Annotated in this window: 44 protein-coding genes and 1 pseudogene (1 of these 45 running past the window's edge); 34 read left to right on the top strand and 11 right to left on the bottom strand. The window is 56.7% G+C overall.

Annotation, left to right across the window (positions count from 1 at the left end):
• The 7 genes from IEQ42_RS25630 to IEQ42_RS25600 all read left to right on the top strand — a co-directional run.
• Positions 1 to 173: the 3' portion of an N-6 DNA methylase gene (locus IEQ42_RS25630; RefSeq protein ID WP_210705961.1), read on the top strand. 2,308 nt of this gene lie to the left of the window's left edge; the window shows 173 of its 2,481 coding nt (coding positions 2,309-2,481); its start codon lies off the left edge, out of view; the stop codon is at positions 171 to 173.
• Positions 174 to 259: 86 nt separating this feature from the next.
• On the top strand, positions 260 to 1,411 hold the full coding sequence (locus IEQ42_RS25625) for a restriction endonuclease subunit S (protein WP_228732042.1): 1,152 nt from the start codon (positions 260 to 262) through the stop codon (positions 1,409 to 1,411).
• Entirely contained in the window at positions 1,408 to 3,183 is a 1,776-nt protein-coding gene (locus IEQ42_RS25620; RefSeq protein WP_210705959.1) for a DUF262 domain-containing protein, read from the top strand. The genes IEQ42_RS25625 and IEQ42_RS25620 overlap by 4 nt, the downstream gene beginning before the upstream one ends.
• Positions 3,180 to 5,576: a DUF262 domain-containing protein gene (locus IEQ42_RS25615; RefSeq protein WP_210705958.1), complete on the top strand. Its 2,397-nt coding sequence runs from the start codon at positions 3,180 to 3,182 to the stop codon at positions 5,574 to 5,576. Before IEQ42_RS25620 ends, IEQ42_RS25615 begins: the two co-directional genes overlap by 4 nt.
• A complete protein-coding gene (locus IEQ42_RS25610) occupies positions 5,569 to 8,721 on the top strand; it encodes a type I restriction endonuclease subunit R (RefSeq protein WP_210705957.1) in 3,153 nt (1,050 codons plus the stop codon). Before IEQ42_RS25615 ends, IEQ42_RS25610 begins: the two co-directional genes overlap by 8 nt.
• Complete coding sequence (locus tag IEQ42_RS25605; RefSeq protein ID WP_210705956.1) at positions 8,721 to 9,437, top strand: M48 family metallopeptidase; 717 nt, start codon at positions 8,721 to 8,723, stop codon at positions 9,435 to 9,437. The genes IEQ42_RS25610 and IEQ42_RS25605 overlap by 1 nt, the downstream gene beginning before the upstream one ends.
• Positions 9,438 to 9,857: 420 nt before the next feature.
• A protein-coding gene (locus IEQ42_RS25600) for an IS3 family transposase (protein ID WP_122487344.1) occupies positions 9,858 to 11,008 on the top strand; the annotation gives its coding sequence in 2 pieces (ribosomal slippage) (positions 9,858 to 10,092 and positions 10,092 to 11,008; 1,152 coding nt in all).
• On the opposite strand, the gene IEQ42_RS25595 is transcribed toward IEQ42_RS25600, so the two are convergent.
• From IEQ42_RS25595 to IEQ42_RS27420, 5 genes are all read right to left on the bottom strand, one after another.
• Complete coding sequence (locus IEQ42_RS25595) at positions 10,944 to 11,462, bottom strand: JAB domain-containing protein (protein WP_210705955.1); 519 nt, start codon at positions 11,460 to 11,462, stop codon at positions 10,944 to 10,946. The genes IEQ42_RS25600 and IEQ42_RS25595 overlap by 65 nt on opposite strands.
• A gap of 52 nt (positions 11,463 to 11,514) precedes the next feature.
• Positions 11,515 to 12,432 (bottom strand): recombination directionality factor, encoded by a 918-nt coding sequence (locus IEQ42_RS25590; protein WP_210705954.1) that lies wholly within the window; start codon positions 12,430 to 12,432, stop codon positions 11,515 to 11,517.
• 78 nt (positions 12,433 to 12,510) lie between these two features.
• Positions 12,511 to 13,515, bottom strand: a complete 1,005-nt coding sequence (locus IEQ42_RS25585) for a YqaJ viral recombinase family nuclease (RefSeq protein ID WP_210705953.1) — start codon at positions 13,513 to 13,515, stop codon at positions 12,511 to 12,513.
• 81 nt (positions 13,516 to 13,596) lie between these two features.
• Complete coding sequence (locus IEQ42_RS25580; protein WP_210705952.1) at positions 13,597 to 14,565, bottom strand: DUF932 domain-containing protein; 969 nt, start codon at positions 14,563 to 14,565, stop codon at positions 13,597 to 13,599.
• Between the two features lie 77 nt (positions 14,566 to 14,642).
• Positions 14,643 to 14,972, bottom strand: a complete 330-nt coding sequence (locus tag IEQ42_RS27420) for a hypothetical protein (RefSeq protein ID WP_228732041.1) — start codon at positions 14,970 to 14,972, stop codon at positions 14,643 to 14,645.
• A gap of 712 nt (positions 14,973 to 15,684) precedes the next feature.
• On the opposite strand from IEQ42_RS27420, the gene IEQ42_RS25575 reads away from it, so the two are divergent.
• From IEQ42_RS25575 to IEQ42_RS25565, 3 genes are read left to right on the top strand one after another with little or no spacing between them, the layout of a single operon-like run.
• Complete coding sequence (locus IEQ42_RS25575; protein WP_210705951.1) at positions 15,685 to 17,838, top strand: hypothetical protein; 2,154 nt, start codon at positions 15,685 to 15,687, stop codon at positions 17,836 to 17,838.
• On the top strand, positions 17,810 to 19,717 hold the full coding sequence (locus IEQ42_RS25570; RefSeq protein ID WP_210705950.1) for a hypothetical protein: 1,908 nt from the start codon (positions 17,810 to 17,812) through the stop codon (positions 19,715 to 19,717). Before IEQ42_RS25575 ends, IEQ42_RS25570 begins: the two co-directional genes overlap by 29 nt.
• Positions 19,717 to 20,580, top strand: a complete 864-nt coding sequence (locus IEQ42_RS25565; RefSeq protein WP_210705949.1) for a hypothetical protein — start codon at positions 19,717 to 19,719, stop codon at positions 20,578 to 20,580. The genes IEQ42_RS25570 and IEQ42_RS25565 overlap by 1 nt, the downstream gene beginning before the upstream one ends.
• A 76-nt stretch (positions 20,581 to 20,656) precedes the next feature.
• Here IEQ42_RS25565 and IEQ42_RS25560 read toward each other — a convergent pair whose 3' ends face one another.
• Complete coding sequence (locus IEQ42_RS25560) at positions 20,657 to 21,304, bottom strand: HEPN domain-containing protein (RefSeq protein WP_210705948.1); 648 nt, start codon at positions 21,302 to 21,304, stop codon at positions 20,657 to 20,659.
• A 220-nt stretch (positions 21,305 to 21,524) separates the two neighbouring features.
• Between IEQ42_RS25560 and IEQ42_RS25555 the strand changes: the two genes are divergently transcribed.
• From IEQ42_RS25555 to IEQ42_RS25545, 3 genes are all read left to right on the top strand, one after another.
• On the top strand, positions 21,525 to 23,006 hold the full coding sequence (locus IEQ42_RS25555; protein WP_210705947.1) for a hypothetical protein: 1,482 nt from the start codon (positions 21,525 to 21,527) through the stop codon (positions 23,004 to 23,006).
• 63 nt (positions 23,007 to 23,069) lie between these two features.
• Positions 23,070 to 26,471, top strand: a complete 3,402-nt coding sequence (locus IEQ42_RS25550; RefSeq protein ID WP_210705946.1) for a TM0106 family RecB-like putative nuclease — start codon at positions 23,070 to 23,072, stop codon at positions 26,469 to 26,471.
• Between the two features lie 46 nt (positions 26,472 to 26,517).
• Entirely contained in the window at positions 26,518 to 27,186 is a 669-nt protein-coding gene (locus IEQ42_RS25545) for an ankyrin repeat domain-containing protein (protein ID WP_210705945.1), read from the top strand.
• Positions 27,187 to 27,236: 50 nt separating this feature from the next.
• Here the strand turns inward: IEQ42_RS25545 and IEQ42_RS25540 are convergent, their stop codons facing one another.
• Positions 27,237 to 28,112 carry a BrxR family helix-turn-helix transcriptional regulator gene (locus IEQ42_RS25540; protein ID WP_210705944.1) on the bottom strand — a complete coding sequence of 292 codons (876 nt, stop codon included), beginning with the start codon at positions 28,110 to 28,112 and terminating at the stop codon, positions 27,237 to 27,239.
• Between the two features lie 119 nt (positions 28,113 to 28,231).
• Between IEQ42_RS25540 and IEQ42_RS25535 the strand changes: the two genes are divergently transcribed.
• The 4 genes from IEQ42_RS25535 to IEQ42_RS25520 all read left to right on the top strand — a co-directional run bounded on the left by IEQ42_RS25535 (position 28,232) and on the right by IEQ42_RS25520 (position 33,773).
• Positions 28,232 to 28,489 (top strand): hypothetical protein, encoded by a 258-nt coding sequence (locus tag IEQ42_RS25535; RefSeq protein WP_210705943.1) that lies wholly within the window; start codon positions 28,232 to 28,234, stop codon positions 28,487 to 28,489.
• Between the two features lie 9 nt (positions 28,490 to 28,498).
• Entirely contained in the window at positions 28,499 to 29,551 is a 1,053-nt protein-coding gene (locus IEQ42_RS25530) for an ADP-ribosylglycohydrolase family protein (RefSeq protein WP_210705942.1), read from the top strand.
• Between the two features lie 379 nt (positions 29,552 to 29,930).
• Positions 29,931 to 31,184 (top strand): glycine zipper family protein, encoded by a 1,254-nt coding sequence (locus tag IEQ42_RS25525; protein ID WP_228732040.1) that lies wholly within the window; start codon positions 29,931 to 29,933, stop codon positions 31,182 to 31,184.
• Positions 31,185 to 31,193: 9 nt separating this feature from the next.
• Positions 31,194 to 33,773, top strand: coding sequence for an AAA family ATPase (locus tag IEQ42_RS25520; RefSeq protein ID WP_210705941.1), 2,580 nt, complete (start codon positions 31,194 to 31,196; stop codon positions 33,771 to 33,773).
• Positions 33,774 to 34,064: 291 nt separating this feature from the next.
• On the opposite strand, the gene IEQ42_RS25515 is transcribed toward IEQ42_RS25520, so the two are convergent.
• Together IEQ42_RS25515 and IEQ42_RS27415 are read right to left on the bottom strand one after the other, a co-directional pair.
• Complete coding sequence (locus IEQ42_RS25515) at positions 34,065 to 35,420, bottom strand: tyrosine-type recombinase/integrase (protein ID WP_210705940.1); 1,356 nt, start codon at positions 35,418 to 35,420, stop codon at positions 34,065 to 34,067.
• Positions 35,421 to 36,140: 720 nt separating this feature from the next.
• Positions 36,141 to 36,260, bottom strand: a pseudogene (locus IEQ42_RS27415) (TIGR03759 family integrating conjugative element protein); the annotation flags it as partial.
• A 269-nt stretch (positions 36,261 to 36,529) separates the two neighbouring features.
• On the opposite strand from IEQ42_RS27415, the gene IEQ42_RS25510 reads away from it, so the two are divergent.
• From IEQ42_RS25510 to IEQ42_RS25440, 15 genes are all read left to right on the top strand, one after another.
• Entirely contained in the window at positions 36,530 to 36,838 is a 309-nt protein-coding gene (locus IEQ42_RS25510; protein WP_017737801.1) for a hypothetical protein, read from the top strand.
• A gap of 184 nt (positions 36,839 to 37,022) precedes the next feature.
• Entirely contained in the window at positions 37,023 to 38,996 is a 1,974-nt protein-coding gene (locus IEQ42_RS25505; RefSeq protein ID WP_017737800.1) for a putative bifunctional diguanylate cyclase/phosphodiesterase, read from the top strand.
• A 162-nt stretch (positions 38,997 to 39,158) separates the two neighbouring features.
• On the top strand, positions 39,159 to 42,158 hold the full coding sequence (locus tag IEQ42_RS25500; protein ID WP_017737799.1) for a xanthine dehydrogenase family protein molybdopterin-binding subunit: 3,000 nt from the start codon (positions 39,159 to 39,161) through the stop codon (positions 42,156 to 42,158).
• Complete coding sequence (locus IEQ42_RS25495; RefSeq protein ID WP_017737798.1) at positions 42,155 to 42,961, top strand: FAD binding domain-containing protein; 807 nt, start codon at positions 42,155 to 42,157, stop codon at positions 42,959 to 42,961. The genes IEQ42_RS25500 and IEQ42_RS25495 overlap by 4 nt, the downstream gene beginning before the upstream one ends.
• Positions 42,962 to 42,963: 2 nt before the next feature.
• Positions 42,964 to 43,464, top strand: coding sequence for a (2Fe-2S)-binding protein (locus tag IEQ42_RS25490; RefSeq protein ID WP_008060977.1), 501 nt, complete (start codon positions 42,964 to 42,966; stop codon positions 43,462 to 43,464).
• A 5-nt stretch (positions 43,465 to 43,469) separates the two neighbouring features.
• Positions 43,470 to 45,008, top strand: coding sequence for an AMP-binding protein (locus IEQ42_RS25485; protein ID WP_034113328.1), 1,539 nt, complete (start codon positions 43,470 to 43,472; stop codon positions 45,006 to 45,008).
• Positions 45,009 to 45,027: 19 nt separating this feature from the next.
• Entirely contained in the window at positions 45,028 to 45,831 is an 804-nt protein-coding gene (locus tag IEQ42_RS25480) for an enoyl-CoA hydratase/isomerase family protein (protein ID WP_052229556.1), read from the top strand.
• A 194-nt stretch (positions 45,832 to 46,025) separates the two neighbouring features.
• Positions 46,026 to 46,391, top strand: a complete 366-nt coding sequence (locus tag IEQ42_RS27410; RefSeq protein ID WP_228732039.1) for a hypothetical protein — start codon at positions 46,026 to 46,028, stop codon at positions 46,389 to 46,391.
• On the top strand, positions 46,379 to 47,812 hold the full coding sequence (locus IEQ42_RS25470; protein ID WP_017737794.1) for a UbiD family decarboxylase: 1,434 nt from the start codon (positions 46,379 to 46,381) through the stop codon (positions 47,810 to 47,812). The genes IEQ42_RS27410 and IEQ42_RS25470 overlap by 13 nt, the downstream gene beginning before the upstream one ends.
• 78 nt (positions 47,813 to 47,890) lie before the next feature.
• Positions 47,891 to 49,243, top strand: a complete 1,353-nt coding sequence (locus IEQ42_RS25465) for an MFS transporter (RefSeq protein WP_026136921.1) — start codon at positions 47,891 to 47,893, stop codon at positions 49,241 to 49,243.
• A gap of 11 nt (positions 49,244 to 49,254) precedes the next feature.
• A complete protein-coding gene (locus tag IEQ42_RS25460; protein WP_017737792.1) occupies positions 49,255 to 50,013 on the top strand; it encodes an SDR family NAD(P)-dependent oxidoreductase in 759 nt (252 codons plus the stop codon).
• 49 nt (positions 50,014 to 50,062) lie between these two features.
• A complete protein-coding gene (locus tag IEQ42_RS25455; RefSeq protein WP_017737791.1) occupies positions 50,063 to 50,851 on the top strand; it encodes a sterol desaturase family protein in 789 nt (262 codons plus the stop codon).
• A gap of 71 nt (positions 50,852 to 50,922) precedes the next feature.
• Positions 50,923 to 52,365 carry an aldehyde dehydrogenase family protein gene (locus IEQ42_RS25450; protein ID WP_017737790.1) on the top strand — a complete coding sequence of 481 codons (1,443 nt, stop codon included), beginning with the start codon at positions 50,923 to 50,925 and terminating at the stop codon, positions 52,363 to 52,365.
• 20 nt (positions 52,366 to 52,385) lie between these two features.
• The gene (locus IEQ42_RS25445) at positions 52,386 to 53,339 is read left to right on the top strand and encodes a LysR family transcriptional regulator (protein ID WP_210705939.1); all 954 of its coding nucleotides are present in this window, start codon (positions 52,386 to 52,388) and stop codon (positions 53,337 to 53,339) included.
• Positions 53,323 to 53,946, top strand: a complete 624-nt coding sequence (locus IEQ42_RS25440) for a UbiX family flavin prenyltransferase (RefSeq protein ID WP_210705938.1) — start codon at positions 53,323 to 53,325, stop codon at positions 53,944 to 53,946. The genes IEQ42_RS25445 and IEQ42_RS25440 overlap by 17 nt, the downstream gene beginning before the upstream one ends.
• A gap of 16 nt (positions 53,947 to 53,962) precedes the next feature.
• Here the strand turns inward: IEQ42_RS25440 and IEQ42_RS25435 are convergent, their stop codons facing one another.
• Positions 53,963 to 54,742, bottom strand: a complete 780-nt coding sequence (locus IEQ42_RS25435) for an alpha/beta fold hydrolase (RefSeq protein ID WP_017737787.1) — start codon at positions 54,740 to 54,742, stop codon at positions 53,963 to 53,965.
• A gap of 90 nt (positions 54,743 to 54,832) precedes the next feature.
• Between IEQ42_RS25435 and IEQ42_RS25430 the strand changes: the two genes are divergently transcribed.
• On the top strand, positions 54,833 to 55,804 hold the full coding sequence (locus IEQ42_RS25430) for an XdhC family protein (protein ID WP_017737786.1): 972 nt from the start codon (positions 54,833 to 54,835) through the stop codon (positions 55,802 to 55,804).
• A gap of 186 nt (positions 55,805 to 55,990) precedes the next feature.
• Positions 55,991 to 56,845 (top strand): helix-turn-helix transcriptional regulator, encoded by an 855-nt coding sequence (locus IEQ42_RS25425; RefSeq protein ID WP_017737785.1) that lies wholly within the window; start codon positions 55,991 to 55,993, stop codon positions 56,843 to 56,845.
• Positions 56,846 to 56,948: 103 nt separating this feature from the next.
• Here the strand turns inward: IEQ42_RS25425 and IEQ42_RS25420 are convergent, their stop codons facing one another.
• On the bottom strand, positions 56,949 to 57,239 hold the full coding sequence (locus IEQ42_RS25420) for a DUF6388 family protein (RefSeq protein WP_017737784.1): 291 nt from the start codon (positions 57,237 to 57,239) through the stop codon (positions 56,949 to 56,951).
• Positions 57,240 to 57,671: the final 432 nt, after the last annotated feature.

The raw sequence follows: 57,671 nt of genomic DNA, 5'->3' as shown, positions 1-57,671 counted from the left end.
CCCTAGCCGTCGCGATACAGGGCGAGCTGGATCGCGTTTCCCAAACACTGACCGGGCGCATCCGCGAGCTGAGTGAACGCTACGCCACGCCGTTGCCGCAGCTCACTGATGAAGTCGCCACGCTTGCCAGTCGTGTAGACGAACATCTTAAAAAGATGGGGGCGGTATGGTAGTAAAACCGGGTTACAAACTGACTTCAGTGGGGGGCATTCCGGAAGATTGGGAAACTCGACCTTGTTCCGAACTGAGTGAGCGAATCATGGTCGGCGTCGTGATTCGCCCAACGCAATATTACGTGCGCAACGGAATCCCGGCATTTCGATCCGCTAACATCCGTGAGGATGGCATCACCGACCTCGACCTCGTTTTCATCAGCGAAAAGTCCAACATGCTACTGGCGAAAAGCCAGACTCGTGCTGGTGATGTACTCACGGTTCGAACTGGGTATCCGGGAACGAGTGCGGTTGTGCGCCCTCGTCACGCAGGTTCTAACTGCATCGATATCCTCATCACTAGGCCTTCAGAAGCAGCATTGAACTCAGATTATCTGGCCATCTGGGTTAACTCTTCGTTCGGTAAAGAGCAGGTTCTTCGAAATCAGGGCGGCCTTGCCCAGAAGCATTTCAATGTTGGCGACATGCGAAATCTTGTCGTCGCGCTACCCCCCATCCCCGAACAACGCGCTATCGCTACGGCGTTGAGTGATGTGGATGCACTAATGGGTGCGCTAAAGCGGCTGATCGCCAAGAAGCGCGACCTCAAGCAGGCCGCCATGCAGCAACTCCTCACCGGCCAAACCCGCCTGCCAGGCTTCAATTGTGAGTGGGAGGTGCGGGCTCTCGCTGACCTAGCAGATATTCGTAGCGGCGGCACACCCAGCACTGCTGAGCCTAAGTTCTGGGACGGAGATGTTTTATGGTGCACGCCGACAGATATCACATCGCTGTATGGACACAAATATCTGAGCGAGACCAGTCGCAGAATTACTGACCATGGACTGAAATCTAGTTCGGCGGAGATGATTCCCGCTAACTCAATCGTCATGACATCGCGAGCCACAATCGGCGAGTGCGCCATCAACACAGTCCCTGTTTCGACCAATCAGGGTTTCAAGAACTTTGTCCCGTATGAGCATGTGGACGTGGACTTTCTCTACTACCTACTCACGAAGCAAAAGCAGGGTTTCATCAGTCTCTGCGGTGGCAGCACCTTTCTTGAAATAGGCAAAGGACAGCTCGTAGCGTATGAAGTCCGCCTCCCAGACAACAAAGCAGAACAAACTGCCATTGCCACCGTGTTGGGCGATATGGACGCAGAGCTGTCCGCGTTGGAGCAGCGCCTGGCCAAAACCCGCGCCCTTAAGCAAGGCATGATGCAAGAACTGCTAACCGGAAGGACCCGATTGCTATGACCGAACAGGCCATTACCTTAAAGACTGTCAACGAACTACGGCTAGACGGCGAAGGAAAACCCCAGCGCTATTTTATTGCGGCCTATCAGCGTGGTTACCGCTGGACGCCTTTGCAGGTCACACAGCTGCTGGAAGATATTCGCGAATTTACCAAGCGCCGTAGTCCGCAGCCGGAAGACTTTTATTGCCTGCAACCCTTGGTGATGCGCGTTTCCGAAGAGGGCGGATATGAGGTGGTCGACGGACAGCAACGCCTCACCACCTTGATGCTGATTCTGCGCCATTTTAATGAGCGGCTTACTGAGAAATACAGGCAGCCGGTATTTACGCTTGAATATGAAACGCGGCCGAAACTGCTCAACTTTCTTGATGATCCCACCGAAGAGCTGGCCAACAGGAATGTGGATTTCTATCATTTGAAAATGGCGATGGATGCCATTGAGAACTGGTTTGCCGACAAGGACAGTGAACTTGAGGAAATAAAATCTGCCTTTCAGGGCAAGGCCAAAGTTATCTGGTACGAAATCGCAGAAACAGAGCACCCGGTCGATGTGTTTACTCGGCTTAATGTCGGGAAGATTCCGCTGACGAATGATGAGCTGATTCGTGCATTGTTCCTCAGACGCTCCAGTGGCGATGAAGCTGAGTCTCGTAACCTGCAAACGCAGATCGCCTATGAGTGGGATCACATAGAGAAAACCCTGCAATCGGATGCATTCTGGTATTTCGTAAGCAATGACTTGAACCGGGCACAGAACCGCATAGGAATTCTTTTCGAGCTTGTCGCCAATGCTGATGGCATTCCCGAGGCGTTCAGGCATGACCCTTACGGAATCTTTTTTACCTTCGGCATGCGCTTGAAGCAGCCTGGCGTAAGCCTTGAGGCCGAGTGGCGAAAGATCAAACAGGCCTTTCTGCTGCTTGAGGAGTGGTATGAAGATCGTGTGCTTTTTCACATGATTGGATATCTGGTCAGTGAAAACGCAGCGATTAATAGCATTCGCGAGCTTTCAGCCAGCTGCTCGAAAAGCACTTTTCAGCAACTCCTTCGACAAGAGATCTTTGCCAAGGCGATTGATGCGAAAGCAGATTGGCCTTTGAGCGAGCAGGAAGTCCGTGAGCGGGTGGCTGACCGGCTGGATGCTCTCAAGTACCCATCACCCAAAATAAAGTCGCTTCTGCTGCTATTTAACGTGGCAACGCTGCTGCAAAACGGTCAATCGAACCTGCGCTTTCAGTTCGACAGCTTCAAAAGTGAGAGCTGGAATATCGAGCATGTTCGTTCTATTACAGCTGACAAGCCTGAGCGCCATCATGAGCGGCGCAGCTGGCTGGGCAATTGCTGTAGCTACCTAGAGTCGATCAACGCTGAACCGGGGCTACAGGAAGGCATCAGGTCATTTATGGAACTGCCTCAAGCAGATGCCAGCAACGATATCTTTGATCCGCTTTATGACAGGGTTATCGCCTATTTCAAGGAGGATACCGACGAGGAAGCTGACCATGGTATCGCCAACCTTGCCTTGCTCGATGAGTACACAAACAAGAGTTACAAAAATGCGGTTTTTGCGGTGAAGCGGCAGAGGCTGCTCCAGTTGGATCAGGCGGGTATTTTCGTTCCCTTGTGTACCCGGAATGTGTTCCTGAAGTGCTACAGCCCTGAAGTCGACAACATGATGTTCTGGGGCGAAGACGACAGTAATGGCTACCTTGAGGTCATGACCAATACGCTGACCAATTTTTTTAGCGGGAAAATGGAGGGTGGCCAATGAGCGCGCTGGATAGCCGGATCAATTTCAAGCAGCTACTGGATCGTCACGGCAGAGTCTGCATTCCCATCATCCAGCGTGACTACGCTCAAGGGCGCCCGGAAGAGGAGGAGGTTCGCCAGGAGTTTCTTCAGGCAATTAAGTTTGCCCTGGATAAGCCTGCGGATGATCCCTCGCTACCGTTCAATCTCGACTTCATTTACGGCAGTGTGGAAGGGAGCGAGAAAACACGATTCTTGCCGCTTGACGGGCAGCAACGGCTGACGACGCTCTTTCTTCTGCATTGGTATCTGGCATGGACGGATGGGCAGTGGGAGCGTTTTTCCGACATGTTCAGGGCCGACGGAAAATCACGCTTTTTCTATAGGGTCCGCCCCAGCAGTAACGAGTTTTTTGATGCTCTCGTCAGCTTTTCACCAGAAGAGGCTCCGGAGGACGTTACTCGGCTTAGCGCCCTGATTACTGATCAACCTTGGTATTTCCGCAGCTGGCGTTTAGATCCCACTATCCAATCGGCTTTGTTCATGCTGGATGCAATCCATGCTCGGTTTGCCTCTTCCGTCAATCTGTTTGAGCGATTGGTCAGTGAGAGCCAGCCAGCCATTACTTTTCAGCTCCTCGATCTGGAAAATTTCGGCCTGTCCGATGACCTGTATATCAAAATGAATTCGCGGGGCAAGCCGCTTACGCCATTCGAGACATTCAAAGCCCGTTATGAGCGGGAACTGAAAGTGCAGTTTGAGGGACGATTATACGAGTTTGCAGGGGCAACACACACTACTGCAGAGTACGTTGCTTGGCGCATGGATAATGCTTGGGCGGACTTGTTTTGGGCAGCTCGCGACAAATCGAGCAATCAGTACGATGGCGCAATCATGAGCGTATTTCGTGCTGTCGCCTTGGTCACCAGGAACCCGGAAAGCGACCAGTATTTAGTGGATGTCGAGCGCTTACGGCAGAGTGAACGCGCGCCAAACTATAGTGATTTCCACGCGAGAAACTGGCTGGATGAGCATTTCACTCTGTCCGTGATTGCGCTACTCGATGCTTGGAACGACGGTTCTGATGGAGTGAAAACACATCTACCTGACGGGCAGCACTTTGATGAGCGGGCATTCTTCCAGCGCATAGCGACTGCCCAAAAACTTCTTTCGTACACCGAAATAGTTCAATTTTCCGCTTATGTACTGTTCTTGGAGTTCAACGAGGACCAATATGAGGGTGGCCAGTTCCGGGACTGGATGCGAGTCATCTTCAATCTTTCAGAGAATACGGAATACAACCGAACAGAGGATCTCCAGCGAAGCATGAGCGGCCTGAGGGCGCTGCTTCCTCAGTCAAAAGACATTCTCGGATACTTCGCCGACGCTGATTCGACGGTTTCCGGTTTTTCGAAGCAGCAAATCGAAGAGGAAAGGCTGAAAGCTCAGCTTGTTCTGTCAGAAGATAGCTGGGCCGAGATCATTTGTCGTGCCGAGGCACATGGCTACTTCCGGGGACAGATCGGGTTTCTGCTGGATTATTGCGACATTGAGACGGAGGCTCTGATTCAGGGCGGGAATGACGAACATCATCGCCAGTTGCAAGGGAGGTTTCAGGAGTATTTCGCCAAAGCATCCGCCATGTTTGACGGGCGCGGATTGAGAACGCTGCCTGATTTCCTCTGGGAGCGAGCCCTGCTCTGCGTCGGAGACTACTTGCTACCCAGTGGGCGAAACTACTCATTCTTGGTCAACTCATCTACCGATCAGGCCAGTTGGAAACGCTTGCTTAGAGGTGCCAACAATTATGAATTTCAATGCCGAGAGGTGTTAAAACAGCTTCTTGATCGCATTGATCCTGCTGTTGATCTTGTTACACAGCTGGAGGCTTTGATTGAGGGGGTGGCAGATCTTGACTCTTGGATTGAGGCCCTTGTTCAAACACCACGAGCTTTGGGGTATTGCCAATCCCGTTGCCTTCGGTTCGATCAGGTCTCCGGCCAGATTTATCTACTGAGTAAGACACAGATGAACGGCATGCATGCTGAGCTTTTCAGCTATGCGCTGTATCACAAGCTGCGTGCTGATATGACTAGGTTTGACCCTTTTGAGCTCATGTATTACTCAGATGTCAGCGACGCTGAAACAGAACCTCGCTTCTACATTTCCTTCACAAAAAATGAAATTGATCTGCGTTTTTCGGTTGGTTTCAGTCGGGACTGTTTTGTAGTGAGCTATGAAAGCTTTGGCGCAGTCATTCAGGAGAATGTAGCTGACGAGCTTCATCATTTGGGCTTTATGGAGAGCGACCTTATCCAGGAATGGCACGTTCCTCGTGAGGATGTCGAGTCATGGCTCTTAAAATTAGCTGCATCCGTTGCAGGTAATGGGGTCCGAGATACTGCCCATGACTAAGCTCGCACGTTCCGAACGTCGAACCCAGAATCGTGTTCTAGCCTTGTTTACGGACAAGGAACGGTCTGATTGCCTTGGCTATCGCTACTTGGGCGATTGGAGCAAGCGCGGGCAGAACCGCAACATTGAAGTGGAACTGCTTCAAGCCAATCTGAAACAGCGCGGCTACTCCGATGCACAGATATCGGCGGCGTTGCAAAAGCTGATGACCGCAGCCGATGCCACTGGTATCACGCTGTATCAGGCTAATCTGCGGGCCTACCAGTTGCTGCGTTACGGCGTGCCAGTGCAGGTGGCTGTTGGGCAGTCCTATGAGACGGTGCATCTGGTTGATTGGGAGCATCCCGAACGCAATGACTTTGCCATTGCTGAGGAAGTGACCTTGCGCGGTGGCCATGAGCGCCGCCCTGATCTGGTGATTTACCTGAACGGAATCGCCATTGGCGTGATTGAGCTTAAGCGCAGTTCGGTTGAGGTGGCAGATGGCATCAACCAGTTGATCACCAATCAGGAGGAAATCTTCAATCTGGGCTTCTTCAGTACGGTGCAGTTGGTTTTCGCCGGCAGTGATTCCCAGGGGCTGCGCTATGGCACGGCGACCACTCGTGCTGAGTTCTTTGTCGAGTGGAAAGCGTCTACTCTGAGCCCTGAGCCTGAAGAGTTGAGTACCCTGCGGGAGATGCCTGCTCGCTACCAAGCGCTACCGGGTGCAGAAGCAGCACAGTCTGGTTATTTGTTGGATGACCCGCTGGCGCAGATGTGCGAGAAATCTCGTTTACTCGATCTGATCCGCAACTTCATCATCTTCGATGCGGGAATTAAGAAGGTGCCGCGCCCTCATCAATACACTGCAGTGAAGGCCGCGCAGGAGCGGGTTCGGCGTAAAGAGGGCGGGGTTATCTGGCATACCCAGGGCAGTGGTAAGAGCATTCTGATGGTGCTGATCGCCAAGTGGTTGCTGGAGCATGACCCTGATGCGCGCATTCTGGTTATCACGGATCGCGATGAGTTGGACAAGCAAATATCCGGAGTCATGCGCAATGCCGGGGTAATCGGCAACGACTCACCCTCACCACGCATTACCTCCCGTGCCGATCTTGTGCAGAAGCTCTCTGCCAGTACACCACGTCTGCTTTGCGCGTTGCTGCACAAGTTTGAGCCTGATCTGAGCGTACCGCCGCCGCCCATGCATGGGCGCTTTTATGTATTCGTAGATGAATGCCACCGCACCCAAGGCGGTGAAATGAACAGGCAAATGAAGCAGTGGCTGGCCAATGCCTTGTTTATTGGCTTTACCGGAACACCGCTGTTGCGTAAGGACAAACAGACTACGCGCGATGTGTTCGGTACCTACATCCACACCTACAAATTCCACGAAGCTGTTGCGGACAAGGTGGTGCTGGACCTTAAGTATGAAGCGCGTGATGTGCCGCAGCGATTGACTTCGCGTAAGGCTATCGATGCCTGGTTCGAGCGTGCAACTAAAGGGCTAAACAACTACCAGAAGTCGATCCTGCGTAAGCGCTGGGCGACCATGGAAGCGCTGATGAGTGCCAGTGAGCGCAAGCAGCGCATTATTGCCAGCATCATCGAGGACTTCAGCCTAAAGCCACGGCTGAACAACGACCGGGGGACCGCCATCCTGGTGGCAGCCAGCATCTACGACGCCTGCCAGTATTTTCGTTTGTTTGATGGCACTTTGTTTGGCCCTTACTGCGGCATCATTACGTCCTATGAGCCGAACCACAACGCGATCTCCCGTGAGCCTACGCAAAGCGATGAGCGCTATAAATTTGATACCTACACGCAGTACGTGCTGAAGCCAGGCCAGACCACTACCGCTTATGAAGAAGAGACCAAGCGCCGCTTTATTGAGGAACCGGCCAACCTGAAGCTACTCATCGTGGTGAGTAAGCTGCTGACCGGTTTCGACGCGCCCAGTTGCTCGTACATCTACCTCGACAACGAGCTGCGTGACCACAACCTGTTCCAGGCAATTTGCCGCACCAATCGACTTGACGGTGATGACAAGGACTTTGGCTATATCGTCGATTTCAAAGAGCTGTTCGGCGATGTCCAAGACGCCATTTCGGTGTACACCTCCGACGAGCTGGATATCGACACGGGCGGCGGTGGCAGCAACAACGTTGAGCTAAAAAACTGGTTGGTTGAGGGCAAGAAGCAGCTGGATGCTGCCCGCGAGGCATTGAGTTACTTGTGCGCCCCCGTGGCACCGCCGCGTGAGGTTGAGCAGTTTATCCACTACTTCTGCGGTGCTGCCGCTAATGCCAATGCGCTGGATGAGACCGAAGCACTGCGGGTGTCCTTCTACAAGGCGGTGGCTTCATTTGTGCGGGCGTTTGCCGACTTGGCGCAGAACCTGACCGAAGCCGGTTACTCGGCTGCTGAAGCCGGCAGGTTACAGACAGAAGTACAGTTCTATACTGACCTTCGTGAGGCGATCAAGAAGCATTCCGGCGAAGAGCTGGATATCAAGCCATTCGAAGCGGATATGCGACATCTGCTCAATACCTATATCCAGGCCGATCCCGCTGACCCTATGAGCACGGTCGATAATTTCTCGCTGGTTGAACTGATCATTCAGACTGGCGTTCACGATGCCATCGCCAAAAAACTCAACGCTAAGGGAAAACTCTCTAAAGGTGCGATTGCCGAAGGCATTATCAACAACGTACGTAAGACCATCATTCGTGAACAACTGACTGACCCGAAGTTCTACGAGGGTATGTCAAGGTTGCTTGAAGATCTGATCAAACAGAGTCGTGATGATGCAGCCGCTTACGAGGAGTTTTTACGCAAGGCCGAGGCGCTGGTCAGACAACTTGGGCAGAAGGGACCAGGAAACTCCCCTGCAGCACTCAACGGCCATCGGGAGGCTACCGTTCTGTTCAACAACCTCGACAGCATTGCTGCGACGACCTTTCAGTGCCCGCAAGACGAGGGTGAAAAGGTGAGGTTGGCCCTGAATATTGATCAAACTATGCGGGGTGAGGCCCCTTCCTCCTGGCGAGGAGACCCTGCACGCGAAGCTCGGGTTCTTAATGCGCTGTTTCCTCTGATGGGGCGTGACCGTGAAGCGACCCTGGCAATTTTCGAGATCATCAAGAACCAACCGGGCTATTGATGAACGAGATTATTGAGCTGGGCGATATTTCAATATCGGTGACCAGAAAAGACATCAAGCATGTCCACCTGAGTGTGCATCCGCCAGAGGGGCGGGTAACGTTGGTCGCTCCAACAAGCACGCGGCTTGAGGTCGCACGGGCTTACGCTATTTCCAGGCTAGGCTGGATACGTGAGCAGCAGAGTAAACTGGAAGCGCAGGCGCGTGAGGCACCGCGTCAGTTTGTGGAAAGAGAAAGCCACTATGTCTGGGGCCGACGCTACCTGATGGTGGTTAACCACCAGGACGCCAAGCCATCTGTGGTGCTCGACCACAAACGCATCACCTTAACTGTTCGCCCCGGCAGTGATGCGCAAAAGCGCGCCGAAGTGATGCACGAATGGCAGAAGCTGCAACTGCATGCCGTGGTGCCGGTGTTGATCAAGAAGTGGGAGCGCAAGCTGAAGGTGAAGGTTGCTGGTTATTACCTGCAGCGGATGAAAACCAAATGGGGCAGCTGTAATCATCAAGCAGGGAACATTCGACTGAACACCGAGTTGGTGAAGAAGCCGAAAGACCTGCTTGAGTACGTGATCGTTCACGAGATGGTCCACCTGCTTGAACCCACCCACAATGAGCGCTTTATCTCCATCCTCGGGGAGCATTTTCCAACCTGGCGCGATGCCCGCGCCGAGTTGAATGAGTTGCCGCTGACTGCGGAGGTTTGGAAAGAGTGACGTGCTCAAGCCCTCACAGAAGCACTCTACAGTCGTCGGCGAAAGCTACCAACAACCCTTCTTATTTCTTGGATCGCTATAAACCGAAAGGACAGTCAACGTTTTTCACGGTACCAGTTATCTGTGGAAGTCGACCACCAAGGCCTTTAGTGATGGCTGCGATGGTATCGTCGGCAGCCGGAGCTGATTAATAGCGCTCAATGCAAACAAAAAAATAAGTGGCTGGGAGGGAGGGCCGATGACCGCCCTAGCATCAGCCAAGGGTAGTCTATCGGACGGTGTGTGCCTAAGAGTTACAGATGACCCCGCTCAGCCAATGACACACATCCCTCATACCCCACGACAACATGATCCAATATGAATCGCCCCGGATTTCGTAGACACCTCCATGCCTTAAACTGAGGCCAATTAGGAGGTGCCATGAGCAACCCGCGTTACCCCGAGGAATTCAAAATCCAAGCGGTCAATCAAGTGACCGAAAAGAAGCTGCCTGTCGCTGATGTGGCGGCCCGTCTCGGCGTGTCGACGCATAGTCTCTATGCCTGGATAAAGCGCTACAGCAAACCTCAAGAAGAACGGCGGCAGGATGATGATCAGCACGCTGAACTACGTCGTCTGCGAGCGGAGCTCAAGCGCGTCACTGAAGAGCGAGACATCTTAAAAAAGGCCGCCGCGTACTTTGCCAAGGAGTGCGGTTGAAGTACGCCTTTATCAAGCAGCGAGCCGGCGACTATTCCATTCGACGGCTATGCCTGACGCTGAAAGTCCATCCCAGCGGTTATTACGCCTGGTTGTCTGAGCCGCAATCTGCACGCGCTAAAGACGACCAGCGACTGCTGGGTTTGATCAAGCATTCATGGTTGGAGAGCGGAGGCGTTTATGGCTATCGTAAAATCCATGACGATCTGCGCGAGGTCGGTGAGGATTGTGGTCGTCATCGTGTGGCGAGGCTGATGCGTCTTGAAGGCCTGCGTTCTCAGACAGGTTATCGACGCCGTCCTGGAAAGTACGGCGGTAAGCCAGCGGTCGCCTCACCCAATTTGCTGAAGCGCCAGTTCGATGTCGTGGAACCCAACAAGGTTTGGGTCACCGACATCACCTACATTCGTACGTATGAAGGCTGGTTGTATTTGGCGGTGGTGCTGGATCTGTTTTCTCGTCAAGTCGTTGGCTGGTCAATGAAGTCGCAGATGACCAGTGATTTAGCTATTGATGCTTTGTTGATGGCGGTTTGGAGGCGTAAACCGAAGCAAGAGGTGATGGTTCATTCCGACCAAGGTAGCCAGTACAGCAGCTCCGATTGGCGCAGCTTTTTGAAGGCAAACAATTTGGTTGCCAGCATGAGTCGTCGAGGCAACTGTCATGACAACGCCGTGGCCGAGAGTTTTTTCCAGCTTCTGAAACGTGAACGGATCAAGCGAAAAATTTACACCAGACGTGAAGATGCTCGTAGCGATGTGTTCGATTACATCGAAATGTTCTACAACTCAAAACGTCGACATGGTTTCAACAATCAGCTGTCACCGATAGAGTTTGAAAAGCGTCACGCAATGAGCTTGCAAGGTGTCTAGAGAACCCGGGGCGATTCAATATCCGGGTGCCGATCATGTTGAGAGCGTTTTTGAGGGTTGTGGTCAGCATGCGATCGGCTTGGCTGGGCTCGGGGTCCTCAGACGGATCATAGTGGACCAGGATCACGGCTGCGGCCGTGTGCTCTAGGACAATCTTGACGACTTCCCGTGGGTACACGCTGGCACCTTTCAGGGTGCATCCGAATAGCTCCCGGAAGCCAATAACCCGGTGTTTGGTATCGAACAGCAGCAGCGCACAGACCTCGTGCTCATGGTACTGCAGCAGTGTTTTTAGATGACTGAAGACGTGCTTCGGCTCAGTCAAAGCCCGTCCTTTAGAAAGACGACTCATCGCCAGTTGTTGAGCCATCTGCAGAATGTCGGCTTCGGTGATCGGGGATTCCATGCCATAAGTACCGCTCGTTTCACCGGCTTTGAGTTTGTGATATTTCATGACGGTATTCCTGTACGAATTAGGGGGCACGCAGAGGAGGTTGAGAAGGGCATTACTGGGCGGGCCTGCTGTTGTGCCGCGCGCCTTGCAACTCCAGCTTTTGGGTGAGTGAGGGTTTGGCAGGCGCTGCCCGTTGGGCTTGGGGCTCTACAGGGCTGGGCTGATCTTCAATGACGGGGAAGAACTCCTCGACGACGGCACCGGTGTCCTCCTCGCTGTCCTCAAAGGCCCCATTGTTAAAGCCCCGACGGGCCGCGTGATCCAGTGCTCCCTGGTCAAAGCCGGCGGTTTGCCGGGCTTCGTCCAATTGCTTGGCTTCCAGCAAGGCGTCCTCCATGCTCAGGCCACTGCGCACCGTGATGTCCACGTAGAAGATCGGTGTACCGTGGCTCTGCCGAGTGGACTTACCACGCAGACGCAGCTCCAGCGGTAGACAGGCCAGGCGATTGCCGGAGATTGCGCTGAAGTACTGCAGGCGTGCCGCCAGGGTGCGGATGCTGTTAAAACCGGTGGTACGGAAGACAAAGCTGCCCAGCGGATCGTCATCGCCAATCACCACGTTCAGCCGGCCGTAAGGCTTGCAGGTATTGCCTTGGGCTAGTGAGCAGCCATCCGGTGAAGGGCAGGGCAGCGACTGGATGCCGTCCTTGGTCAAGCGCTTGCAGGTCTCCCCATTGCCAACGCACAGCGGCCGGCCAGTGGTGCGGTCGAACAGACTGTAGTCAGCCCGAAAGTTGAGGTCCGGCTCGTTGAATAGCAAACGGATCGGAATACTGCGCAGTTTGCCATCCTGGCCACTGCGCAGTTCCTCATTGAGCGGGTGCAGCAGCCAACCGTCGCGGCTTTGTACCTGCGAGGTGATGGTGAATTGATCGTCTTTCTCCGGCAGACGTTTACCGTTTTTCTCGACGACCTTGCCAATGGAAATACGCCCGAGTACCGGAGGAGTAATGGCTAAACCTTTGAGCATGGTAGTTATCCTTGATCTGGAAATAAAAAAGCCACCGGGACGTGATCGGTCCGGGCGGCTTATGTACGGTGGATAGAGTCAGGCGATCAGAAAACGCCGACTGCCTTCGCGGAGCTTGCTGTAGCGGATCTGCAGGTAGGGTTTGTCCTTGAGCATCTGCTCGACATCCAGCGCGGTGCTGTCCTTGGACTTCTTCCAGCTGATGTAGCCCTCGGTAAACTCCGCGCGGGTGGCGATGCCCATGGCCTGCTGCAGGACTTGTTTGAGCTGCGCCTCTCGCGTCTCCTGTTGGTTAATGCTCTGGCGAACAGCCTTGAGTTCCCGGTAGGTAGCGGCCAGTTCCGGGTGCTGGCTGAAGTCCAGGGTCTGACCGTTGTCCTCGGGGTAGAGGCAGCGTAGTGCGGCTTCCGCTGAGTCCGTACCATCGGCCGGTGGCGGGGTATCACTGACCACGTAGTCCCAGAACAGCCGCTCCAGGTCGATCAGCCGAGCAATCATCGACTCGTCTCGTTCGATGCGGTGGATCTCCAAGTGTTGGCCACCCAGCAGTACCGCCACATCCGCCGCCTGCTTGCCGGTCACCGCCAACTGGTGCATGACCTGTAACTGCACATACTCTGGCACGCCTTCTTTCCAGAGGCGAGCGCCGTTAATGCCGGCTGTTTTGCATTCAAGGATTTGTACATCGTCTGCACCGATCACCTCTCGGTCGATGTTGGCCAGCATCCAGGACAGTTTAGGATCCGGATGCTGCAGCACTGCATTGATACGTCGTACTCGGTTACCGCTACGCTTGCTGTAATGCCAGGCGACGATGGGCTCCAGCACATTGCCCCAGTAGGCTGGACTCTCTTCATCATTGTGATCTAGCTTTGGAAGCGAACTGTCACGGCCAGTTTTTTCCAGCCACAGTTCCAGCTGGGATTTGTAAGGATTGAGCCCTACGGCAGCGGCGGCATCCGAGCTGCCGATGCCTTGTTGGCGCACGGCCAGCCAGTCTTCTCGGGGAAGTTGTTTGGTCCCCACCAGGCGCAAGGCGGGGCGAGGTTTACTGCAGGATTGTTGCAGCGTTTGCGTTTCCATGATGTTTTCCTATCCGGCATAAAAAACGCCCGGCCAGCAGGAGCTGACCAGGCGCTTTAATAGTTGAGTTGGTGAATGGGACTAGGCGGCGAGTTGCAGCGCTGCGTTCAGTGCGCGCTCTTTGAGGGCGCCGCCGGCTCCAAACCACGCGGAGTCCATACGGTATTCAGTACTGCGGGCACGTCGTTCGTGATCGACATACTCGGTCACGGCGTTGAGCAAGCCCCACGCAGTTCCTTGGGCTGATTCAAGCGTCGCTCCACGACCTTGGCCTTCGTACAGCCCTTGGACTTTGCGCAGTGCTCGCTCATTCGGAAGTACTTCAGGCAGCTTGCTATTGGGGGCCACATCACATAACACATTCATGAAGAAGCCCATCGCCTCATGCCACTGCACCTTGCGCTCCGCCAGTGCGCGCATGCGGTACATAAATTCATCCCATTGCGAGACGGCGATGCCCAGTTGTTTCTTCACGGCCTGCGGATCAAAGCGCGTGTTGTGCGGCACCTTGATTGCGCGGTTAGCGCCGTTCAGGGAGATGGTCAGGGTGTTGTTGCAAACTACACGCACGGTGGTCGGGGTGGCGGTGGTAGCCAGCGTACCGTCACAGGAAGTGGCTAGCAGCAGATAGCCATTCACCTGATCGTTACCCTTCAGCACGGTTGTCTGCCCCGTCCTGGCCAGAGCCCAGAACTTGCGGCCACCTTTGAGTATCCCAGCTGTTTCCAACTCGTAGCCGGAGACCTCAGTCAGGTCCCGGTAGAACTCCAGCACCTCACGAGGCTGCACAACCTGGTAGCGGTTGGAAATCACGGACAAGGGGGCCTTGGTGTCGGAGCGATACAGCACTTTTTGTTCCGGAAAGGAGTGAATCGTGCCTAGGTTGCCGACAGTGTCGGCCTTGAAGTGAACAGGACTTTCCTGAATCTGCCAGTTCATGCCAGCTTCGCGCTGCCAGACTTCCAGCGGTTGTTTTTGCGTCAGGCGGTTACCTAGACTATGCCAAGGGGTAGCGCCAACGTATGCCATTTGTTCGACGAGATGAGCCATGGGAGTGATTCCTTTGGGGGCGTGCCGGCATAAATGCTGCGCACGCGCAGCACTGACCGAAGAATGTTGTAAGAGGATTAGGCTGGTAAGTTGAAGCGATGACTGCAGGCGAGGCAGAGGTTGTTGGCGAACACATGACGATCGAGTTTTTCTCCGAGCTGAGCACCGAGAGCGCAGCCTCCCACGCCTCCAGCAAGTCCGCCGAGAATGGCTCCTGAGACTGAACCGAGGGTAATACCGATTGGGCCAGCAATAGCGCCGACAGAGGCGCCCACCTGGCTGCCCGCAAGAGCGGCGCTTACTCCTCGAGCGACACCGCCCACCGCACCGACAGCGGCAGTGATTTTCATGGCTGTTCTTAAAGATGCGATTTGGGGGGAATGACAGCGAGGGCATTGCAATGACATGGTTCTGAGCTCCATGAGGTGGATGTCATAGCGGTGATGTAGGACTGAAATTTTTTTGAGTCGATCTTGTGCCGCTTCCTAAAGTGCTGAGTGGCTGTAACCGTCAGAAGCAATGGGATGGACTCTCCTCACCTTGGCAGCATGAAGGTGCGAACCACAGTCAATAGTGAGAGGGAGTCCACACATAGGGCTTATGGAGTACGCCCACGTGTAGAGTTCTGAGTACTGCAGTGCCTGTGGCGAGCTGAGCGAGAAGTACAACAACGCCTTTGGAGAAATCACACCGATACCGATTAGGAGGCCTTCGCGGTGTTTGTATTGGAAAAGTTACGCAGCGACAGTGTTGTGTTGCGCATGGGTAACACAACACCATGGGGCAGGCTATGAAAGCCGACCTGCCGAATAAAGGGCCATCTAGGTGGTTATGGGGGGGCTGAGCAGCACACGCACAAGCATGGCGCTCAAGCTACTCAGCGATGAGGCGACGCTGGACGCGTATCTGACGGTCGTTTAGTCCATCCTTAATTTTTCAAATACCGACCATAGCCCTGCTCGCACTACATTCATTCAGATAGTGTCAAAATAATATCAATCGCGGTTATATTGTAATATTTTCCTTCCCATCATTAATTGTCCGTCGATCGCAGCCGATAGCACCAAAAGCCTCTGAATACTCCGGCGGACGCAGAGCCAGCACTTAAGGACGACTACTATGCACTCCCCATTGATCAAGGACCTGGAGCGCGCCCTGACCGCTTTGCTGCCGGTCACTGCCCAACTTAAGACCTCACCGCAGCGCACTGCGATTGTGTCGCTGCTACGTAAACTACGTATTGCGCGCGAGCTGTCCTCGGCCTACTACGTATGTGTAGCCGGCAGCCAGAGCGCCGGCAAGACCCGTTTGGTCCGCGAGCTCTATGGCCTGGATGATAGCTGGTTAGCAGATAACCAGGGCCGAGGTGAGCGTATTCCAGTTTTCATCTTTGAAAAGGCCGGTTGCACTGCGCCGTATGCCGTTGCGATTCAATGTAACGATTCAGACGAAGAGCAAGAGATCCCGCTGAGTCCGGAAGAGTTCCGCGCCTTGGTGAGCGACTACGATGCTGGCAGCGACAAGCTTTTTCCTAAAATCTATGTGCCTCAACGTCACTTCGCTGCGCAGCAATTCGGTTTCGTACTACTGCCAGGTTATGAGGTGGTTAACCGCGACAATGCGCAGTGGCAAGGTCTTATGCGCCATACCCTCATCCACTCTCTCGGCAGCGTATTGGTCACAGATCGCACTCGAGTTGCAGACCACAGTCAACAGCAGATCCTCCAGGACCTGGTGTCACGCTACTTCCCGGACCGCAAACCGATTCTCGCAGTAACCAAAACCGAGTTATTTAATGAAGGGCAGCTACGAGAGCTCTGCGCTACCGTCGCCGATGTATTCAGCGTGCCCGGTGTCGAGCAGGACCGTATTGTCTGCACTGGAGTGGGTGACGAAACCTACCGCTCTAAATGGTGCGAGGAGATCATTCGCTCGATCAACAAGTACTCTCTGTCCTCTGTTGGTGCTGACGAGATTCGTCTACAGGCACTGGAAGAGTTGGTGATTGGTGATCTCGATGTGATCCGAGAGGGTCTCGAAAATGAAGAAGGTTTCAAGAGCATTACCAACCATTTGGCCGAGCGCAACGTCGACAAATTCAAGGAGCTATTCAGTAAGGCAGTGGTCAAGTACCGCAAAGGCTATTCGAAAAAACTTAGCGAGCAAGTCTGGGCTCATGCTGGGATCGCCAAAGGTAACGCTGGCCTGCGCTACGAAAAGGAAGAGGAAAATTTTGCCGCTAAATTCAAGCAGGCGGTCAATTTCCTCTCCCTTCAATCCGGCGAACAGGAACGTGTTTTCAAGGAGCGTATTCTCGATTGTTGGCGTGAGAGCGACGCAAACCTGGTGCCAAGGCTTAAGGATACATCCTTGGTTATCGACAGACGCACCCCGCTAGACAGTGACTACGTTGCGATCTCTCAGATGTCCCAAAGTGCTTTGGGCGTGAGTGCGGTGACTGATTCAGGCTTTCTGCATCAACTCAAACAAGGCAGCCTTGAAAACTTGCTCGGCTATGACCATGCCGCCACGCCAAACGTACAAATGAGTAACGAAGCGCTCAAGCATGACCTGCAACTGCTGCTAGGTACCCCGCGTGAAAGCGATCAATTGAAACCGAGTCAACTGGAAAACGGTAATGCCGAGGAAGTGCTTAAGCTACTTCCCGCGATGACCATGGAGTATTTACGTCTCAATCAGGCCATCGCCTTGCGTACTCCTGAACTGGCTAACTCTGACATTGCTTCTTTCGACTTCGACAAGCTGGCCAAGGAAATCAAAGAACAACTGCCGGCCGCTTCCAGCGCACTCAAACCGCTGATCAACTCCATCGGGGCTATCCTCGCGGTGGACGTAATGATCGATGGCACTGTCGATACTATTCCGGCTGTGATTGATACCGTTACAGGTGGCACCGCTGCTACAGGTCTAGGCGCCAGCCTGTCGATGGCTGCAGCCGGCGCTATCGCCTTAGGCTTCATGGCCTACAAAGGCGCCAATGAAGTGCAACGTTATGACGCGGCACGTAAAGGCATGATCATCCAGAGCATCGATCAGTTTGCCGAGTCGCACATTCAGAAGAGTCTCGACGTTTATGACGAGCTTATGGACAACCTCGAAGATCGTTTGGTAGGTAACCTGCGTCTGGCCTATGGCTTGGGCAACGACCTGTCCATTAAGGACGCAATGGCGCGTCAACTCAACCGTCTGGATAGGGCACGGATCAACCTGGTCAGGGCCATCGATGATGTGCAAAGAAAGCGCGTGGTCTAGGCGTTACGCGCAGCGCTACCAATGGGCCTACACCGCTTATGAGCGTTTTATGGGGGAGGTTGATCAAGAGCTGATCGAGGACTTCAAGCGCAGTGAGCATGTGACCGTAGTGGTGTACGGTACGACTCAGGTCGGCAAGACCACGCTGATCCTAGACCTGCTCGGCGTAAAGGCCGTGGCTGACGTTTCGAAGGTACTACGTGGTGGTCAGGCATTGGGTAAATCGTCCACAGCCTCACCGGTTCGCTACGGCAAGTCCAAAGACGATTACTGGTACATAGGCGCTGACAGCAAAGGGCTCGATAATGATCAGGCTGAGATGCGCTTCGGTACGATCCGTTCGGCAGTCGAAAAGGGTGAGTTCAGTAGTACTGAAGTTCTCAGCGTACGTATCCCTCAGTGCTTCTTCGCGCCGCCGGGCCCGGACAGTCTAAGCCTCGATTTGCGCTTGTTAGATATTCCTGGCGTCAGCGCACGTAACGCCGCTGAGCGCAACCTGGTGGAGAAAATTATTCAGGAACACGTCGCCACTGCCGACCTGATACTACTGGTAGGACGCGCTGACAATCTAGGATTTCTCAATCCAAGCGTTCTGGGTCACGCTCTCAGCGACTGGATGCTTCAACTCAACCGTTTCCGTGTTGTGCTGACCTATACCTTTTCACCCGCCAGCTTCAAGGAATGGTTTGGTAAGGGGCAATACGATTCCGCCATGGTCAAAGCTCAGCTTTATGAGCAAATCACTACACATGATTACTGCCCACCCAAGGGGCTGGAGAAGGAGCTGGAGCGCAATATCTTTCCTCTGGAGCTTGGCGACTCGTTGGAAGGTCTTCGCGACGGTGTCGACGCGGACCACTACTACGCGCGCGCTGCGGGTGTTATTGGAGAGCTTCGCAGTCAGTTGCTAGGAGATATCCAATCGGCAGCCAGCCCCTATGCGCGATTGCAATCGGCATTTCAGGTAGGCAACTTTATCAGCGTAAAGGTTGAACGCGAACGCCAGGCACACTGCGAACGAATCAAGTGTTTGTTTTCGGAAGTCCGTCAGCAGCGCGCAGTAGAGCGGAAACTCCTCGCATACCAAAATGAGATGGACAGGGATAAAAAAGCCGCAGACTCGCAATTCGTCGAGTGTCGCCTTCAATTGGAGAGGTTTCAACGAGATGAAAAAGGCCAACAAACTGGCCAGAGCTGCGTTGAACGTTTTTTTCAAAAACCGGAGTTGACCTGCGATTCCGAGACCGTCACCGCGCTCAAAGACAGTGCCCAACGCATGACGTCCAAACTAACCCGGTCGTGGAATACATTTTGCCGAGAGCTGTCGAACAATCACGGCCTCGGTAAATTAGAATTTTCAGTCCCATCGTTGAGAGCGGTCGATCCCTTCCTCGGGAAGTTAAACGAATATCTGCTGGACGCTTATTGGTCCAGCGCAAACTTTCATCTGGACTTCAACCGCCTAGGGGAAATCCGCACCGAGCTACACGCTCAGTTCATCGACGCTGCGCGGCAGGCGCTCGAAAGTGAATTGAAAAACGAATGCGAGAAAATACTCAAGCGCGCCCAGCAAATTGACTTTCAATACCGCGCTGCCTGCGTGCAAAGCCGACGCGCAACGGAAGCCCTAAACATACTAAAGGAACAGATTAGACAAGCCTCTGATTCTCACCGAGCATTCGTGGAGCGCATGCGTCGCAGCATCGAACATGCAGACACGTTCAATCAATATATCCATGAAGCTTTTAGCGTCGAACTCGCACGCGTGAGGTACCTCATCAACAGTGCCCCGCAGCCCACTGAACAGCTGACAAACCTGTTCTACCTACCCGTGCTGCTCGCCGAGCTTCCAAAGATGTTATCAGGGAAAAAATTCTGATGGACGCATTCCTCGTAGACACTGAAGTCAACGAAGCCCACTCTGAACTCGCTGTCTTGGTCAATTCTCTGATCAATACACCCGTTAATCAGCAATCAGCGCAACTCGTTGACGGCCTTTCTTTTGACCTCAAAGAAGATATCGGTAGGCGATTTGCTGGCCTGAAAAACGACCTCAAGACCGCTCGCGAAGCTGGGGAGGAACTCGAGGAAGAAATTACAACGCTGCAACGCAACATCGCCCGCCTCGAAGCCACCGGCAATCGGCACCAGGCCGAACACGTAAAACACCACCAAGACTTGCTCAACGAACTGCCCATCGCTATCGCTACGGGCGGTGATCGAGTCGTCGAGCGCCTCGAAGCCACCGGCAATCGGCACCAGGCCGAACACGTAAAACACCACCAAGACTTGCTCAACGAACTGCCCATCGCTATCGCTACGGGCGGTGATCGAGTCGTCGAACGCCTCGAAGCCACCAGCACTCGGCATCAGGCCGAACTCGAAAAACGCCACAAAGACCTGCTCAACGAACTGCCCGTCGCTATCGCTACGGGCGGTAACCGAGTCATCGAGCTTCTCGGCAAAGGTGTCCGTCTGCAACACCAGCAGACCTGTGCCTCCCTGAAAAGTCTTGATTCCCGGCTCAGTGAGCTGCAAACCAGTCAGTTACAGGCTGTCAAGCAAGTTCAGCATACCGTGAGTATGCTCACCGAGCAGTTAATACAGATGCAGATGAAGCAGACGGATGAGTTCCAAAAAGCGGTTGGACGATTCGCTTGGGTGATCGGGTGTGTCGCTGTAAGTGTATTGATGGCGGCCGGGATTCTATTTCGTGTACTCACCGTGCATGGAGCAGCTTGATTGACATTGTGCCGACCTTTGTTGATATGAGAGTGTTAAGTCGTTGCCATCGAAGGTAGGCGACCTTGTGGTCTACCTAAACAACGACCGGATAACAAGCATCCCCCCATAGCGTTTCCGGGTTATCCAGCATCAACAAAATAATCACCGGCACCAGCTTGCCGAGGAGGGTTGAGCAGTCGCGCAGCTGATCCCGGTTCACACTGCTGTTCCAGGTTGCGCCCCCATGCATTACCTGGTTACGCAATGTATAGATTCGATTGAACAGAACGCCGAGTACTGCTGGGGTATTGCGGTTGGCCAACGCTTGCTGCGCTGCTCGCCGACCGCTGGCAAAGCGCTCGGTCCACTGTTGCTCGCTGATTTTGCCGTTCTGATTATCCCAAAAGCTCTGGAACACGTAGGGGTTGTCCAGCAACGCGCGAATGCTGCCGGAGAACTCGGACCAGACCAGGTTCTCGATCAGATTGGCAGTGTCGAGCGCGCAGAGTTTGTCTAGGAACGCCTTGAACGTGGTTTGCTCAGAAAGGCGGTACTGTTCGTCAATATCGGTGGCGTAGGCCGAGTTGAAGGCGATCCACAGGAAGATAAAACGCCCATCGACATCGTCAGCTTGCTCGGCACGATTGAGCCAACTCAGCGCCCGATGAACACGCAAGGTGAGGTTGGGGTGATGACTTTCACGTTCCTGGCGATGACGGGTCTTGAGTGCTTGATGGTCCATGGGGTGCCGATCCTTGAGGTCATGGGCAGTACGTAGACAGAATAGAAGTGTCTGAGAACTTTACATATATTTTGGCTAAAACTAGGTATTGGAAGAGAAGTGTCTATCCAGGGCCTGAGAACCTGCTCCATTTGTTTACCTGTACGGACAAACAACATGGACGGAGGCTTTGTTTTTGCTTAGGGTATGGCCATTCGATATTACCTGCAACGTGGTCTGCATGAAGCGCGTACAGTTCCTGGCGCAACCTGAAGTTGAGTCCTTCATCGCATGGCTTGCAGTGAACTTGCCGACGTTGACTTTCAAGCTGCGCTTCAAGGCGAGCAAATTTGTGCCGGGCGGTTTAACGGCTGATGTCCAGGGTTTCGAGCAGGTTCTTGAGCAATATCGCTGGAAAGCAAGCTGGCAAGATACCAACCAAAACTCGGTGGATTCACAAACCTGGGCTGAAACTCAGCGTTCTCTAGGGCAACTTAGCGAGTGGCTGACGAGTGCGGTCAACCGGGGAGATGAACAACAAGCGCTTCAAGCGTGTTTGCAGATTCTTCGTTGGGGTGGTGTCCGGGGAGCCATTCCATTTTTGCACCGGCTGGCCGCAAAGGGCGAGCTGTCGAGCTATCTGCAAAAAATGGCCGGGCTCATGTTGCTCGACGGCGATAATGATCTGAATGATCTCGACGCGATCAGTGTCGAGCGTTTCGATGCTGGCCTGACCAAGATTCACGCCATGCTTGATCCGTCGGGGTCTCCCATCTATGACAGTCGCGTCGGCGCAGCGATAGGCATGCTGTATTCGCTGTTTCGCCAGCAATGGACGGGGAGCGGCAAAGCTCTGCTGGCTTTCCCGTCCGGAGGTGCTCGCGGCAGCCAGATCCGCAACCCGGGAGCGTTCTTGAACGGACTGGCGGCGCCGCAGTTTTCGGCGATCGATTATGCCGCGTGGGCACGTTGGCAGGTGCGGTTGGGGTGGATTATCCGAGCCCTGCTCGAGCGTACCGGCTGGTTTGCTGAACAAGGGGCTCTGCCCGCGCGGTGCCACGCGTTCGAGGCCAGCCTTTTTATGCTCGGCTATGACCTGCGGTGCTTTGGTGTGACGCTGGCGTCTGATCCGAAGGTAGCGTCGCCAGTGATGGATGCGCAGAAAAGTGAACGTGATGGCACTGGCTGGGTGCCTACCGGGCACCCCTTCAGTCAGGTCCTGAAGGATTATCTGGCCTTCCGCCACAGCGGTTCGCTCGACAATAAGGCGTCCTTCGTTGCATGGCTGGTGACTAACCCGTGTAACGAGAACCCGCTCACGCGTGCCACCGCGCAGGGCTACTGTTTCGCGTTTTCCATTGAGGAATTCGACCTGTTCGGCCGACCGGTCGAAGAGCTCGAACGCATTGTCGACGGTGGCAAGGATGGATTGTGTGCGGCACTGGCAACCGAGACATTGGAGCCGTTCACCCTGAGTGATGAACGGGCAAGTGTCTGTTTGGTGGATGTATTGATCACGGGCAATGCGTATCTACGGGCGACGACCGAGAAAGAGCGCATCGACTACCTCTTGAGCGCCGGATATGCGGGTACCGAGAACTCTGCCAAGACTCTGATGGCGTTGGGGCGCAACGTGGGCAAGCACTTCGGCCTGCTCGATGCGCAACATTTGCCAACGACCTTGTTCGAGCAGTTTTTTCGCGGATGTTCGCTCGACGCCTGACTCACACACGACATTCAATCAGCGTGAAGCGTTCCTGGACGCTTCACCGGACTGGAAGCGACCATGCAAACTCGAAACGGATTTCAGCTGTACTCCGCCTCAGATATCTGCGGTTTTCTTGAGTGCCAGCACCTGACGGCTCTAGACCTTCAGAACCTTGTCATGCCTATGGAAAAAGCCGCGGCAAGCGATCAGAACCGACTGATACAGGACAAGGGCTTGGCCCACGAGGCGGCCTTTTTCGAGCGGCTCAAAAGCGAGAATGCCAACGTAGTCGACATCGCCGAGGGCAATCCGAGTTTCACGCGCCGGGTGGAACTTACCATCCAGGCCATGAAGGCCGGCGCCGATATCATCTTCCAGGCGTCACTTCAGGAAGGCGCCTATATTGGCCATGCCGACTTCCTGCGCAAAGTGCCGCGAGCGTCGGCGCTGGGCGACCACAGCTATGAGGTTATCGACACCAAGCTGGCGAAAACGGCCAAGGCCAAATTCCTTGTGCAGGTTGCGCTCTACTCGCGAATGCTGATCTCGATCCAAGGTGTGCAGCCACAGTTCATGTACGTCGTACTCGGTGATGCTGCGCGTACCGAGCAGGCATTTCGGGTGGCCGACTACGCCGATTATCTGGAACATGTGCTACAGCGTTTCGATGCGTTCGTGAACAGTGCCGAACTGCCAGTCACCTACCCCGAACCGTGCGGGCATTGTGGGTTCTGTGCCTGGCGTGATCGCTGCGACGAACAACGACAGCAGGACGATCACCTCTCGGCGGTAGCGGGTATCAGCCGTTCGCAAATCAAGAAGTTACAGAGTGCCGGCGTGACCACATTGCACCAACTGGCGGACAGTCCCGACGACCTGCGCATCCCGAAATTGCAGACAGAGTCGTTGAGCAAGTTGCGGCATCAGGCGCGGTTGCAGTTCCAGGGGCGCTCCAGTGATGTCCCGTTGTTCGAGCTCCTGCCTGTCTTGGGTGAACGGCGTGGTTTCTATCGGATGCCCAAGGCGGTCGATGGTGATCTGTTCTTCGACATGGAGGGCAATCCGCTGGAAGAGGGTGGCCTGGAATACCTCTTCGGTCTTTACATCGACGAGGGTGGGCAGCAAACCTTCAAACCCTTTTGGGCGCATACCCGAGAAGAAGAAAAGGTCGCCTTCGAGCAGTTCATCGACTGGGTCATCGGCCATCTCAAGCGTTACCCCGACGCGCATATTTACCACTACGCCAGCTACGAAGAGACGGCCATCAAGCGCCTGATGAGCCAGCACGGGACGCGTGAAGCACAAGTGGACTGGTTGCTGCGCAACGGCAAGATGATCGATCTGTACAAGGTCGTGCGCGAAGCGATCCGGGTGTCCGAGCCCAGCTACTCGATCAAGAATATCGAGCACTTTTACATGGACAAGCGCGATGGCAACGTCACCAATGCCGGCGCGAGCATCGTGTTTTATGAGCGGTGGAAAGAAACCGGTGAGTCGGCGTTGCTTGAGCAGATCGAGCGTTACAACGAATACGATGTGCTATCGACCTATCTTCTGCGTGACTGGCTGTTGGAAATAAAACCGTCGAATGCAGGCGCTTTTCTCGGGTCTGAAGCCGAAAGCGAGAAGTCCATGGCGGAGCAAAAGGAGATCGAGATTCGTCTGGAAGATTATCGCGATCGTTTGCTGGGGAGGATGTGCACCGACGAAGAGGCCATGAGTGACGAGGAACAGGTCAAGTTGCTCACCTTCCAGTTACTCGACTTCCACCGCCGCGCAGATAAGCCGACGTGGTGGCAGCTGTTCAGCCGTCAGGACATGACAACCGAGGAACTGCTGGAAGATATCGAGAGTCTGGCCGGTTTGCAGCGTACAAAAACACTGCCGGAACCGATCAATCGGTCTTATCTGTATGAGTACAGTTTCGAACTACAAGAAACCAAAATGCGTACCGGTTCTCAGGGCGTCATCACCGAGTCCCTGGCCAGCGTACAGCTGGTTAATCTGGACCATGACAACGGTCTGGCGACATTCAAGGCTACCGAGAGAAATGCACCGCCTGATTACTTCGACATGATTCCCGGGAGGCCGATCCCGTCTACTTCGCTACGCAAGGCGTTGTTCCGTTATGCCGACAGCCTCTTGGCCGGCGAACAGCGCTTCCAGGCGGTTGCAGACTTTCTGCATCGACGCGCTCCTCGGGTGAAGGGCATTAAGCCGGGTGCACCACTTGTTGATTCAAGCCTGCCGACGATTGATGCCATCAAACAGGTGGTGCGAAACCTCGAGCACAGCGTGCTGTTTATTCAGGGGCCGCCAGGTGCAGGCAAGACCTACACCGGCTCGCACGTCATCGTTGATTTGCTCAAGGCGGGCAAGCGCATCGGCATAACATCCAATTCGCACCACGCCATCAATAACCTACTGGCGGCGGTTGAATCTCGTGCGCAAGAAGAGGGATTCACTTTCACGGGATTGAAAAAATCCTCGGAGGGTGAAGGCACGGAGTTCACCGGCCGCTGCATCCGTTCCATCGAGGAAAAAAGGGAGTTTCTCGATGCCTGGGGGCCGAACATTGACTTGACGGCCGGCACCGCCTGGCTATTTGCCGACCCCATCTTCACTGAGCAACTGGACTATCTCTTCATCGACGAGGCTGGTCAGGTGAGTGTGGCGAATCTGGTCACGATGGGCATGGCTGCGCGCAACATCGTCCTGATGGGCGATCAGATGCAATTGTCGCAACCGGTGCAAGGCGTGCATCCGGGCCGCTCCGGCGATTCCATCCTCGACTATTTGCTGGACGGCACGCCCACCATTGCGCCTGATCGGGGTGTGTTTCTGGCGCAAACCTGGCGAATGCATCCCAACGTTTGCTCGTTCATTTCGCAAGCCGTGTACGAAGGACAACTTTCTTCGGCGCCAGGCACCGAGCGACGGGTGCTGCTGCTGGATGGCCAGCGACCTGAGGTGCCGGACAGCGGACTGATGTTTTGCCCTGTGGAGCACGATGGCAACAGCCAGAGTTCGGACGAAGAAGCGGCGCAAGTCAAAGCGCTTTTCGCATACTTCTTGCAGCAGCGTTATGTGGATAACAAGGGCGTCGATCACGCGATGTGCATCGAAAACATCTTGGTAGTAGCGCCCTACAACCTGCAGGTGCAGTTGTTGAAACAGGTGCTGCCAGCGGGTGCTCGTGTAGGCACTGTGGATAAGTTCCAAGGGCAAGAAGCAGAGATTGTCATCGTATCGATGGCGACCTCGAATGAAGACTATTTGCCCAGAGACATTGGCTTCCTGTATTCGAAAAACCGCTTGAATGTGGCCGTCAGCCGGGCGAAATCCCTGGCCTGTATCGTCGCCAGCCCTGATCTGACGGCCATACGCTGCCTGACCCCCCAAGACATGAGCCTGGTCAACGGTTTGTGCATGGCCGTAAGGTACGGGGCGACTGCCAATGCTGTCGCGCTGTGTGAATAGCGGCCCTGAGGGCCTTGTCATCTAATCCGGAGCAGGGAAGGAAGTCATGTCATACACGCCCGCTTTGCTTGCTCTGCTGCAAAAGGTTCTGGCCCCGACGCAGTGTTGTGTAGACGACATGCAGGGGCTCGGCCTGGGGGACTGGCACGCTTCAGTACTTGTCGACAATACGCAGTATCTGTCGTCGTTTGACCCGCTGGCGCTCAATGACCGAGATCTTGCAGGGGACACACCACTGGACATCGCCTACCGGCTGAACCGAATCGCCCTGATCGAGAAGCTGGAGGCACTCGGTGCCCTGGGGGACAAGCAACGGCGGGACTGGAAAGGCCTCGGCAGCTTCATGCCGTACTATAAATACATGCATCTGCCCGCCAGGCAGGGAAAAATCAAAACCCTTGAAACGCGTTTTCGGCTAGGCGGGAGTCTCAACCATCGTGATGTGGACGGAAATACGCCTATCCATTGTCTCGCAATCAATGGTCACTTCAAGGCCGTCAGGTACTTCACTGACCGCTACAGGATGTTCGAGCTTGATATGAACGCGAAGAACAACGAGGGCCATACCGCTCGAAATCTGGCCATCCTCAATGGCCATCACGACATAGCGCAGCAGCTGTTGATCCGGGAGATCGACAACTACATCAGCGCTACGCGTATCTGGCACGAGATGTCGGCCGGATGGACATGGATGTTGCCGAGTCGAAACGCCTGACAGAGAGCGATCGACTCGGGGCAACACGCCTTCGCTCAAAGGATTGAGGATCAGTCATGCATGAGCCAGGGGCGCAGCTCCTTGAGGTTGGTTGCTACGATTTGCTGTGCCTCGGGATTAGTGGCCTGGTTTCTCGGATCGATCTGATAGCGTTGCAATACATACTTCACCAGCGCCCTGCGACTGGGCACCACTAGCTGGCCATCAATCATGCCGAAGTCGGTTTCGATGATTGACTTCTGCGCCGCGTTCAATCGCCCATCGGCTGCAAAGATGACGGGTATCTCGGTATTCCAGTCTTCATCCCGCTCACGAGTGTTCTGCGATTCGTCGAGCAAATCCGGCTGCCCCCGTAGGCGGCTGAGCACAAAGTCGCGGTACTGGCCGTTCTTCTCGCAGTAAGCCCGCACATGCCAGCGCATACCGGTGTAGACCAGCGTGTGCGGGGCTATGAGGCGAATTTCCACGTTAGGGGTGTTGAGCGACACATACTCGGTTTCCAGGCGCAGGCCATCGCGACAGGCCTTGAGCAATGGGCGCAGGACCTCGGGTCGAATCGGGCGATCCGGGACTTCGAGCACCTTGGTGTGGGCGTAGGCCAGGGCGAGTCCATCGATATGCGGGGCGCGTTCGTTGTTCTGGTAAAGCAGGTGCAAATAGGCGCTAGCGCTGTCGTCGATGAACAGCGGCGTGAACGTCTTGCTGGGCACGTAGCCTTTTATTTTTTTGTCATATGTAAGATTTTTGGGCGCATGTTCTGTGATGTAGGTGTTGATGTCCTTGGACGCCTGCTGACGGCTGATGCCGAAGCTCTGCATCAAGTGTCCCGTGGTCAACCGGCCCTCCCACCAGGCAACTGTCTCAATCAAACGATAGCGAAGTGCCAGATCCCAGCGGACCTGCTCGATGGACTGCTTGCGTTTCATGCCCTCTCCATGTGCGCGAATACTTTACCTGTATAAGTCTACATTCTAGACCTGTCGTTTAGCACTACATATCGTGTGTCTGTCTTCACAATGAATTGAAGTCACGAAAGGAAGTGGACATGAGTATGTCGCAAGTGGTGTTGACGGGTGCATTGCTGATGATGGGAGCAATCCTGCTGGTGTTACTGCATCAGTGTCTGAGATTGCGTGAGCTCTGGCAGATGGCTACGGGCTGCCAAAAAAATGTGCGTTGGGCGCGGATCTGGGAAATGGAAAACCGCGAACTGCGTTCGGCGTTGCGAGCCGAGAAAGAGCACGTTCAGCAGTTGCAAAGAAAGCTGGTGATTCTGCAGGAATTGATCCCTGCAGAGGGTTGAGGAAAGGACATGAAAAGACTTGAACGGATCAAGGGTTGCCTGCTCGGCGGCGCCGTCGGTGATGCGCTAGGCGCCCCAGTGGAGTTTCTCGAATGGTCAGCTATTGAAGCTAAGTTCGGTCCACAAGGTATCGTTGATTTTTCCCCTGCTTTCGGTACCACCGGCGCCATCACCGACGACACTCAGATGATGCTTTTCACCGCAGAGGGCTTGCTGCGGGCGTATGTGCACGGCAGCTCACGAGGGACTTGCCACGTCCCCAGCATTATTCATCATGCTTTGCTGCGCTGGCTGATAACCCAAGACTACCCTACGGCGATGCCGATTGGCGTGGACGGCTGGCTGATCACGCAATCGGAACTCTGGTCTCGGCGCGCCCCTGGCACTACTTGCCTAGGAGCACTCAAGGCCAGTCCGCGGCTGGGCGCAGTTGCCGAGAACAACAGCAAAGGCTGCGGCGCTTTGAAGCGCGTTGCGCCCTGCGCCTTTTTTGCAAACGCCTTTGACTACGCTGCACAGTCAGGGCACCTGACTCACGGACATCCTACGGGCTACCTGGCGGCAGGGATGTTCGCCGATATTCTCCAGCGCATTGTCGATCGACAAGGCAGCCTGGAACACGCAGTCACTCAGAGCTTGGCTCAATATGGACAAGTGCCGGGTATAGAAGAAACACGGGGCCTCATTGAGCGCGTCCTTTTCTTCTTTTACGAGGGCTACCAGCCTACCCCGCAACGCATAGGCGATCTCGGTGGCGGATGGGTCGCCGAGGAAGCGCTGGCTATCGGCTTGTGGTGCGCCCTGGCAGCGCGTTCGTTCGAAGAGGGCGTGATCACAGCGGTGAATCACAATGGCGATAGCGACAGTACCGGGCTCATTGCCGGGCAATTGTTGGGTGTTCAGTATGGTGCTGCGGCGATTCCTTCCCGGTGGTTCGAGAAATTGGAGCTGCGTGAGGTGATTGTGCAAATTGCCGAGGATATTGAGCGCATTCCGCGTGATTACTGTGGGTATGGTGGAGAGTTCGATCAGCAGATCGAGCAGGCGTATCCCGGTAGCTGAGAGCGCTGATGGAGACGACTATAGATAAATTTCAGGAGAGCAGTGATGCCTATAAGGCCCAGGCCATTTACGTTTGTGTGTGGTGAATGTGGTTGGAAGAAAACGGTGGCACCCCGGTGTGATGCGCTGGGGCCGGGGGAGTGGTTCAAACAGTGCCCGAAATGCGGGAGCGAATCGTTGAAGATGCGCGATGCGGGGTGGATTGAGTGAGCGGACGTTAACAGAGTTGCTTCTGCGTCTCTAAGTGCAATGTCCAGTGATATCTGGGTGGAGTCGCGCTATGGCAAAAGGCCATTTACTCGCGAGATCATAGGCACTTTGCCGGGTATCATTCCTTTCTTTTTTGTCACCCTTGCTGACCCCCCAAGGACACTCTGCCATGAGCCAATCAAACGGATTTTCTATGTCGAACGTCTCTGAACCAATGCTTAACGATGAAAGCGAGCACGAGCGTCAAGCAGATTTGCTGAGCCAAGTCGCATTCGCTGACTCCGGTAGTGCGCCCAAGGCTGTCGAGGTCATCTGGAGCTTCATTCGTTCCTACGACCAGCATCGCCATGAGATGCCACTGGATCAGTGGCTCACGCAGGAATTCAACAAGTATCCGCATCTGTGGGAAAACAACGCAGAAGTCGAAAGTGTCGCGCGCACGCTCATCGACTCGATCACACGTACCACTCAGCATAAAGAGTCGTTGCAACGACACCTCGACAAGGGGAAAAGCACGGCTAACTGGCTGGCCAAGGAGCTGGAGCAGGACGCTCAGGATAATCCCGACCTAAATCTGGGCGAGTACGCAGGACAAGTGCAGGACATGCTGGAGTCGGCCAACGTATCGCTGGCGCAGACACTCAAGCCGGATGTTCGTCACACTACGGTACCTACCGGCGTCGCCATTGGCAGTACGACAGTCGCTACCGAAAAGCAACCGACTATCTGGGACGAAAACTCCCGTCTGGCCATTGCTAAGGACATCAACAATCAGGCGTTGTTGAATGCGGCCCTGAATGCTTCCTGTCACGGTGCCCGCATCCTAGGGCAGCGCACTTGGAATTGGATGCGTGGCCATGAAAACGCACCGGCCAGCGTGGCCCTGCAGGAATTTTTCGACAGTTCGCTGAAGTCCACCCGGCATATCGGTGCGCAGGTTGCCGTTTCCGGTGGCGTGGTGATTGCTGCCAAAAGCGGTTGGCTGAGTTTTTTCCGCGATACTCCAACCGAGGTGATCGCGACTACTACCTATACCGGCCTGGAACGTGCCAAGGCGCTGTATAAGCTGGGGCAGGGCGACATCCTCGCCGATACCGCAATTAATGCCATCGAGCAGACAACCATGGTGGCCGCTCGCTCGCTGGCGCAAGTAGTCGAACAAAAAGGCACCCAACTTGGCGCCAAATGGGGAGCTGCGTTAGGTTCCGTTTTTGGTCCTGGAGGTACGGCTGTGGGTGGTCTTGTTGGCGGCATTGCCGGTCGTTTAGCGGGGAAGGCGGTGGGCACGCTTATTGAAAAGGGTGGCAGGAAGATTGTCGAGGTTGCCAGCAAGGTTGTTCGGAAAGTGACGGCAACCATTAAAGAGGTTGGCTCGGCCGTAGTAGATGTTTTCAAAGGCGCGTTTAACTCGATTTTTGGCTGAGGCTCTTTCATGAAAAGCAAAAAGAATTTCGAAATCAAGCTGGAAGAGCATTTCCTGGCTGGCGCTCCCGCCATCTATATCCAGTCCGCCGAAGAGGCCCGTGTCGATCAATTGCTGATCCGACTTCAGGATAAGCTCGGGCTCAAGCGTATCCATGAGTGGAACCTGGGGCATGGTTGGGTCGACTTCGACAACAAGCGACCACTGAGCAATCTCGAGTCCGGCAAAACCGAGCTGGAACATGCGCTGTTAGCACTGTTGGACGCGGACCTGGAGCAGTCACTGATCTTGATCAAGGGCGCCCGACTCGCCTTGGAACACAACACGCTCGCTATTGCACGCCTTAAGCAGTTGCTGAACCTGATCGAACGTCATCACGCCGGCGAATGCTCGGTCATTCTGGTCTCGGAGGCGGTCTGTATCCCTGCCCCGATCGAGGCTCAAGTCTCCTTGCTCACCCTACCGCTACCGGATCGCGAGGAAATCAAGGCCTTGCTGGCGCAGGCAGCAGCCAGCGGACAATTGACCGTACCGGAAAATCTGAATGATCAGGTGGTTTCAGGACTGAGTGGACTGACCGTTAGCGAAATCGCTCAGCTATTAAGGATGATGGGTCGGCAGGCCGCGACAATGGATGCGTGTGCATTGAAGACGATTCTCCACGAAAAGGAACAGATTATCGCCAAGAGCGGTGTGCTGGAGATGGTCCCCAGCGTCGTGGAGTTGGACGATATCGGTGGACTGGAGAACCTGAAACATTGGCTGGAGCAGCGCTCCACCATTATCCGTCGGCTGGACGAGGCCACTAAACGGGGAGTCAAAGCGCCCAAAGGGGTACTTATTGCCGGCATGCCCGGTTGCGGTAAGTCGCTGACAGCCAAGGTCGCCGCTAGCCTATTCCAGTTGCCCCTGTTGCGTTTGGATATCGGCTCATTGCTCGGTAAGTATGTCGGCGAAAGCGAGCACAATATGCGCCGTGCACTGAGTATGGCGGAGACCGTTAGCCCCTGCATTCTCTGGGTTGATGAGCTGGAAAAGGCTTTCGTTGGCATGGGGGGCGGTAATGCTTCGGAAGTGACGGCGCGCCTGCTGGGCTATTTCCTGACTTGGATGCAGGAAAAGACCGGTGCGGTTTTTGTCATAGCCACTGCCAACGATATCAGCGCACTGCCGCCGGAGCTGCTGCGCAAGGGTCGTTTCGACGAGATCTTCTATGTTGGATTTCCTAACGCCGTGGAGCGGGAAAAAATCCTGAGTATTCACCTGGGCAAGTCGCACCAGACGGTTGCTGAACTGGAGATATTTAAGCTCGTAAAGCTGTGTCGTGATTACTGCGGTGCTGACATCGAGAATGCGGTCAATGAAGCCTTGGCTAACGCCTTCATTAACGGCAGCGCATTGACTCAGAAACTGCTGGAAGACGCGATCCAGTCCACCATCCCGCTACGCGAAACCCTGCGCGATCAGGTCGGCAAGTACGAAGAGTTGTTCGAAAAACTCAAGTTGCGCCCGGCTTCTGAGTATCAGGGACACAGTGTGGCACAGATGATCAAGTTGGCTGCCGACCCTAACCATGTGAAGCGTGAGGAGGTCGCGAGCAATCCTGATTGCCCGGATGATCAGTTGGAAAAGCTCGCGATGGATCCCCAGCGTAGCGTGATCAAAGCGGTTTACGAAAACCCGCGCTGCCCGGAACGCCTACTGTCCATTCGTATAAACATACCCAAGGGCAGTCCTCAGTATGATCTCGAACTGCTCGAATTGGCCTGCCTGAATGGGAACGCGCCGGAAGACTTGCTGATTCGCCAGATTGATGACGGCACGATTGACTCGAAACTACGCATCAAGCTTGCAACTCAGGCGAAAGGCGTGACGTTGCAGCAGAAGCTGGCAACGGATAGCGAGGCAGCGGTCCGTCGAACTCTTTCCATAAGGAAGGATTTGAACGAAGTCCTCCAAACGACACTCGCTAACGACAGTGATCAGGTTGTGCGCCAGAATCTGGCAAACAACAGAACACTATCCGACGGTGCCGCTGAGCAGTTGGTAGAGGATAAGCATGCCAAGGTAAGAGCAGCGCTGGCTGGCAACCCGATACTGAGTGAAACCTTGCTGCTCAAACTGGTCCTGGATAAAGAGGTTTCGGTTGGTGCCGCTCTGATCTCAAACCCCTCGCTTGCAAGCAGTGTAAAATCTCAACTCCTTGAGAATGGCGCAAGCAGCATCAAGCAGGCATTCGCCAGGCGTCCGGAGTTGACGGAGAGCGAGCAGTTACTGCTTTTGAAAAATGCTGATACGGCGTTGAAAATAATCCTTACCGTACATCAAAAACTTTCGAAGGAAGTGCAGGAGAGGCTCGCCAATGATCCGGAGCAGAGTGTAAGAGTTAATCTGGCCAACAACCCTGGTTTGACCAAAGAAATTCAGGAAGTGCTGATGAATGGCGGCGATTACGGAGTTAGGCAGGCTTTGCTGCGCAATCCTGGGTTGCTTTTGGATAAGGTTAAATTAAAGCCGAAATCTCTTATTGAGCATGTGATGGAGCACAATAATAATTTAGGTTTAAGTATCAATAGTCGCCGACGATAACTTCTTCGTCAATGGTGGTTTGATTTGAGTGTTGGGCGTTGTTCCGGGCTTTCGATGGAGTGCTCGGATGTTGTTGAGGTTGGTAGTGTGGAAGGCGATGCTGGCTACCATCCTCGTCGAGGATCACCGCATTCAGTCAACCGCATCGCCTTTTGTTAACGGAAAAGGGGCTAGCGAGGAGCAGGGCGATGAGTTCTTGCCCTCGACTAGCTGTGAGATGGTTTGGTGATCGATGATGGGATGCTCATTGCAGTGATGACTGAAACCTTTTCAAATAAGCAGTTGGTGGATTTAGTCTGTAATCTTCGGATTAGTAAGTGTCTCAAGGTATTCGCCTAGTAGGCGCCATGCGGCAGTCATTTCGGATGTATAGCTGTGGCGCTGGTAGATTCGCTTCACCTTATTGTCTTCGGTGTGATTTAGGCAGCGCTCAGCCACTTCAGGTATCACTCCCAGTGCGGTCATTAACGTTGCGCCTGTGCGACGAAGGTCATGAGGAGTCCATTTACCACCCGGAAGCAGCAGGCTTTGAGCTTTAGCACTGCGTCGGCTCATTGTTCCTTGCTCAGGCTGGCGTTGACGATCACCCAGCTGTTTGGTCACGGTCTTGGAGTTGACTGGACCACTGTTATCGGTATTTGGGTAGCACCAGGCCGAACTGCTATTGATGCTCTGAACCCGCTCGAACTGATTTACAGCGAAGTTTGACAGGAAAACAGTATGCGGCTTGCCATTCTTGCTGTGCTCAGCAGGAATTAACCAAGTGCGCTGCTTGAGGTCCACATGCTCCCAACGACTATTCAGTAGCTCACCGATGCGGCAGCAGGTGGAAAGTGCAATCCAGATTGCAGCTTCTGTCGTCATTAGAAGTCCCGCCCCTGGAGCTTTCTTCGCAAGGCTACGAATTTCATCATCAGTCAACACTCGGTCGCGTTCGACGTCTTTACCGCCAATTTTTGCTTTTCGGATACTGGCGCTGGGATCGTGCTCTATGAGGTCACGGTCTACTGCGAATCTGAACATCTGGCGCATCAGGGAGAAGGCTATTTTTGCAGCACGGTTGACGCCTCTGGCAAGCATGGTGTCAGTCACTTCTGTGATGTGGCCTTTTTTCACGTCTGCTACGGCGTATTGGCCTAGAAAGGGCAATACGTCTTTTTCAAACATTCGACGCACTTCTGCGCCGCCATCTTTGCGATTGATCAAGTCGATCTTCGCCCAGTGTTCAAACAGCTCGGCAACGCTCTTGCGGGATGCCTGGCGGGCTAGCTCGGTTTCTGCAGTGGCTCTCTCCTCGTCTAACCGTGCTAGCTCGGCGTTGCGGGCAGCGATACGTGCAGTTTCTTCGGACTCAAGGTGTTCACGGATGTTTTTGATGCCTGTTTTATGAAGACTGGCCAATTCCATTGCTCTCTGTCGTGCATCCGAAAGAGTCATTGTTGCGGAATCATCCCCAGCACCATAAGTTCCGATTGGGAGAGCGTATCTCTTGCCTGCCTCATTGGTGTATTGGAAGTAGAAAAGGCGGTCACCCGATGGCGTGATGCGGGCCAGAAGTGATCCATGGCCCCAAATCGCGACTTCACTCAACCATTTATGGGTTTGGCCAGGCTTGGCCTTCATCGCCTTATCTGTAATGTTGGCCATACGCTTGCTCTTGGTAGTGAATTGGTAGTGAATTGAGATGAGCTTTAGGGGGATGTTAGCGGATGCTAATGGACAGTGGTAGCAGGTAAAATCAACATTTTCAGGGCGTTATGACAGGGTCTTGGATCTTGTAGGACGTCGCTGGATTATAATTTACCTTTATGGGGTGCTAGGGGTCGAGTGTTCGAATCACTCCGTCCCGACCATATAATTCAAGGGGTTGCGAGATTTTATTTCGCGACCCCTTTTTATTTTCTATCGGTTTTACTCCCACAAATCGTCTGGCTTTCGGTGGAATCCTCATTGTTTCCGTGTAGAGCTGAAGCCAGCTTTGGCGCTCTCTAGCACGTTTTTTAGGACGACGTTGTCGCCCTTTCTTGGTGCTTTCAGTATCTAAGGTGCTCTTCTCTTACAAGCCATCGACAGGGTACCCATCGGTTTGTACTCGTCAGGCCGACGGAGCCTTCCCGCGTAGAGGTAGTCTTCTTGGAGATACCAGGATCGAATAGCCATTGGGAGCTGCGCAGGCCGCAGAGTGCCTCTGCTTTTCTTAGGAGTGCGCGTATAGGCGTCAAAGCTATCCACAAAGGGCGTGGGTATATCTGTGGATAATGACCCAGGCACTGCGGAATACAGGGCTTGCAATGTGCTGGTCATTAATTGAGCAGGTTTCGTGTGCAGCTGACGTCGGCGAGCAGGCTTAGGGGCGCGAAGTCGCTATCGTTCGGCTTGGATCTGCAGTTTTACGTCACGCCTGCACTCGTCAGCCAACCATGCCTCAATACCTAATGCCGTAAGTGGATCAATACCAGCAGAGTAGATCCCACGCGGCCCTTCCATACTCACCTTGCGCCACCCGCTGCCCACGGCCAAGGCTTCGGCCTCAGTGTATTGCCTGTCCGGTGGCCGCCTGGTGTTGGTCGTGGAATTGGGGGACCGGGCCGTGGAGTTCCTGCAATCCCCTTACGGCGAAATGTTCGGTGTGAGATACCCAAGCCCGCCAGTCACCTGCCGACGCTGGTGACCGAGACAGCGGTCAGCCGATGGGGATTGCGCGTAATTCCGATGGCTGGATCACTTACCCACGCGGTCTTCAATTGCAGGCGGAAATGGTCGCACGCTGGCAGGCAGCGGTAACAGCTTATGCACCGGGTGTGTTCAAGCCTTTCGTGCAGTCGCTTTACATCGAAATGGCCGAACATCCCGACCATTCACCGAGCCCAATTCACTTGATATTGCGCGCCGGGTGCAATGTGATCCTGCAGTTTCTCGAAGGACTCAGTGCGGCCGGTGTCAACCATGTGGTTTTGAATTTCAAGTACGGCGAACGCGATGCCGCTCAGGTGGTGGAAGAAGTTGGCCGAGAAATTTTGCCGCGACTTGAGGACAGCGAAGCCGGCCGAATGGGAGCAATCTGATACGGTTTCTTATGGTGGATCTGAGCCTTTTTTGTGGCTAGGTCGGTGCTTTATAAAGTGCGCGACCGGAGTGCGAGCGGATTGTGCCCGGCCGGCCACTTTTTCAGACTCTTTGAAGATCGATGGTCTCGGCAGTCCTCAGGAACCACCATGAATACCCGCCGCACGAGATTTCATTCATGGAATGGCCATTGGTCCACAGGAAGGAACCTGCGGCACCGCAGCGTTCCGTCGCGAGCTGGTGGTCACCGAAGACATCGCCCGGGACCCAAGCTGGGAGCGTTTTCGCGGCCTGGCGCTGGGGCATAACCTGCGTTCCTGCTGGTCGGTGCCTTTGCTCTCCCATCAAGGATGCGTGTTGGGTACATTTGCCCTGTACCAGAACCGCGCCCATGCGCCGGACGAGGCGCAGATTCAGCGACTGGCCTGCGCGGCCCAACTGGCAGCCATTGCGATCCGCCATGAACGTGACGGCCAACGTCTGGAGGAAAGCGAACAACGTTTTCGTTCTTTGTTCACCTATAACCCAAACCCGGTGTTCGCCCTCGATCTGGCCGGCAACATCCAGAGTGTGAATCCAGCGGGCCTGAAGCTCAAGCCGCTTACCGCAACCGACTTCATCGGTCATCACTTTGCCAATCTGGTGGTCGAAGAAGACCTGCAACGGGTCAGTCGGCATTTCTCTGCAGCCAGCACCGGAGAGCCCCAGCGCTTCGAGGCACGGGTTCGCGACGTGAGCGACAAGCTGTTGACCATGGACATTTCCAACCTGCCGATCATGGTCAATGGCGAGATCGTCGGGGTATTCGGAGTTGCCAGGGACATCAGCGAGCAGAAGCACTACGAGCGCCAGTTGAGCTTCAACGCCTGCCATGATCGGCTGACCGGTTTGCTTAACCGTGTCTCTCTTGAAGACCGGCTTATGCTGGATTGTCACATCAGTCGTCGGCGTAAGCGTCGTCTGGCGGTGATTTGCATTGATCTGGATGGATTCAAATCCATCAACGATTCGATCGGACACTACTTCGGCGATCAGGTGCTGATTGAGGTGGCGCAGCGTATGACCCAGCAGGTTCGTCCCGGTGACACCATCGTGCGCATGGGCGGTGACGAATTTATCGTTCTGCTGCCGGACCTGCTTCGTGATGAAGACGTCGTTCCGGTGACGGAGCGATTGATGGCCAGCATTGCCAGACCCTACTGCATCCAGGGCATTGACCTGCACGTAAGTGCAAGTGTCGGCATCCCCCTGAGCGATGGTCACATCGAGCAGCCGATGCAGCTGATCCAGCAGGCTGACATGGCCATGTACAAAGCCAAGCAGCAAGGGCGCAACAATTTTCAGTGGTACACCAGCGATCTCAATCAGCGTGTTTGCGAGCACGCGAGCCTGCGCAATGACCTGCAGAAGGCAATCGAAACCCAGTCGTTCAAGTTGCATTATCAACCGCAGATAGACGCGCGAACGTTACAGGTGGTCGGGATCGAAGCGTTGCTGCGCTGGGAGCATCCCGAAAAAGGATTTATCTCGCCAGCGGTGTTTGTACCGGTGGCAGAGGACAGTGGTCAGATTATCCCGCTGAGCCTTTGGGTACTCGATACGGCCTGCGCGCAGCTGCGTCAGTTAGGCGAGCAGGGCATCACCGGCATCTCGATGGCGGTGAATATTTCGCCGATGCATTTTCAGCGTGGCAATTTCGTCCAGTGTGTCCAGGCCACCCTGGAGAAACATGGTCTCAGTGGTGAGCAGTTGGAGCTGGAGATCACCGAGTCGCTTCTGTTGCATAACGCTGAACAGGCAATTGAAACCTTGCACCGGCTCAAGATGTTGGGGGTGCGCATTGCGCTTGATGATTTCGGCACCGGTTTTTCCAGCCTCAGCTACCTCAAGCGTTTGCCCATCGACAAGATCAAGATTGACCGCTCGTTCATCCAGGAAATCACCACCGATAATCACGATGCCGCGATCACCCAAGGCATTATTTCCATGGCCCATCACCTCAGCCTGACGGTGGTCGCCGAAGGCGTGGAAACGGCGTCTCAGGTGGATTTCCTGAAGGGCAGTCGCTGCGATATTTTTCAGGGGTATTACTTTGCCAAACCAATGCCCTACGCAGAAATCGAAGCGTTCCTGAGCCATCCCGCGTCCCTTCCCTGAGCGGCCATTCTGTCGGGTCCCAGTCCTGTAAATCAGACGCTAAGGCAAATTGTCAGACTCCAACGCAGAACTCCCTCTCCCCAGGCAAGGCGCTCCCTGCGCCTTTCTCACACACTCGGCTCTAACGCTATCGCGCTGCATAACAACAAGAGCCGCGAAAAAATGACTAGTTTCCAACCTGCTACCGAAAATCAGACCGGCCACATCGGCGCCCGTCAGGCCCGTGTCGAGGACGCCGCATTGTTGCGCGGTCTCGGCTGCTATGCCGATGACGCTGCGATCCCGCCGGGGACGCTCCATGCGGCGATCATCCGTTCACCCCACGCTCATGCGCGGATCACCTCGGTGGACTTTTCCAGTGCGCTGCTGATGAAAGGCGTGCACGGCGTGCTGGTCGGCGAAGACGTCAAACGCTGGGCGCTGCCATTTCCGGTGGGTGTACGTCAGCCGATGGAGCACTGGTGCGTCGCCGTCGACAAAGTGCGCTACGTTGGAGAGCCGGTGGCCGTGGTGATCGCCGAGAGCCGCTATCTGGCCGAAGACGCCATCGAAGGTGTGCGCGTTGAATACGAGCCGCTGCCCCCGATCATCGATCCAGAACGGGCCACCGCCGAACAGGCGCCTATCCTGCACGAAGCCGTCGGCAGCAACGTGGTCAACGAACGACGCTTTCGTTATGGCGAGCCGGAGCAGGCCTTCGAGCAGGCGCCGCACAAGGTCTCGCTCAAAGTGAAGTTTCCGCGCAGTTCCTGCACACCCATTGAATGCTATGTGGTGTTGGCTCAGTACGAGCGCGCCACCGGCATTTATGACGTGCTGGCCAATTTCCAGGGCCCCTATGCATTACACACGGTCATGGCCCGGGCTCTGAATGTGCCTGGCAACCGCTTGCGTTTGCGCACACCGAAAGATTCCGGTGGCAGCTTTGGCATCAAGCAAGGGGTTTTCCCTTACGTGGTGATGATGGGGCTGGCGTCACGCAAGGTCGGCGCACCGGTGAAGTGGGTCGAGGACCGTCTGGAACATCTTCAGGGGGCTTCTTCGGCGACCAATCGGGTGACCGAAATTGAAGCGGCGGTAGAAGCAGACGGGCGCATCACCGCTTTGCGTTATGACCAGATCGACGATTGTGGTGCCTACCTTAGAGCGCCTGAACCGGCGACTTTCTACCGCATGCACGGCAACCTGACGGGTGCCTATGCGATCCGCAATCTGCAAGTGCGCAACCGCGTGGTGCTGACCAACAAAACCCCTTCCGGCCTGAACCGTGGTTTCGGTGGCCCGCAGGTATATTTCGCCCTGGAGCGGCTGCTGCAACATATCGCCGTGCAGTTGAAGCTTGATCCGTTGGACGTGATCCGCCGCAACCTGGTGCCGGCCGATGCCTTCCCATATCGCGCGGCCGCCGGTGCGTTGCTCGATTCCGGCAACTACCAAGCTGGCATTGCCTTGGCGGCGGCTGACGGTGGACTCGACGAGTTGCTCAAACGTCGTGATCAGGCGCGGGCCGAAGGTCGAATCTATGGCATTGGCTATGCCGCCGTCATTGAACCCTCGATTTCCAACATGGGTTACATCACCACCGCGATGACACCCGAAGAGCGGCGCAAGGCCGGTCCGAAAAACGGCGCTGTCGCCACCGCAACCATCAACGTCGGCCCGTTGGGTGACGTCAGTGTGCATGTGTCCTCGGCACCGCAAGGGCAGGGCCATCAAACCACCGTCGCTCAGGTCGTCGCCGAAGTGCTTGGGGTTGCATTGGAATCCATCGTGGTCAACGTCGAGCTGGATACTCAGAAGGACGCTTGGTCGATTGCCTCGGGCAACTATTCCAGCCGTTTCGCCGGCGCTGTGGCCGGTGCCGTCTATAAGGCCGCGCTGAAGATCCGCGATCGCCTCGCCGTGATTGCCGGCGAGCAATTGCAGGCCAGTCCCGAAGATATTCGTTTCGCCGGCGGCAAGATTTTTGTGGTCAATGGCGGGGCGGTGGCGCCATTCCATCGGATTGCCGGTGCGACCCACTGGTCGCCGGGCCTGCTACCGGAAGGTGAAAGTGGCGGTCTGCGCGAAACCGCGTTCTGGAGCCCGCCGCAATTGGTGGCCCCGGACGACCAGGACCAGGTCAATAGCTCGCTGTGCTACGGCTTTGTCTTCGACATCTGTGGTCTGGAAATCGACCGCATGACCGGCGAGATCCACATCGATCGCTACGTCACCTGCCATGACGCCGGCCGCCTGCTCAACCCCGCGCTGGTCGACGGCCAGATTCGTGGTGGCTTCACCCAAGGCCTCGGCGCGGCGCTGATGGAAGAATTCGCCTACGGTGAGGACGGCAGCTTCCTCTCCGGGACCTTCGCCGATTATCTGGTGCCAACCGCACCGGAAGTGATCGAACCGGTGATCCTGCACATGGAAACGCCATCGCCCTTCACCCCGCTGGGCGCCAAGGGTGTGGGCGAGGGCAACAACATGAGCACGCCGGTGTGCATCGCCAACGCGGTGGCCGACGCCCTCGGTCGCTCGGACATCCGTCTGCCACTGACACCATCGAAAGTACGCACGCTCATCGGGATCGACGAGCCCCCTCGGCCCGCCGGTATGGAGCCCGACGAAGACCTGGACGCAGCACCTGCCGGTGGACCCGCGTTGCGGGCCAACGACTCGGTGGTGATTCCTGCTTCGCCGCAACAGGTCTTCGATACCTTGCTCGACCCGCAGACGCTGGCGGCGATCATTCCCGGTTGCCACGACCTCGTGCTTGAAGGCGAGAACCGATACCGCGCAGACGTCACCGTCGGCGTCGGCATGATCCGTGCGCGCTTCGAGGCCAAGGTGGCCCTGAGTGATCTGGACCCACCGCATTCGTTGCGTCTGTCCGGTTCCGGCAGCAGCTCGATGGGTTCGGCCCAGGGCCAGGCCAAAGTGCGTTTCGTCGAACTGGAAAATGGCCACACGCGTCTGGAATACCAATACCAGGTGGCGGTCAGCGGCAAAGTCGCCGCGGTCGGCGGCCGAATGTTGCAAGGGGCCTCGAAAGTGATCATCGGACAAATCTTTACTCGCCTGTCGCAACGGGTCAGCGGCCAAGCCATCTCCACCGGCTGGTGGGCGCGACTGCGCGCCTCGCTTGGCGCGCTGTTTGGCAAGGGGGGTGCGCAATGAAACCGGCTGCTTTCGATTACGTTCGGGCTGAAACCCGTCGTCAGGTGGTTGAGTTGCTCGCCGAGTATGGCCAGGAGGCTCGCATCATCGCCGGTGGCCAATCGCTGATGGCGGTGCTGAACATGCGCCTGGCTCAACCCAAGTTGCTGATCGATATCAATCATGTGGCCGAGCTGGCCTATATCGAGCTGCGCAAGGATTGCCTGGCGGTAGGTGCCGGGGTGCGACAGGCGCAGTTGCTGGCGCGTTCGACCCTGATGGACGAGGTGCCTTTATTGGCACTGGCGATGCCCTGGATCGGCCACTTCCAGACGCGTAATCGCGGTACGGTCTGCGGTTCGGTGGCTCACGCCGACCCCAGCGCCGAGTTGCCGCTGTGCCTGGTGACACTGGGCGGCGAGATCGTTCTCGAGTCCAAAAAAGGCAAGCGCATCGTCAAGGCCGCCGACTTCTTCCAAGGCATTCTCACCACCGACAAGCGTGCGGATGAGCTGGTCGTCGAGGTGCGTTTTCCGCTCAAGCGCGAAGGCATCACCTATCGCTTCCGCGAAATCGCCATGCGCCACGGCGACTTTGCAATTGTCTCCCTGGCCGCGGCCATCGGGACGGACCAGGTCGAACTCGGCATCGGCGGGGTCGCCGACCGTCCGCAACGTCGCAGCCTGCCACGGGGTGCGGCGCTGCCTGACGCGCTCAATCAAACCGCCTGGTCGCTCGATGCACAAGACGACGTGCACGCCAGCGCCGCCTATCGCCGCCAACTGGTTCGCGAGCTGGGTCATCAGATGATCGAAGGAGTCTGAACATGCGTGTAACTGCCGACCAAACCTTTCCGATTCGCCTGGAACTCAATGGCCGCTCCCGCGAAGCGCTGGCCGAACCGCGGACCCAACTCTGCGACTTCCTGCGCCACGACCTCGGTGCCACCGGCGTCCATGTCGGTTGCGAACACGGTGTCTGCGGCGCCTGCACGGTGCTGGTGGACGGGGTCGCCATGCGTTCCTGCCTGATGCTCGCGGTACAGGGGCACGAGCGGCGTATCGAGACCGTCGAGTCCCTGGCCGACGACGACACACTGAGCGACCTGCAACAAGCCTTTCGCCGTCATCACGCCTTGCAGTGCGGCTTTTGCACTGCGGGCATTCTCATGTCCTGCGTGGATTTCCTCGAACGGGTACCCAACCCGGACGAGACCCAGGTACGCGACATGCTTTCGGGGCATCTATGTCGCTGCACGGGCTACACCGGCATCGTCCAGGCCGTGCTCGAAGTCGCTGCCCAGCGCCAAACGAACAAAGGGGTATAACAATAATGTTCGATCTCGGACGCAGTTTTCTCGCTGCCGTTGAACGCCGACCGCACGCCGTGGCGGTCAGTGACGGTGCGTTGAAGAAAACCTATGAAGACTGGTTCGTCGATATCCAGAGCGCAGCGCGGGGCTTGCAACGCCTTGGGCTGCAACGGGGTGACCGACTGCTGGTAGCGATGCAGAACCGCTGGCAGATGGCGACCCTGCATTGGGCCTGTCAGTTTGCGGGCGTGGTCATGACCCCGTTGAACTGGCGTTCGACTGCCGATGAACTGGGCTACTGCATCGAAGATGCGCAAATCCGCGCACTGGCTTACGACGACGCGACCGTGGCCGCGGTGGCCGGTTGCAGCGCCGCCACCAGGCTGCCACGGATCGCCGCCGGTATCCGTGCCGCCGACACCGACCTGAGTTTCGAGGAGCTGTGTTCGCAGACCCCCTCCGACATCATTTTGCAGGCCGACGCCGAAGACTTTTCACTGCTGCTGTACACCTCCGGAACCACCAGCAAGCCCAAGGGCGTGCCCCGTCGGCACCGTAGTGAACGCGCCGCGGCGGTGGCCCACGTAGCGCAAAACCTCTACCGCCAGAGCGAGTGCACGCTGGGTGTCATGCCGCTTTACCACACCATGGGCGTGCGTTCGTTGCTGTCCATGGCGCTGATCGACGGGCATTTCGTTTGTGTGCCGAAGTTCGACGTGGAAGCCACGCTGCAGGCCATCGAGCGGGAAAAGGTCAGCAACCTGTACCTCGTACCGACGCTCTACCACATGCTCATCGAGCACCCGGCCTTCGCCCGCGAGCGAGTAGCCAGTGTGGAGAAAATCGGCTTTGCCGGCGCGCCGATGAGCGACGGCTTGATGCGTCGCGTCGAGCAGGCGTTCCAGCCGCAGTTGTTCGTCAACCATTACGGCAGCTCGGAAATCTACACCTTCACCATCGACCAGCAGGCCAGTCGCAAACCCGGCTCCTCAGGGCGCAGTGCAATGAACCAGCGCGTGCGCGTGGTACCGATCGATGCTGAAACGGTGGACGTGCAGGCCAACCCATTGGAGGAGGGCCAGATCATCGCCGACCTGGCGAGTGACGAGGCGTTCGAAGGCTACCTGAACCGCCCTGAGGCGAACGCCAAGGCGTTGCGTGACGGATGGTATTTCACCGGTGACATCGGCTACTTCGATCTGGAAGGCGATCTGTTCGTCACGGGTCGTGTCGATGACTTGATCATCACCGGCGGCGAAAACGTCAGCCCGGCGGAAATCGAAAACATGCTCTCTCTGCACCCGGCAGTGGAAGAAGTGGTGGTGGTCGGTCTGCCTGACGAGCAGTGGGGCAAGATCATTGCAGCGTTTATCAAGCTGCGCGCCGAGGTGTCGGAATGCGACCTCGATGCTCATTGCATCGCTTCGGGCCTGGCCAAATTCAAGCGGCCACGGCGTTACCAGTTCATCGATCAGATTCCCAAATCTCCAGTTGGCAAGGTGCTGCGGCGCGTGCTGCTGGCCCAATTTCAGGAACAGGCCTTGAAGGCCATCAGCTAATCATCCAGAGGACACTCCAATGCAACAACAAGCGATCCAGCAATTTCTCGACACTCAGTTCGATGGCTTCCAGGTTGAAGTCGATGTGTCCCGCGAGCGCGCTGACATCATCCTCAACCGGGCGCCGTTGAACGTCATTTCCATGGGGCAGCGCGATCAACTGCGCCTGGTCTTCGAAGCCCTCGATGCACACAAAGATGTGCGCGTCATCGTGCTGCGCTCGGTGGGTGAACACTTCTCCAGCGGTGGCGACATCAAGGGTTTCCTTGAAGCTTCGCCGGAGCACGTTTCGAAGCTGGCCTGGAACGTTGCGGCACCGGCACGTTGCGAAAAACCGGTAATCGTCGCCAACCGTGGTTACACCTTCGGCGTCGGTTTTGAATTGTCCCTGGCCTGCGATTTCCGCGTTGCTTCGCAAACCACGCGCTACGCCTTGCCGGAGCAGAACCTGGGTCAGATCCCAGGCTCGGGAGGCTCCGCACGCCTGCAGAAAATCATCGGCATCACCCGCACCAAACACATGGTGATGCGCGCCAAGCGCATTACGGGCGACCAGGCCTATGCCTGGGGTATTGCTACCGAGGTCGTGCCAGATACCGAACTGGAAAACACCGTCGATGCGCTGGCTGATGAACTGCGGCGCTTCTCGCCGCTGGCTCAGCGCACGGCGAAAAAACTGATCAACGACAACGAAGATGCGCCGCTGACCGTCGCGATCGAAATGGAAGGTCACTGCTACAGCCGCCTGCGCAGCTCCAAGGACTTCAAGGAAGGCGTCGAAGCGTTTCACAGCAAGCGTCCGGCAGTGTTCACCGGCGAGTAAATGCGTACCGGCGAGCAGGCCCGGGAGCATGTCGGCAACGGCGTGCCTCCCTATAGAGCAGGGCCTGCCGCCCCTTCACTGAAACTGATAGGGCGCATCAATATTCGTTAATAGAAAACCCGTTGCGGGGCTCGTAGGGTGAGATCGGCTGCACCGAAATCCGTCCAATAAATATAAAAATCGGAGTTCCACTTATGGCTTCTTGCTGGCTGGTATTAACCATCGTGGCCGCCTACAGGGTGGTCTTGGCGTTGATCAGTTTCTGGGTTCGACGCTCTACACAAAGCGCGAAAAACTTCACCTCCGGAGGCAAGGAATTCCCGGCGGTGATTCCATCGTTGCAGGCCTTTGCGCAATTTTTCGGGCACATGCACGAATGGATGGCCGGGATCGCCGTTGCAGGACTGGCCGGGGCGCTGTTCGGCACCATGGCCGCGCTAACCATGGGCATCGCCACCTTGTTGCTCAAGGACTTCTATCAGCCGTTCTTTAACCCGCCGCCGGGTGACCGGGCATGCCACCAAAACAATAATGACGAGGTAAGGCCATGCAGCCTGTGACCCTTTCCACCCCCGAAGCCGACATGGCCGGGGACTTGCCAGCAGGCGCCAGCCTGCGTGGCTGGCTCGACCATTTGCAGCGCCAGCAGCGTTTGGCAATGATACGTCCCGGCGTGGACCTGCGTTTCGGCGTTGCAGCGATTGCTAATCGTCTGGACGGCAAGAGCGCTTCACTGTTTCCCCAGCCTGGCGGCCACTCGATTGCGGTGGTTTCCGGCCTGCTGTCCGACCGGCAGTGGATGGCCGAGGCGATGGGCGTGGAGTCCGCTGAAGTGTTGGCGCGTTTCGAGGCGGCCAGCCTCAATCCGCTGCCGTGGCGGGAAGTCAGCGATGCAGCTTGTCAGCAAGTGGTGCATCGCGAGATCGACCTGAACAAACTGCTACCAATTCCCACCCACAACGAGTACGACAGCGGCCCTTACATCACCGCTGGCCTGCTGATTACCCGCAACCCGCGCACCGGGGTGCAGAACGTTTCGATTCACCGCTTGCAGGTGAGCAGCCCAAATCGACTGGGTGCATTGCTGCTGCCACGCCATGCGCTGGCCTTCTTTCAGGAAGTCGAGGCGCTGGGTGAGGATCTGGACGTGGCGGTGGTAATTGGTGCTGATCCGCTGACCTTGCTGGCGTCCCAGGCCATCGTGCCGATCGATCACGACGAACTGGAAATCGCCGGCGCTCTGCATGGCCGTCCGCTGGCGGTAACGCGCTGCGTGACCCATCAGATTCGCGTGCCTGCCGACGCCGAGATCGTCATCGAGGGCCGGTTGCTGGCCAAGGCGCGGGAGATGGAAGGGCCGTTCGGCGAGTTTCCGCAGTACTACGGCGAACGCGCCGAGCGACATGTGATCGAAGTCGACGCCGTAACCCATCGTCACAACCCGATCTTTCACACCATCGTCGGCGGCGGCCTGGAACACTTGCTGCTCGGCGGCATCCCGCGCGAAGCGACCATGCTCGCGCACTTGCGCCGCAGTTTTCCGTGCGTGCGTGACGTGCACCTGAGCAAGGGCGGAGTGTGTCGTTATCACCTTTATGTGCAGATCGACAAACGCTCCGAAGGCGAGGGCAAGAACGTCATCCTCGGCGCGCTGGGCGGTCACTACGACATCAAGCATGTCACCGTGGTGGATCTGGATGTGGACATTCATGACCCCACCGAAGTCGAGTGGGCGATTGCCACCCGTTTCCAGGCCGACCGCGACCTGGTGCTGATCCACGAATCCCAGGGCTCGAAACTCGACCCGTCCACCCGTGACGGTGTCGGCTCGAAGATGGGCTATGACGCCACGGTGCCGCTGTCGGCACCGACCATGCGCTTCAAACGAATCCAGGTGCCGGGCCAACAGGAAGTCGAACTCGACAAGCTAGCGCACGCGGCGCCGCAAGACTGGCAACGCGTGCTCCAGACGCACGATTGAACCCGGCGGCCGTTGGTGTTCAGCGGCCTGTTTCCGATAGTTCCAACCAACTCAAGACACGTCTTGCGTGAGGCAACCATGACCACGACAACAACAACAACTGCATCGCCAACCAGCGCCGCTATCGATACACCGCAGATTCCACCGGGCAAGGCCTTACTGGCGGCATTTGCCTCGACATTCGGCTGGGCGCTGGATTTGTTTGACCTGTTCATTCTGCTCTACGTGGCGCCGATCATCGGCCGCATGTTTTTCCCCTCGGACACCCCGACACTGTCGCTGGCCGCGGTATACGCCTCATTCGCCGTGGCCCTGCTGGTGCGCCCCCTGGGTTCGGCAATCTTCGGCGCGTATGCCGACAAGCACGGCCGCAAGCGAGCGTTGATGGTGTCGATGGTCGGCGTCGGTATTTCCACGGCACTGTTTGGCGCGCTGCCGACCATTCATCAGGCCGGCATATTGGCCCCGATACTGTTTCTGCTATTGCGGGTGATTCAGGGCATTTTCGTTGGCGGCATCGTGGCCTCCACTCACACCATCGGCACCGAATCCATCTCGCCGCGCTATCGCGGCCTGATGTCCGGGTTGATCGGTGGTGCCGGTGCCGGCATGGGCGCGCTGTTGGCGTCGTTCACTTACCTGGTGTTGTCGGAAATTTTCCCCGGGGATGAATTTGACGTCTGGGGCTGGCGCTTCATGTTCTTCTGCGGGCTGCTCAGCACGTTTTTCGGGCTGGTGATGTTCCGCTATCTGGAAGAAACCCCGGTCTGGCAGCAACTGCAACAAGCGCGCAAGACCAAGGGGCCGGCGGTAGTGGTCGTGTCGCCGCTCAAGCGTCTGTTTGGTCGCGAGTACCGCAGCGTGATGCTGGTCAATCTGCTGATTACATTCGGCGGCGGAGCAACGTATTACCTGGCCTGCGGTTATCTGCCGACCTTGCTCAACGTGGTCGCCAAAGTGCCCCATACGCAAACTTCGCAGATGCTCATGTACGGGTCGGTGGCAACCATTGTCGGAGCACTGGCCTTCGGTTACCTGAGTGACCTGATCGGTCGCAAGAAGACCTTCATGCTACTGGGTGTGATTAACCTGGTGAGCTTGCCGATGATGTTCCTCGGTGTCGCCGAGCCGGGTTCGCTGACCCGCACTGCGCTGTATTGCGTGGGCATCGCCTTCATGGGCGGGGCGATCATCGCGCCGATCCTGATCTTCCTCAACGAACGCTTCAGCACCGAGCTGCGCGCCAGCGGCACAGGATTGTCCTGGAACATCGGTTTCGCCCTCGGTGGAACCATGCCGACCTTTGTGTCCCTGTTCAGCAGCAGCCCCGCGCAGATCCCCATGGTACTGGCGATTTTCGCCGCCGGCCTGTCGGTGATCTACCTGATCGGCAGCGTGGTGATTCCGGAAACCCAAGGCAACTTCAAGTGAAGGAGATGGCAATGAACAGATTGACCGGCAAGGTCGCTATCGTCACCGGCGCGGCCCAAGGTATCGGCGCCACCTACGCCAAGGCGCTGGCGGCCGAGGGCGCGAAGGTGGTGCTCTGCGATTTGAAGGCGCCTGACGAAACCGCTGCCGCGATCCGCAACAAGGGCGGTACGGCCCTGGCAATCGCTTGCGACGTGACCGACGGTGCCGCGGTGCAAGCCATGGTCGAGGAAGCCGTGGCGCAGTTCAGCGGTGTGCACGTGCTGATCAACAACGCGGCGTTGTTCGCCACCCTGGAACTCAAACCTTTCGAGCAGACCAGCTCGGCGGAATGGGACCGGATCATGGCAGTCAACGTGCGCGGTTCCTTCGAGTGCGCGAAGGCGGTAATGCCGGTGATGCGCCGTCAGGGCTACGGCAAGATCGTCAATATTGCCTCGGCAACGGCTTTCAAAGGCGCGCCGATGATGGCGGCGTATGTCGCGTCGAAGGGCGCGGTGATTGCCCTGACACGCTCGATAGCGCGCGAAGTCGGCGACGCCGGCATCCGCTGCAACTGCCTGGCCCCCGGCCTGACCATGAGCGCCAACGTCCAGGCCAACGCCGCCTGGGCCGGCGACATCGTGCGCAACAACATCGCCAGCCGCTGCATCAAGCGCGAGGCGGTACCGGAAGACCTGGTCGGCGCGCTGCTGTTTCTGGCCAGCGCCGACAGCGATTTCATGAGCGGCCAGACTGTGGTGGTCGACGGCGGCTCGGTGACCCACTGATAGGGGGAGTCCATGCGCAGCCGATATTTCATTGAAAGGGTAAACCGTTATGAATCGTGAACAACAAATCGTTGAGCGTTCGCACGCATACCGCGAGAGCTATCGTGCGTCCACACCCAGCTGGTATCGCGGCGAAATGCACCTGGCTTTCACCCTGCTGTTCACCGGCGGGGTGCTCTGGTACTGCGCCAGCCAGATTGTCGATGCGAGCTGGCAGGAGTGGTTGCTGGTGGTAGTGCCGATGTTCCTGTTCGGCAATTGGGCCGAATGGGCGGGCCACCGTTATTTGCTACACAGCCCGAGGAGCTGGCTCAAGCCGGCCTACAAGCGGCATGTCGCCACCCACCATCAGTTCTTCTCGCACAAGACGCTGGACTATCACGGCCATCAGGATTGGCGCGCTCTGCTGTTTCCCCCATTCGCTCCGGTGTTGTTCGTGATGGCCGCGCTGCCGCTGGCCCTGCTGCTGGGCACGTTATGGACGGCCAACGCCGGCTATATCGCAATGTTGACGATGGCGGCCTACTTCCTGATGTACGAAGGCCTGCACACGCTGTCGCACCTCGAGCATCCGCTGCTCGATGCCATGCCGCTGGTCAACACGGTGCGCCGCATGCATGTCCTGCATCACAACCCGGACTTCATGCACACGCGCAATTTCAACCTGACCTTTCCGATCTGCGATGCACTGTTTGGCACCAGCGACTTGAACAAGGGCGTGCTGGGCACGCTGTTCAATGGCATGTCGGATGCGGCGCGCAAACCCGAGGACCAGGCTCGCGTTGATGCGCAGCAGGTCGAGCGCGCGTCCAAAGCGGCTACCGAACACCAGCTCTGACAGCGACTCAATGAGCGGTCGGTTCTGGTGGTCGACCGCTGCTCGCTGACCCACGGAATACCGGAGGACTCATGCAAAGCAGACATTTCATCGATGGGCAATGGACCGACGCGGGACATTGGGCGGACAGCTTCGACCCGGCCAGCTGCGAGTTGATCGGCCGCTTCGCCGATGGCGGCGAAGCCGAGGCGCAAGCGGCGGTCTCCGCCGCCGCGCGCGCCTTCGCCAACCCGCAGTGGTCACAGAATCCGCGCCTGCGTCAGCAATTGCTGCTGGATTGGGCCGCAGGCCTCAAGGCACGCCAGGAGGAACTGGCGCAGCTGCTCACCCGCGAGAATGGCAAGGCCCTGGTGCAATCGCGCGGCGAGATAGCCGGGGCGATTTCCGAGATTGTCTATTATGCCGGTCTGGCCCGACACAATCCCGGCCATGTGATGGAGGTGGCGCCTGGCGAGTTCTCCAACATGCTGCGTGAACCGGCCGGGGTCGCGGGGCTGATCATTCCATGGAATGCCCCGGCGGTGCTGCTGGTGCGCGCCCTCGCCCCGGCATTGGCGGCCGGCTGCACCGCGGTGATCAAGCCGGCGCCGCAGACCGCGCTATTCAACGCGGCCATGCTCGAGCCGCTATTCGCCCTACCGGGCCTACCGGCCGGCGCGGTCAACCTGTTCGCTGAAACTGGGCATGTCGGCGCGGCGTACCTGGTGGCTTCGCCGCTGGTAGATGTGCTCAGCTTTACTGGCTCCACCGCAACCGGCCAGCGCATCATGCAAGACGCCGCAGCGACCATGAAGAAGCTGTCCCTTGAACTCGGCGGCAAATCCTGTTGCCTGGTCTTCGAGGATACCGACGTCGAGGCTATCGCACCGAAACTGGCGGCAGCAGCAACCATCATTTCCGGCCAACAGTGCACCGCCGCACGGCGCGTGCTGGTGCAGGCCAGCCGTTTTGCCGAGATGAAACGTGCGCTCAGTGCCGCGCTCGGCGAAATCCGCCTGGGCCACGGTTTGGAGGCGGCGACGCAAATGGGCCCGCTGATCGACTGGCAGTCGCGCGACAAGGTCGAGAGGCGCATCGCCGAGGCGCTGGACTGTTGCGACGAGGTGCTGCTGGCCGGCGGCCGCCCGGATGGCGCGCTGAGTCAGGGCGCCTTCCTCGCCCCTGCACTGATCGCCCACCGCGACAGCGGCGCGTTCTTCTGCCAGGAGGAAATCTTCGGCCCGTTGCTGGTGCTGGAGTCCTTCGAAGATGAAGCCGAGGCAGTAGCGCGCGCCAACCATACCGAGTTCGGTCTGTCGGCGAGTGTCTGGACCGGGCAGGGCGCTCGCGCCTGGCGTGTCGCTCGGGCACTGCGCAACGGTACGGTGTGGCTGAACGACCACAACAAATTGTTCGCCGAGGCGGAAACCGGTGGCTACCGCAAGAGCGGCCTGGGGCGCTTGCATGGCGTCGATGCGCTGCTGGATTTCAGCGAGCTCAAACACATTTATCAGAACGTCGGCACGCTCGGTTGAGCGCGCACGCGAGGGTGACCATGGAGCTGCGCCATCTGAAGTATTTTACCTGCCTTTATGAGGAAGGCTCCGTCACCCGGGCTGCGCAGCGCTTGAATATCGTGCAACCGGCGTTGTCGATGCAGATCGCCAGGCTTGAGGAAGAACTCGGGCAGACGTTGTTCGAGCGCAGCTCCAAGGGCATGGCGCCGACCGAGGCCGGCGATCAGGCTTATCGTTTGTTCATGCCGATTCTTGGCCAGCTGCTGGCGGCGCGTCAGGCCCTGATCGACCGTAGCGGCCAGATCGGCGGACGCATCAGTGCCGGGCTGATCGCGTCTGCCGCCAACAACGCGTCGGCCAGCACCCTGGCGCATTTCGTCGAGCATCAGCCACAGGTTGAATTGAGCGTCACCTCGGGCTACAGCCAGGAGTTGATCGCGAAGGTCCTGACCGGCGTGCTGGATTTCGCGGTCATCAACCAAAGCTTTCAGCATGAGCACCTGATCGGCCACGACATTTTCGATGAGGAGCTACTGGTCGCCACCGGTGCAGCCAATCGCCTTAATGGAGCGTTGCCCTTGCCGTTGGCCAGTCTGGCGGGATTCAAACTGGTGCTGCCCTCGCGTCGTCACGGGCTGCGTATGGTCATCGACCAGCACCTTGCCGCCCAGGGCATTGAAGTCACCCCGCAGTTGGAGGTGGACGATCTGGCGGTCATTGAGGACTTCTTGCGTCGCAGCGACTGGGTCAGCGTGCTGCCGGCAACCGTCTTGCATCGCGGATTGCACGAAGGCGCGTTGCGCGCCTATCCGCTGGCCGCGCCGGGGATCAGCCGGCGCATGGTCTGTGTGCACGACGCCCGTCGACCACTGACCCCGGCGGCAATGCTGTTCATCGAGATGATCGGCAAAACCATGACCACCGCACTCGACGCCATCCATTTCTACAAAGAAGGCCCGATAGAGGAAGGCGACCATGAGCGTTCCCAGTAATAGTCGGCCGCAGCGGCTGATCGTAGGAATTTCCGGTGCCTCCGGCGCCGTTTATGGCGTACGTCTACTGGAGCTGTTGCGCGACACGCCGATTGAAACCCATCTGGTGGTCAGCAAGTCGGCGCTGATTACTTTGGCCCATGAAACCGAGATGTCCTGGTCTCAGATCAAGACCCTTGCTGACGTTAGCTACATCAATCAGGACATCGGCGCGGCAATTGCCAGTGGCTCGTTCAAAACCATGGGCATGATCATCGCGCCGTGTTCGATACGCAGCCTGTCAGAAATTGCCAGCGGCGTGACCTCAACGCTGCTGACCCGCGCCGCCGACGTGGTGCTCAAGGAGCGCCGGCGCCTGGTGCTGATGGTTCGCGAGACGCCACTGCACCGCAATCACCTGCGCAGCATGACCGAGTTGGCTGAACTCGGTGCGGTGATCGCGCCGCCAGTGCCTGCGTTCTATGCCAAGCCGACCAGCCTGGATGACATGATCGATCACACTGTAGGAAGGGTGCTGGATATGTTCGATATCGAACTGGGTGTCGTCCGTCGCTGGCGCGAACGACAGGAGCGCGTAGCAACGCTGGATGAGGTGATCGATGGTTGAGTCACATTCGGGGCATTCAGGCGGGGAGGCGCTCCAGGAATTCGCAGATCAGCTGCAAGGTCCGCTCGGTCGCTTCGGTCTGGGGAAAGTGCCGGCAGTTATCCAGCAACACACAGCGGCACGGCCCAGGCACCTGTCGCTGGATGACCATCAGTTGCTCGGGCGTGGCGTAGTGGTCTTCGCGACCCTGAATGACCAGCAGCGGCCTTTCGATATAAGCCAACTGCGCTTCGAGATCGTCCAAGGAAAAGTCCGGGTGCAACCAGCTGTCGCTCCAACCGTGAAAGGCGCCGTCGACATTGGTCCCATGGTGGCGTGCCAGGCGTTCGCGCAATTCGCCCTGATGCCAAACCTCGGTGGTATGGCGAATGCCATCGAGGCTCTCGGTCTCGACAATCACGTGAGGCGCCAGTGCAATGCTGCCCAATACGCGGGGATCATTGGCGGCGGCATAGGCGAGGACAATGGAGGCGCCGTCACTGTGACCGAGCAAAACCACTTGCGGCAGTTGCAAGGCATCGAGCAATTGCCGCAGTTCACGAGGGCCGTCGCTGCTCAGGTAGTTCAGCGGACGCGGCAGGGTTACCGGGCTCGATTGCCCATAACCCTGACGACTGTAGGTGACCACACCGCAACCGCTGGCCTGGGCCAGGCGCTGGGGGAAGTCTTTCCATTGATCGGCGCTGCCGAGGCCTTCGTGCAACAGCACAAGCGTCGGTCGCGATGGGTCAGCCGCAGGAATTTGGCGATATTCCAGGCGCAGCGGCCCAAGTTGCAGAAATTGTTGTGGCGACATGTTGAATCAACGATTGAACAAGGTTGCTCGCAGGTTACCGTAAACGTAACCCTGTCTGCAGCACCACGCTTTGCTTGAGGTACAGAAAACATGCGTCATCTCGATGTTCAGGTGATCGACCAGGCACTGCAATGGGCTCGCGCCGGGCAGGCCCAGTGGCTGTGTACGGTGCTCTCCACCTATGGCTCGGCGCCGCGTGCGCCGGGGGCGATGCTGGTGACCAATGGCTCGGGCGAACACGTCGGCTCGCTGTCGGGTGGCTGCGTCGAGGAGGAGTTTCTCGAAAGCCTGACGCGCGGTGAATTACGCGAACCGGCGCAGATCGTCAGTTATGGCGACAGCGTCGAGCAACGCCACCGTCTGCGATTACCCTGTGGTGGCGTGCTGATCGTGCTGGTCGAGCACCGCGCTGCGAGTCTCGAATGGATCGAGCACCTGGAGAGTCTGCAAGCGGCGTTACTGGGTCAGCGGCGTCTGCTGCGCCATGTCGAGTTGAGCAGCGGAGCCTTGCGCCTGGACGCAGACATCGGACACGGCAGCGAGCGGGTGCAAGTCGTCGACGAGACGGTGCGCATCAGTGTTGGCCCTGCGTTGCGACTGATTCTGGCCGGGCTGTCGCCGGTCGCTGAAGTTTGCGCCAGTTTCGCCCGCGCCATCGGCTGCGAAGTCATCGCCTGCGACCCCCGGGATGAGATGCAGCATGTGCAGCTCGAAGGCGTGGAGATGCAACGCGTGCTGCCCTCGATGTACATCGCCGCTGGTGGTTGCCATGCGGCGACTGCGGTGGTGGCGCTGACTCACGATCCTCGAATCGATGATCTGGCGCTGATGGAAGCGGTTCACACCCCGGCGTTTTACATCGGTGCCATGGGTTCTCAGGCAACCTCGGCCAAGCGCGCCGAGCGGCTCAAGCGCATCGGTGGTCTGACGGATGAACAGATTGCCCGTTTGCACATGCCCATCGGCCTCGATCTGGGCAGCAAGGCCCCGGCGGAGATCGCTCTGGCGGTGGTGGCCGATATCCTGCGCGTTTATCACGGCAAAGAACGCCATGCCTTGTAAGGCGGTTTTTCCGACGAACGTGGGGGCTGCGAAAGTCGAGGTAGACGCTCGGTCATTCGCGCGCGATAGTGGCCAGCCAAGTCTGGCTGAACCATGGACCGATCGACGGGCTTGAGAAATAGATAAGCGCCCCGATGATATGCATTGAGGCCGATAACAATATCGCTTCAAGCGAGGAGGAATCTGATGTCGATTGCCCAACGGGTTTTCCACGGCAGGTTTGGCCGGGTCGCCTTGCTGAATATGGATCATTCGCTGGTCACCCATACCCATTCCGAATGCCATGTGCTGGTCAAAGTGTCCGGCGAGGATACTTACTTCAACGTTAACGGTCGACGGGTTCCGCTCAGTGATCGCACCGCGGTGTTGGTCAACGCCTGGGAGCCGCATTTCTACGATCCGCAGCCGGGTGCCGGTGCCACGCTAATCCTGGCGCTTTACATAGAGCCCGCCTGGCTGGCCACTGCCCAGCAATCGCTGGCGCTCAGCGGTCGGCCGGACTTTTTTGCCCAATCATGCATCGAGCTGTCGAGTCGAAATCGCACCCTGGCCGACATCCTGGTCGCCGAAGCGCATGGTTGTGGGATCGTGCCGAAAGAGCGTTTGGAGTTCATGCTGTTCGACTTCCTGATCGAACTGATCGAGGACTTTTCCAGCTGGCGGCATTTGTCGCTACTGGGTGCGCCCAACACAGGTGAGTTCCGGGATGCGCGCGTGCGCCGTGGCACCGCCTGGTTGCTTGAGCACCTCGATGATCCGAACCCGATCGACAACGCCGCGCGGGCCTGTGGTCTGTCTCGGGCACACTTCTTTGCGCTGTTCAAGAAAGACACCGGCATGACCCCGACCCTGCTGCTTAACGACGCGCGCATGCGCCGGGCTTTTGCCTGGCTGGAGCGTGAGCGCAGTGGCACGTTGGGCCTGTTGTCTGAGAACCTCGGGTTCTCCGAGCAAGGTCATTTCACACGGTTTTTCCGTCAGCACATCGGCGCTTCCCCCAGCCAGTATCGGCGTGTGGTTGATAGTTATACGGCGGTTTGAACCGAGAGGAGGGCGGGAGTATTGGGTAATGCTCCCGCCGATGAAGTTAGTCTTTCATCTTGAAACTCTGAGCTTTTAAAGGTTACGAAATTTGTAGCGTCTATTAATTGTCCATAAAGTCATAAATCTCTTTCATGCGTTCTTCGCGCATCAATTCAAGTTCTTCCTTGGTTTCGGCCGCCCACTGCAGGATGAAGTCCCAGCAATCGCAGCCGTGCGCGTCGGCTTCTGCTTCAAATGCTTCTTTCAGAAATTTAAGGCGATATTCTTCTGGCGAGAGCCCGCAGTTTTCAGCGAGGCTGTAATTCAGCTCGCTGAGTTCAAGCTGAATCCATAGATTGGCGTCCAGGAATTTCTTCAGGGCAAGTTCGGCTCTAAGTTCTTTTGCGATCATGAATGCTCTCTTGTGGCATGCAATAAGTAGCTGGTTGTTCAAGGTCGGCCCAGCGCTAAATTGGACTATGTCAATTTCCTGCCATCATCCATCCTCGAACGCCATGACTTTCACTCAGCTCTTTCACGACTCGAGCCGCGTCCTGCTTATGTTTATATGGGCCTATGACGACAAAATTGTTTTCTTTACGCGCTACCGGCAACTCCAGTTGCTGAATGGCTTTTAGTGCGCGATGGCGGCTGGGCGTATTCAATGCGGGCGTGAATTCGTCGGGAAGATTTGTACTGATTTCTGTCGCAACTTTATTAGGGAAGGTCTGAAGTACCCACCGATTTTTGAGGCCCTCGCTGCTTGAGGTTCAAAAAATCCAAGTCGGCCGAAAAACAGACCCTTCTTGTCTTTAATTCACGGCTCTTTCCTCTGATCGTGCTG

The organism is Pseudomonas iridis (assembly GCF_017980685.1).
GTDB lineage: Bacteria > Pseudomonadota > Gammaproteobacteria > Pseudomonadales > Pseudomonadaceae > Aquipseudomonas > Aquipseudomonas iridis.
This window is presented reverse-complemented; position numbering and strand designations above follow the sequence as displayed.

Excerpts from the sequence above, each read along its gene's own strand:
- IEQ42_RS25625 (WP_228732042.1), top strand. The coding sequence starts at position 260 with ATGGTCGGCGTCGTGATTCGCCCAACGCAATATTACGTGCGCAACGGA.
- IEQ42_RS25620 (WP_210705959.1), top strand. The coding sequence starts at position 1,408 with ATGACCGAACAGGCCATTACCTTAAAGACTGTCAACGAACTACGGCTA.
- IEQ42_RS25615 (WP_210705958.1), top strand. The coding sequence starts at position 3,180 with ATGAGCGCGCTGGATAGCCGGATCAATTTCAAGCAGCTACTGGATCGT.
- IEQ42_RS25610 (WP_210705957.1), top strand. The coding sequence starts at position 5,569 with ATGACTAAGCTCGCACGTTCCGAACGTCGAACCCAGAATCGTGTTCTA.
- IEQ42_RS25605 (WP_210705956.1), top strand. The coding sequence starts at position 8,721 with ATGAACGAGATTATTGAGCTGGGCGATATTTCAATATCGGTGACCAGA.
- IEQ42_RS25595 (WP_210705955.1), bottom strand. The coding sequence starts at position 11,462 with ATGAAATATCACAAACTCAAAGCCGGTGAAACGAGCGGTACTTATGGC.
- IEQ42_RS25590 (WP_210705954.1), bottom strand. The coding sequence starts at position 12,432 with ATGCTCAAAGGTTTAGCCATTACTCCTCCGGTACTCGGGCGTATTTCC.
- IEQ42_RS25585 (WP_210705953.1), bottom strand. The coding sequence starts at position 13,515 with ATGGAAACGCAAACGCTGCAACAATCCTGCAGTAAACCTCGCCCCGCC.
- IEQ42_RS25580 (WP_210705952.1), bottom strand. The coding sequence starts at position 14,565 with ATGGCTCATCTCGTCGAACAAATGGCATACGTTGGCGCTACCCCTTGG.
- IEQ42_RS27420 (WP_228732041.1), bottom strand. The coding sequence starts at position 14,972 with ATGTCATTGCAATGCCCTCGCTGTCATTCCCCCCAAATCGCATCTTTA.
- IEQ42_RS25575 (WP_210705951.1), top strand. The coding sequence starts at position 15,685 with ATGCACTCCCCATTGATCAAGGACCTGGAGCGCGCCCTGACCGCTTTG.
- IEQ42_RS25570 (WP_210705950.1), top strand. The coding sequence starts at position 17,810 with ATGATGTGCAAAGAAAGCGCGTGGTCTAGGCGTTACGCGCAGCGCTAC.
- IEQ42_RS25565 (WP_210705949.1), top strand. The coding sequence starts at position 19,717 with ATGGACGCATTCCTCGTAGACACTGAAGTCAACGAAGCCCACTCTGAA.
- IEQ42_RS25560 (WP_210705948.1), bottom strand. The coding sequence starts at position 21,304 with ATGGACCATCAAGCACTCAAGACCCGTCATCGCCAGGAACGTGAAAGT.
- IEQ42_RS25555 (WP_210705947.1), top strand. The coding sequence starts at position 21,525 with ATGAAGCGCGTACAGTTCCTGGCGCAACCTGAAGTTGAGTCCTTCATC.
- IEQ42_RS25550 (WP_210705946.1), top strand. The coding sequence starts at position 23,070 with ATGCAAACTCGAAACGGATTTCAGCTGTACTCCGCCTCAGATATCTGC.
- IEQ42_RS25545 (WP_210705945.1), top strand. The coding sequence starts at position 26,518 with ATGTCATACACGCCCGCTTTGCTTGCTCTGCTGCAAAAGGTTCTGGCC.
- IEQ42_RS25540 (WP_210705944.1), bottom strand. The coding sequence starts at position 28,112 with ATGAAACGCAAGCAGTCCATCGAGCAGGTCCGCTGGGATCTGGCACTT.
- IEQ42_RS25535 (WP_210705943.1), top strand. The coding sequence starts at position 28,232 with ATGAGTATGTCGCAAGTGGTGTTGACGGGTGCATTGCTGATGATGGGA.
- IEQ42_RS25530 (WP_210705942.1), top strand. The coding sequence starts at position 28,499 with ATGAAAAGACTTGAACGGATCAAGGGTTGCCTGCTCGGCGGCGCCGTC.
- IEQ42_RS25525 (WP_228732040.1), top strand. The coding sequence starts at position 29,931 with ATGAGCCAATCAAACGGATTTTCTATGTCGAACGTCTCTGAACCAATG.
- IEQ42_RS25520 (WP_210705941.1), top strand. The coding sequence starts at position 31,194 with ATGAAAAGCAAAAAGAATTTCGAAATCAAGCTGGAAGAGCATTTCCTG.
- IEQ42_RS25515 (WP_210705940.1), bottom strand. The coding sequence starts at position 35,420 with ATGGCCAACATTACAGATAAGGCGATGAAGGCCAAGCCTGGCCAAACC.
- IEQ42_RS25510 (WP_017737801.1), top strand. The coding sequence starts at position 36,530 with ATGGTCGCACGCTGGCAGGCAGCGGTAACAGCTTATGCACCGGGTGTG.
- IEQ42_RS25505 (WP_017737800.1), top strand. The coding sequence starts at position 37,023 with ATGGCCATTGGTCCACAGGAAGGAACCTGCGGCACCGCAGCGTTCCGT.
- IEQ42_RS25500 (WP_017737799.1), top strand. The coding sequence starts at position 39,159 with ATGACTAGTTTCCAACCTGCTACCGAAAATCAGACCGGCCACATCGGC.
- IEQ42_RS25495 (WP_017737798.1), top strand. The coding sequence starts at position 42,155 with ATGAAACCGGCTGCTTTCGATTACGTTCGGGCTGAAACCCGTCGTCAG.
- IEQ42_RS25490 (WP_008060977.1), top strand. The coding sequence starts at position 42,964 with ATGCGTGTAACTGCCGACCAAACCTTTCCGATTCGCCTGGAACTCAAT.
- IEQ42_RS25485 (WP_034113328.1), top strand. The coding sequence starts at position 43,470 with ATGTTCGATCTCGGACGCAGTTTTCTCGCTGCCGTTGAACGCCGACCG.
- IEQ42_RS25480 (WP_052229556.1), top strand. The coding sequence starts at position 45,028 with ATGCAACAACAAGCGATCCAGCAATTTCTCGACACTCAGTTCGATGGC.
- IEQ42_RS27410 (WP_228732039.1), top strand. The coding sequence starts at position 46,026 with ATGGCTTCTTGCTGGCTGGTATTAACCATCGTGGCCGCCTACAGGGTG.
- IEQ42_RS25470 (WP_017737794.1), top strand. The coding sequence starts at position 46,379 with ATGCAGCCTGTGACCCTTTCCACCCCCGAAGCCGACATGGCCGGGGAC.
- IEQ42_RS25465 (WP_026136921.1), top strand. The coding sequence starts at position 47,891 with ATGACCACGACAACAACAACAACTGCATCGCCAACCAGCGCCGCTATC.
- IEQ42_RS25460 (WP_017737792.1), top strand. The coding sequence starts at position 49,255 with ATGAACAGATTGACCGGCAAGGTCGCTATCGTCACCGGCGCGGCCCAA.
- IEQ42_RS25455 (WP_017737791.1), top strand. The coding sequence starts at position 50,063 with ATGAATCGTGAACAACAAATCGTTGAGCGTTCGCACGCATACCGCGAG.
- IEQ42_RS25450 (WP_017737790.1), top strand. The coding sequence starts at position 50,923 with ATGCAAAGCAGACATTTCATCGATGGGCAATGGACCGACGCGGGACAT.
- IEQ42_RS25445 (WP_210705939.1), top strand. The coding sequence starts at position 52,386 with ATGGAGCTGCGCCATCTGAAGTATTTTACCTGCCTTTATGAGGAAGGC.
- IEQ42_RS25440 (WP_210705938.1), top strand. The coding sequence starts at position 53,323 with ATGAGCGTTCCCAGTAATAGTCGGCCGCAGCGGCTGATCGTAGGAATT.
- IEQ42_RS25435 (WP_017737787.1), bottom strand. The coding sequence starts at position 54,742 with ATGTCGCCACAACAATTTCTGCAACTTGGGCCGCTGCGCCTGGAATAT.
- IEQ42_RS25430 (WP_017737786.1), top strand. The coding sequence starts at position 54,833 with ATGCGTCATCTCGATGTTCAGGTGATCGACCAGGCACTGCAATGGGCT.
- IEQ42_RS25425 (WP_017737785.1), top strand. The coding sequence starts at position 55,991 with ATGTCGATTGCCCAACGGGTTTTCCACGGCAGGTTTGGCCGGGTCGCC.
- IEQ42_RS25420 (WP_017737784.1), bottom strand. The coding sequence starts at position 57,239 with ATGATCGCAAAAGAACTTAGAGCCGAACTTGCCCTGAAGAAATTCCTG.